The 57671-nt window shown below is 61.1% G+C and carries 51 protein-coding genes and 1 pseudogene (2 of these 52 running past the window's edge); 24 read left to right on the top strand and 28 right to left on the bottom strand.

Annotated elements, in window-relative coordinates:
* Positions 1-213 carry the final stretch of a hypothetical protein gene (locus U1708_RS07930; protein ID WP_332744421.1) on the top strand. The gene continues 1080 nt to the left of window position 1, outside the view, so only the last 213 of its 1293 coding nucleotides appear in the window; its start codon lies off the left edge, out of view; its stop codon occupies positions 211-213.
* Positions 214-553: 340 nt separating this feature from the next.
* Here U1708_RS07930 and cobA read toward each other — a convergent pair whose 3' ends face one another.
* From cobA to U1708_RS07890, 8 genes are all read right to left on the bottom strand, one after another.
* Positions 554-1348: a uroporphyrinogen-III C-methyltransferase gene (cobA, locus tag U1708_RS07925; protein WP_332744419.1), complete on the bottom strand. Its 795-nt coding sequence runs from the start codon at positions 1346-1348 to the stop codon at positions 554-556.
* On the bottom strand, positions 1338-3935 hold the full coding sequence (locus tag U1708_RS07920) for a molybdopterin-dependent oxidoreductase (protein ID WP_332744417.1): 2598 nt from the start codon (positions 3933-3935) through the stop codon (positions 1338-1340). The genes cobA and U1708_RS07920 overlap by 11 nt, the downstream gene beginning before the upstream one ends.
* Positions 3936-4071: 136 nt before the next feature.
* Positions 4072-4410 (bottom strand): nitrite reductase small subunit NirD, encoded by a 339-nt coding sequence (gene nirD, locus U1708_RS07915; protein WP_192238839.1) that lies wholly within the window; start codon positions 4408-4410, stop codon positions 4072-4074.
* Positions 4407-6893: a nitrite reductase large subunit NirB gene (gene nirB, locus U1708_RS07910; RefSeq protein ID WP_332744413.1), complete on the bottom strand. Its 2487-nt coding sequence runs from the start codon at positions 6891-6893 to the stop codon at positions 4407-4409. The genes nirD and nirB overlap by 4 nt, the downstream gene beginning before the upstream one ends.
* Before the next feature lie 43 nt (positions 6894-6936).
* A complete protein-coding gene (locus U1708_RS07905; RefSeq protein ID WP_332744411.1) occupies positions 6937-8304 on the bottom strand; it encodes an MFS transporter in 1368 nt (455 codons plus the stop codon).
* A gap of 332 nt (positions 8305-8636) precedes the next feature.
* Positions 8637-9851 carry a CmpA/NrtA family ABC transporter substrate-binding protein gene (locus U1708_RS07900; RefSeq protein ID WP_332744410.1) on the bottom strand — a complete coding sequence of 405 codons (1215 nt, stop codon included), beginning with the start codon at positions 9849-9851 and terminating at the stop codon, positions 8637-8639.
* Positions 9851-10429, bottom strand: a complete 579-nt coding sequence (locus tag U1708_RS07895) for an ANTAR domain-containing response regulator (RefSeq protein WP_332744408.1) — start codon at positions 10427-10429, stop codon at positions 9851-9853. The genes U1708_RS07900 and U1708_RS07895 overlap by 1 nt, the downstream gene beginning before the upstream one ends.
* A 736-nt stretch (positions 10430-11165) precedes the next feature.
* Positions 11166-13469 (bottom strand): membrane-bound PQQ-dependent dehydrogenase, glucose/quinate/shikimate family, encoded by a 2304-nt coding sequence (locus U1708_RS07890; RefSeq protein WP_443029996.1) that lies wholly within the window; start codon positions 13467-13469, stop codon positions 11166-11168.
* A gap of 624 nt (positions 13470-14093) precedes the next feature.
* Here U1708_RS07890 and U1708_RS07885 point away from each other — a divergent pair.
* The 3 genes and pseudogenes from U1708_RS07885 to U1708_RS20700 all read left to right on the top strand — a co-directional run.
* Positions 14094-14531 (top strand): annotated as a pseudogene (locus U1708_RS07885) (efflux RND transporter permease subunit); the annotation flags it as partial.
* 426 nt (positions 14532-14957) lie between these two features.
* Complete coding sequence (locus U1708_RS07880) at positions 14958-15701, top strand: NADP-dependent oxidoreductase (protein WP_332744405.1); 744 nt, start codon at positions 14958-14960, stop codon at positions 15699-15701.
* A 106-nt stretch (positions 15702-15807) separates the two neighbouring features.
* Positions 15808-16314 (top strand): alpha/beta hydrolase fold domain-containing protein, encoded by a 507-nt coding sequence (locus U1708_RS20700; protein WP_443029995.1) that lies wholly within the window; start codon positions 15808-15810, stop codon positions 16312-16314.
* 193 nt (positions 16315-16507) lie between these two features.
* Here U1708_RS20700 and U1708_RS07870 read toward each other — a convergent pair whose 3' ends face one another.
* The gene (locus tag U1708_RS07870; RefSeq protein ID WP_332744403.1) at positions 16508-16930 is read right to left on the bottom strand and encodes a hypothetical protein; all 423 of its coding nucleotides are present in this window, start codon (positions 16928-16930) and stop codon (positions 16508-16510) included.
* A gap of 3 nt (positions 16931-16933) precedes the next feature.
* The gene (locus U1708_RS07865) at positions 16934-17914 is read right to left on the bottom strand and encodes a hypothetical protein (protein WP_332744402.1); all 981 of its coding nucleotides are present in this window, start codon (positions 17912-17914) and stop codon (positions 16934-16936) included.
* Positions 17915-19043: 1129 nt separating this feature from the next.
* Here U1708_RS07865 and U1708_RS07860 point away from each other — a divergent pair.
* Entirely contained in the window at positions 19044-19538 is a 495-nt protein-coding gene (locus U1708_RS07860) for a Ros/MucR family transcriptional regulator (RefSeq protein ID WP_332744401.1), read from the top strand.
* Between the two features lie 488 nt (positions 19539-20026).
* On the opposite strand, the gene U1708_RS07855 is transcribed toward U1708_RS07860, so the two are convergent.
* From U1708_RS07855 to U1708_RS07840, 4 genes are all read right to left on the bottom strand, one after another.
* A complete protein-coding gene (locus tag U1708_RS07855; RefSeq protein ID WP_332744400.1) occupies positions 20027-22681 on the bottom strand; it encodes a S9 family peptidase in 2655 nt (884 codons plus the stop codon).
* A 191-nt stretch (positions 22682-22872) separates the two neighbouring features.
* A complete protein-coding gene (locus U1708_RS07850) occupies positions 22873-24255 on the bottom strand; it encodes an asparagine synthetase B family protein (RefSeq protein ID WP_332744399.1) in 1383 nt (460 codons plus the stop codon).
* Positions 24256-24402: 147 nt separating this feature from the next.
* On the bottom strand, positions 24403-24561 hold the full coding sequence (locus U1708_RS07845) for a hypothetical protein (protein ID WP_332744398.1): 159 nt from the start codon (positions 24559-24561) through the stop codon (positions 24403-24405).
* 340 nt (positions 24562-24901) lie between these two features.
* Positions 24902-26422 (bottom strand): M16 family metallopeptidase, encoded by a 1521-nt coding sequence (locus tag U1708_RS07840; RefSeq protein WP_332744397.1) that lies wholly within the window; start codon positions 26420-26422, stop codon positions 24902-24904.
* Between the two features lie 278 nt (positions 26423-26700).
* Here U1708_RS07840 and U1708_RS07835 point away from each other — a divergent pair, with 278 nt between their 5' ends.
* The 3 genes from U1708_RS07835 to U1708_RS07825 all read left to right on the top strand — a co-directional run bounded on the left by U1708_RS07835 (position 26701) and on the right by U1708_RS07825 (position 28705).
* The gene (locus tag U1708_RS07835; protein ID WP_332744395.1) at positions 26701-26898 is read left to right on the top strand and encodes a hypothetical protein; all 198 of its coding nucleotides are present in this window, start codon (positions 26701-26703) and stop codon (positions 26896-26898) included.
* 265 nt (positions 26899-27163) lie between these two features.
* On the top strand, positions 27164-27805 hold the full coding sequence (locus U1708_RS07830; RefSeq protein WP_332744393.1) for a 2OG-Fe(II) oxygenase: 642 nt from the start codon (positions 27164-27166) through the stop codon (positions 27803-27805).
* A 252-nt stretch (positions 27806-28057) separates the two neighbouring features.
* Entirely contained in the window at positions 28058-28705 is a 648-nt protein-coding gene (locus U1708_RS07825; RefSeq protein ID WP_332744391.1) for a hypothetical protein, read from the top strand.
* A gap of 449 nt (positions 28706-29154) precedes the next feature.
* On the opposite strand, the gene U1708_RS07820 is transcribed toward U1708_RS07825, so the two are convergent.
* Positions 29155-30549, bottom strand: coding sequence for a TolC family outer membrane protein (locus U1708_RS07820; RefSeq protein ID WP_332744389.1), 1395 nt, complete (start codon positions 30547-30549; stop codon positions 29155-29157).
* 34 nt (positions 30550-30583) lie between these two features.
* On the opposite strand from U1708_RS07820, the gene U1708_RS07815 reads away from it, so the two are divergent.
* Entirely contained in the window at positions 30584-30706 is a 123-nt protein-coding gene (locus U1708_RS07815) for a hypothetical protein (RefSeq protein ID WP_332744387.1), read from the top strand.
* Positions 30707-30905: 199 nt separating this feature from the next.
* On the opposite strand, the gene U1708_RS07810 is transcribed toward U1708_RS07815, so the two are convergent.
* Together U1708_RS07810 and U1708_RS07805 are read right to left on the bottom strand one after the other, a co-directional pair.
* Positions 30906-31319 (bottom strand): hypothetical protein, encoded by a 414-nt coding sequence (locus U1708_RS07810; protein ID WP_332744385.1) that lies wholly within the window; start codon positions 31317-31319, stop codon positions 30906-30908.
* Between the two features lie 21 nt (positions 31320-31340).
* Positions 31341-31979: a hypothetical protein gene (locus U1708_RS07805; protein ID WP_332744383.1), complete on the bottom strand. Its 639-nt coding sequence runs from the start codon at positions 31977-31979 to the stop codon at positions 31341-31343.
* 539 nt (positions 31980-32518) lie between these two features.
* Here U1708_RS07805 and U1708_RS07800 point away from each other — a divergent pair.
* On the top strand, positions 32519-32788 hold the full coding sequence (locus tag U1708_RS07800; RefSeq protein ID WP_332744381.1) for a hypothetical protein: 270 nt from the start codon (positions 32519-32521) through the stop codon (positions 32786-32788).
* Positions 32789-33284: 496 nt separating this feature from the next.
* On the opposite strand, the gene U1708_RS07795 is transcribed toward U1708_RS07800, so the two are convergent.
* Entirely contained in the window at positions 33285-35399 is a 2115-nt protein-coding gene (locus tag U1708_RS07795; RefSeq protein ID WP_332744379.1) for a peptidase domain-containing ABC transporter, read from the bottom strand.
* Entirely contained in the window at positions 35399-36625 is a 1227-nt protein-coding gene (locus U1708_RS07790; protein WP_332744377.1) for a beta-barrel domain-containing protein, read from the bottom strand. Before U1708_RS07790 ends, U1708_RS07795 begins: the two co-directional genes overlap by 1 nt.
* Positions 36626-37224: 599 nt before the next feature.
* On the opposite strand from U1708_RS07790, the gene U1708_RS07785 reads away from it, so the two are divergent.
* The 5 genes from U1708_RS07785 to U1708_RS07765 all read left to right on the top strand — a co-directional run bounded on the left by U1708_RS07785 (position 37225) and on the right by U1708_RS07765 (position 39648).
* The gene (locus U1708_RS07785; protein WP_332744375.1) at positions 37225-37755 is read left to right on the top strand and encodes a response regulator transcription factor; all 531 of its coding nucleotides are present in this window, start codon (positions 37225-37227) and stop codon (positions 37753-37755) included.
* A gap of 38 nt (positions 37756-37793) precedes the next feature.
* Positions 37794-38147: a hypothetical protein gene (locus tag U1708_RS07780; RefSeq protein WP_332744373.1), complete on the top strand. Its 354-nt coding sequence runs from the start codon at positions 37794-37796 to the stop codon at positions 38145-38147.
* A 39-nt stretch (positions 38148-38186) separates the two neighbouring features.
* Positions 38187-38624 carry a hypothetical protein gene (locus tag U1708_RS07775; protein WP_332744371.1) on the top strand — a complete coding sequence of 146 codons (438 nt, stop codon included), beginning with the start codon at positions 38187-38189 and terminating at the stop codon, positions 38622-38624.
* Between the two features lie 221 nt (positions 38625-38845).
* Entirely contained in the window at positions 38846-39199 is a 354-nt protein-coding gene (locus tag U1708_RS07770) for a JAB domain-containing protein (protein ID WP_332744369.1), read from the top strand.
* Positions 39196-39648 (top strand): hypothetical protein, encoded by a 453-nt coding sequence (locus U1708_RS07765; RefSeq protein ID WP_332744367.1) that lies wholly within the window; start codon positions 39196-39198, stop codon positions 39646-39648. Before U1708_RS07770 ends, U1708_RS07765 begins: the two co-directional genes overlap by 4 nt.
* Before the next feature lie 138 nt (positions 39649-39786).
* Here the strand turns inward: U1708_RS07765 and U1708_RS07760 are convergent, their stop codons facing one another.
* Positions 39787-40836, bottom strand: coding sequence for a hypothetical protein (locus U1708_RS07760; protein WP_332744365.1), 1050 nt, complete (start codon positions 40834-40836; stop codon positions 39787-39789).
* Between the two features lie 56 nt (positions 40837-40892).
* Here U1708_RS07760 and U1708_RS07755 point away from each other — a divergent pair, with 56 nt between their 5' ends.
* Together U1708_RS07755 and U1708_RS07750 are read left to right on the top strand one after the other, a co-directional pair.
* Entirely contained in the window at positions 40893-41048 is a 156-nt protein-coding gene (locus U1708_RS07755; RefSeq protein WP_332744363.1) for a hypothetical protein, read from the top strand.
* A gap of 69 nt (positions 41049-41117) precedes the next feature.
* Positions 41118-42563: an asparagine synthetase B family protein gene (locus U1708_RS07750; RefSeq protein WP_332744361.1), complete on the top strand. Its 1446-nt coding sequence runs from the start codon at positions 41118-41120 to the stop codon at positions 42561-42563.
* Positions 42564-43004: 441 nt separating this feature from the next.
* On the opposite strand, the gene U1708_RS07745 is transcribed toward U1708_RS07750, so the two are convergent.
* From U1708_RS07745 to U1708_RS07730, 4 genes are all read right to left on the bottom strand, one after another.
* Positions 43005-43706, bottom strand: a complete 702-nt coding sequence (locus U1708_RS07745; RefSeq protein ID WP_332744359.1) for a hypothetical protein — start codon at positions 43704-43706, stop codon at positions 43005-43007.
* Positions 43707-44347: 641 nt separating this feature from the next.
* A complete protein-coding gene (locus U1708_RS07740) occupies positions 44348-45121 on the bottom strand; it encodes a hypothetical protein (RefSeq protein WP_332744357.1) in 774 nt (257 codons plus the stop codon).
* Between the two features lie 70 nt (positions 45122-45191).
* Positions 45192-46325, bottom strand: a complete 1134-nt coding sequence (locus tag U1708_RS07735) for a lysophospholipid acyltransferase family protein (RefSeq protein WP_332744355.1) — start codon at positions 46323-46325, stop codon at positions 45192-45194.
* A 68-nt stretch (positions 46326-46393) separates the two neighbouring features.
* The gene (locus tag U1708_RS07730) at positions 46394-46528 is read right to left on the bottom strand and encodes a hypothetical protein (RefSeq protein ID WP_332744353.1); all 135 of its coding nucleotides are present in this window, start codon (positions 46526-46528) and stop codon (positions 46394-46396) included.
* 577 nt (positions 46529-47105) lie between these two features.
* On the opposite strand from U1708_RS07730, the gene U1708_RS07725 reads away from it, so the two are divergent.
* Together U1708_RS07725 and U1708_RS07720 are read left to right on the top strand one after the other, a co-directional pair.
* A complete protein-coding gene (locus U1708_RS07725) occupies positions 47106-48101 on the top strand; it encodes a DUF6624 domain-containing protein (RefSeq protein WP_332744577.1) in 996 nt (331 codons plus the stop codon).
* Between the two features lie 535 nt (positions 48102-48636).
* Positions 48637-49761 carry an MvdC/MvdD family ATP grasp protein gene (locus tag U1708_RS07720; RefSeq protein WP_332744351.1) on the top strand — a complete coding sequence of 375 codons (1125 nt, stop codon included), beginning with the start codon at positions 48637-48639 and terminating at the stop codon, positions 49759-49761.
* Here U1708_RS07720 and U1708_RS07715 read toward each other — a convergent pair.
* From U1708_RS07715 to U1708_RS07705, 3 genes are all read right to left on the bottom strand, one after another.
* Entirely contained in the window at positions 49728-50291 is a 564-nt protein-coding gene (locus U1708_RS07715) for a GNAT family N-acetyltransferase (protein WP_332744575.1), read from the bottom strand. The two genes, U1708_RS07720 and U1708_RS07715, sit on opposite strands and share 34 nt — an antisense overlap.
* A gap of 5 nt (positions 50292-50296) precedes the next feature.
* Positions 50297-51265, bottom strand: coding sequence for a hypothetical protein (locus U1708_RS07710; RefSeq protein ID WP_332744349.1), 969 nt, complete (start codon positions 51263-51265; stop codon positions 50297-50299).
* Positions 51266-51486: 221 nt separating this feature from the next.
* Entirely contained in the window at positions 51487-52779 is a 1293-nt protein-coding gene (locus tag U1708_RS07705; protein ID WP_332744347.1) for a radical SAM/SPASM domain-containing protein, read from the bottom strand.
* A gap of 326 nt (positions 52780-53105) precedes the next feature.
* Here U1708_RS07705 and U1708_RS07700 point away from each other — a divergent pair, with 326 nt between their 5' ends.
* A complete protein-coding gene (locus U1708_RS07700) occupies positions 53106-53561 on the top strand; it encodes a hypothetical protein (protein WP_332744345.1) in 456 nt (151 codons plus the stop codon).
* A gap of 710 nt (positions 53562-54271) precedes the next feature.
* Positions 54272-54982, top strand: a complete 711-nt coding sequence (locus U1708_RS07695) for a hypothetical protein (RefSeq protein WP_332744343.1) — start codon at positions 54272-54274, stop codon at positions 54980-54982.
* A 502-nt stretch (positions 54983-55484) separates the two neighbouring features.
* On the opposite strand, the gene U1708_RS07690 is transcribed toward U1708_RS07695, so the two are convergent.
* The gene (locus tag U1708_RS07690; protein WP_332744341.1) at positions 55485-56210 is read right to left on the bottom strand and encodes a S24 family peptidase; all 726 of its coding nucleotides are present in this window, start codon (positions 56208-56210) and stop codon (positions 55485-55487) included.
* A 26-nt stretch (positions 56211-56236) separates the two neighbouring features.
* Between U1708_RS07690 and U1708_RS07685 the strand changes: the two genes are divergently transcribed.
* From U1708_RS07685 to U1708_RS07675, 3 genes are all read left to right on the top strand, one after another.
* Positions 56237-56434, top strand: coding sequence for a hypothetical protein (locus tag U1708_RS07685; RefSeq protein ID WP_332744339.1), 198 nt, complete (start codon positions 56237-56239; stop codon positions 56432-56434).
* A gap of 658 nt (positions 56435-57092) precedes the next feature.
* Positions 57093-57356, top strand: coding sequence for a DUF3892 domain-containing protein (locus tag U1708_RS07680; protein ID WP_332744337.1), 264 nt, complete (start codon positions 57093-57095; stop codon positions 57354-57356).
* Between the two features lie 254 nt (positions 57357-57610).
* A protein-coding gene (locus U1708_RS07675; RefSeq protein WP_332744335.1) for a hypothetical protein crosses the window boundary here: on the top strand, positions 57611-57671 show its beginning. 98 nt of this gene lie beyond the right edge of the window; only the first 61 of its 159 coding nucleotides appear in the window; it begins with the start codon at positions 57611-57613; its stop codon lies beyond the right edge, outside the window.

Below are 57671 nucleotides of genomic sequence, written 5' to 3'. Positions count from 1 at the left end.
GCAACGCCGGTCTGGCGTCTGGGTCGCGAAGCCGACTCACACCGTGAGCAGAACACTCCGATTAAAGCGTTGAACGACCTGCTGACCGGACTGAGACAGATCAAGCTGGACACCTTGATCGCGCAGGGGGAGCATCTCCGGCCCATGCTAGATCAGGCGGTCGAGCAGATCGGAAAGTACATTAAATTCATCAACGACAATGCTCAGGACTGACCCCGCCAGTTCCTCCACAAGCGCCAAAAACGATCAATGGTCGCCGACCAACTGTCGGCGGCCCTTCCTGAAGCGCACGGTAAGTCTTGGCGTCAGGAGCCGGGAACGTCGGCAACATCGGAGTGTTGCCCTTCAGTACCTATGCCACGAACGAGGCGGCGCTGCGCGCCTATGCGCGGCTGAACGCCTCGGCATATCCGTGTGAAAGTCGTCGCGCCGGGGCCGACGGACATCATGGTCGCCGTATCTAAGGAGATGTAGCAGACCGTCGCGTCCGCGTTGTTGGCTCGGAAGCGATCGAGATATGGATAACCCACTGGAGGGATTGCCAGCGTCTATGTCATCGTGTCGGCCGGGTTTCCAAATCTCGCCTGTTCGCTGTTGATTGAGCCGCTTTCGCCGACGAAGCGGCTATCGCGTCGCCGATCAGGAGAAGAGCAGGGTCTTCAGCGCTTATCGTTTCAACTATGAACGCGAGCGCCGACAATCGGCCGCGGAGGATGCGCTCGGTAGGGAGCGAGACGTTGACCGCGACCATGACTGGCGTGTCAGGCGCGCGCCCAGCCGCGATCAGGTTGCGCGCGACTTCGCCGGCGGCGGCGCGACCCATATAGACGGCGAGCGTGGCATCGGGCGCGGCGAGTGCGGTCCAGTCGAGATCGAGCGCTTCGCCGGCGCGGGCGTGCGCGGTGACGAACGTCAGCTTTCGTGCTAGGCCGCGTAGCGTCAGCGAGGCGCCACCCGACGCCGATGCGGCGCTGGCGGCGGTGATGCCGGGGCAGATCCGCACCGTGATGCCGTTGGCGGCGAGGTGATCGAGCTCCTCGGTCGAGCGGCCGAAGATCGACGGATCGCCGCCCTTGAGCCGGACGACCCGCTTGCCCGCGAGCGCTGCCCTGGCGAGCAGGACGTTGATCGAGACCTGATCCTTCGAATGCCGCCCCGATCGCTTGCCGACACTTACCCGCTCGATGCCGTCAGGAATGAGTGCAAGGACGCCCGGGCCGACCAGTGCGTCGTAGAACACGATGTCGGCGGCAACGATCAGCCGCTCGGCTTTCCGCGTGAGGAGGTCGGGATCGCCCGGCCCGGCACCGACCAGCCAGACCGAACCGGGCGGAAAATCATGCGACATTTGCTGATCCTTGCGTGACGAGGAGTTTGGCGAGGGCAGGGCGGCACGATCCGCAATTTGTGCCGGCTTTCAAGGCCGCACCGATTGCGGGAACGTTGGCGAGCTGCTGGTCGGCGATCGCGGCGAGGATGGTCCTCAGCCCGACGTCGAAGCACGCGCAGACGATCGGGCCACGGTCGACCTGCACGCCCGGCGCGCGGCCGGCGAGCAGGGTGGGCGCGGCGATAGCCTCGCTCAGTTGCGCGACGAGCCAGTCGCGGGGCGGAAGTGCACCGTCCCGGGTCACGAACAGCACGGCGGCGAGCCTGCCGCCCTCCAATATCGCGATCCGGCGCGAGCCCCGAGCCGCATCGACCGCCTCGATCCGCTGGCCCTTCGACAGCAGCGCGTCGAGTGCGGCGGAGTCGCCGTTGCCCGCCATGTCCCACGCCGTTCCACCCGGTACCGAGACGCGCGTTGCCCACAGGCAATCGGGGCGCGTCGCCAGTTCGCCGCGGACCACGACGAAGCCGCGCCACTCGGTCGCGACGGACTCGATCCGCACCGGCGTGGATTTGAAACCCGGCTGACCCGAGACAGGGTCGGCGACCGGGCGAGGGAGAAGCCCGGCGCGGCCAGCGGTCGCGGTACGGTCGGTCCAGTGAATCGGCACGAACAGTTCGCCGATCCGCTGCGTCGCGACAACGCTCGCGCGGAAGACGCTGTCGCCCTGCGGCGTGATGACGCGCGCCAAGCCGCCATCGACGATCCCAAGTCGCACCGCGTCGCCGGGGTGAATCTCGACCAGCGGTTCCTCGCGGTGGCGCGCCAGCTTGGGCGACAGGCCGGTGCGGGTCATCGTATGCCACTGGTCGCGGTAACGCCCGGTATTGAGTGTCATCGGCCATTGCGTAAGCGGGGCGGCAACCGGCTTTTGCGCCACTGACACGAGGCGCGCACGGCCATCGGGTGTCGAAAACCGGCCGTCCGCGAAGGGCGCGCCACCCCAACGGAACGGCGCCATCGCGTCATACTCGGCGTTGCCCTTTGCGGCATGGCCGGGAAGCGCGAACAGCCGCGCGCCGTCATTCTCATAGGACGACAGCCGGCAATGCTCGCGCCAGATCTCGGCGGGGCGGTCGTAGGAGAACGCCGTGTTCCACCCCATCCGCCGCCCGACTTCGGAAACGATCCACCAGTCCGGCTTCGCCTCGCCGGGTGCGGCCAGGAACGCGCGCTGGCGGCTGATCGTGCGATCGGAATTGGTGACGGTGCCGTCCTTCTCGCCCCAGGCGGCGGCGGGCAGGCGGACATGCGCGTGGACCGAAGTATCGGTGGTCTCGATCACGTCGGACACGACGACGAACGGGCATGCCGCCAACGCCTCGCGCACGCGGCCGGCGTCGGGCATCGACACCGCGGGGTTGGTCGCCATGACCCACAGCGCCTTGATCCGGCCGTTGCCGAGTTCGCGGAACAGGTCGACCGCCTTCAGCCCCGGCTTGGTCGCCATGTTTGGCGCGGCCCAGAACCGGCCGACACGCGCGACGTTTTCGAGTGCGAAGTCCATGTGCGCGGCGAGTGAAGACGCGAGCCCACCGACCTCGCGCCCGCCCATCGCGTTGGGCTGGCCGGTGATCGAGAAGGGGGCGGCACCCGGCTTGCCGATGCGGCCGGTGGCGAGATGGAGGTTGGTGATCGCGTTGACCTGATCGGTGCCCGACAGCGACTGGTTCACGCCCTGGCTGAACATCGTCACGGTCTTCGGCGTCGCGGCGAACAGTTCGAAGAAGCGCCTGAGATCCTGCGGCGGAACGTCGCAGATGCGCGCCACCGACCACAGGTCGCTGCCCTCGTCGGACTGGTCCCAGAACGCATCGGGCGTCGCGACGTGTGCGGCGAGATAGTCGTAATCGACCACGCCAGCATCGCGACACCACGCCAGCAAGCCGTTCATCAGCGCGACGTCGGTGCCGGGCCGGATCGCGAGATGCAGGTCGGCCTCGTCCGCAGTCTCGGTCCGGCGCGGGTCGATCACCACCAGTTTCGCGCCAGCGTCGCAGCGCGCACGGATGCGTTGATAGACGATCGGGTGGCACCAGGCGGTGTTCGATCCGACCAGCACGATCAGGTCGGCGGCGTCGAGATCGTCGTAGCTCGCGGGGACGATATCCTCACCGAACGCGCGCGTATGCCCGGCGACCGCGCTGGCCATGCACAGCCGCGAATTGGTGTCGATGTTCGCCGAGCCGATGAAGCCCTTCATCAGCTTGTTGGCAACGTAGTAATCCTCGGTCAGCAACTGGCCGGACACGTAGAAGGCGACGCTGTTGGGACCGTGCTGCGCGATCGTTTCGCGGAAGCGTTTGGCGACGAGGTCGAGCGCCTTGTCCCAGGAGGCGCGACGCTGACCGATCATCGGGGTGAGCAGGCGGCCTTCGAGCCCGATCGTCTCGCCGAGATGCGTGCCCTTCGAACATAGCTTGCCGGTGTTGGCGGGGTGATCGGGGTCGCCCGTGATCGTGACGGACCGCTCGCCAGTCGGCGTCGCAAGAATGCCGCAACCGACACCGCAATAAGCGCAAGTCGTGCGGACGGGTGCGCTCATGCTGAGGTACCCCCCCGGCGGAGGCCGGGGCCCAATTGGGAGACGTCTGCGATGATGGGCAGCGCGCTGTTACACCTGTTTTCCCAATTGGGCCCCGGCCTCCGCCGGGGAGGCGGCATTCGGGGAGAGCGTAGAATCACGCCGCCGCCTTCATCGTGCTTGTCCGGCACAACAGAACCCGCCCACCCGACACCTTAACCGGAATAACCGGCGTACACCCCTTGTCCTCGCCCAGCGCCTCGCCCGTATCCAGCGCGATCCGCCAGTTGTGGAGCGGACACGCCACCGCGCCGCCATGCACGATCCCCTGCGACAACCGCCCCCCCTTGTGCGGACAGCGATCGGCCAGCGCGAATACCTTGCCGTCGCCGGTGCGGAACACTGCGATGTCGTCGCCGCCGGCGACCTGCACCGTACGACTGCCGCGGACCGGGATCTCGTCGACCCAGCCGATATCGAGCCATTCGCCGATCATGCCATTTCCCTCGATGCGTCCAGAGGTGTGAAGCGCGCCATCGGCGCATGCTGTTCGCGGTGTTCACCCGCCGCGCGCGCCGCCCACGGATCGTCCTGCGTGAACTGCTGCGAGAACAGGAACCGTGCCGCCAACGCATCGCGGCCCTCCGGGTCCTCGGCGATCCGTTCGCGAATGTATTCCACGCCGATCCGCTCGATCCACGGTGCGGTGCGTTCCAGATAGCGCGCTTCCTCGCGGTACAATTGGATGAACGCGGCGCAGTAATGCATCGCCTCTTCCTCGGTCGCGACCTTGCACAGGAAGTCGGTCGCGCGGACCTTGATCCCGCCATTGCCACCGACCGAAAGCTCGTAGCCGCTGTCGACGCAGACCACGCCGAAATCCTTGATCGTGGCCTCGGCACAATTGCGCGGGCAGCCGCTGACCGCGATCTTGAACTTGTGCGGCATCCACGAGCCCCAGGTCATCCGCTCGACCTTGACGCCGAGCCCGGTCGAGTCCTGCGTTCCGAACCGGCACCAGTCCGACCCGACGCACGTCTTCACGGTGCGCAAGCTCTTGCCGTACGCATGCCCGCTGACCATCCCGGCGGCGTTGAGATCGGCCCAGACCGCGGGCAGATCCTCCTTCTTGATCCCGAAGATGTCGAGCCGCTGGCCGCCCGTCACCTTGACCATCGGCGCGTCGTATTTCTCGACGACATCGGCGATCGCACGCAGCTCGCGCGGGTTGGTGAGGCCGCCCCACATCCGCGGCACGACCGAATAGGTGCCGTCCTTCTGGATGTTGGCATGCACGCGCTCGTTGACGTAGCGGCTCTGCTGGTCGTCCTTGTAGTCGCTGGGCAATGCGCAGAGCAGGTAGTAATTGAGCGCAGGCCGGCACGACGAACACCCGTCCGGCGTCGACCAGCTCATCTTCTGCATCACTTCGGGGATCGATCGCATGCCCTGCGCGACGATCTCGCGGCGGACGTCGTCGTGGCCGAAGCTGGTGCATTTGCACATCGTCTTGACGGAACGTTCGCCCGAATATTCGTCGCCCAGCGTGACCGCGAGCAGCGTCTCGACCAGCCCGGTGCACGATCCGCACGACGCCGACGCCTTGCAGGTCGCGCGGACCGCGTCGAGCGTCGCGTTGCCGGCGCCGATGCACGCCACGACCTTGCCCTTGGTGACGCCGTTGCAGCCGCAGATCTCCGCATCGTCGGAGAGCGCCGCAACGGCCGCCTTAGGGTCCGCCGTGCCTCCTCCCGAGGCGAACGACTGGCCGAAGATCAGCATGTCGCGGATAGGGGCGATGTCTTCCGCCCGCTTGAGCAGGTCGAAATACCAGCCGCCGTCGGTCGTGTCGCCGTACAGCACCGCGCCGACGATCCGGTCGTCCTTGACCACGACGCGCTTGTAGATGCCGCGCGACGCATCGCGCAGGACTATGTCCTCCGCGCCTGCACCGCCGGAGAAATCACCCGCCGAGAACACGTCGAGCCCGGCGACCTTCAGCTTGGTCGAGGTCACCGATCCGCGATAGCCGCTGTGAATGTCGGTCAACCCGTCGGCCAATGCGCGGCACATGTCCCACAGCGGCGCGACGAGGCCGTAGACGTTGCCGTCATGCTCGACGCATTCGCCTACCGCCAGGATCGACGGGTCGCTGGTGACCATGTGGTCGTCGACCTTGATCCCGCGGCCGATCTCGAGTCCAGCGTCGCGCGCTAAGGCGACGGACGGGCGGATGCCGACCGCCATGACGACGAGGCTCGCGGGGATCAGCGTGCCGTCTTTCAGCAGCACGCCCTCGACGCGGGTATCGCCAACGATCTCGGCGGTGTTCGCTTCAGTGAGGATGACCTGGCCGCGCGATTCCAGCGCCGACTTGAGCAACCACCCCGCTGCCTCGTCGAGCTGCCGCTCCATCAGCGTCGGCATCAGGTGGATCACCGTGACCTTCATCCCGCGCAACGTGAGGCCGTGTGCGGCCTCCAGGCCGAGCAGTCCGCCACCGATCACCACCGCCGCGCCTCCCTTTCCGGCTGCATCCAGCATGTGGTCGACGTCCGCCATGTCGCGGAACGAGATGACGCCGGGCAGGTCCTTGCCGGGGACGGGGATGATGAACGGATCGGACCCGGTCGCGATCAGAAGCCGGTCGTACGACACCGTCAGCCCCGATCGTGCGGTGACGGTCTTTGCGGCGCGGTCGATCGCCTGCACCGGGTCGCTCGTCACCAGCTCTATGGTGTTGGTCGCGTACCAGGCGTGGTCGTTGATGACGATCTGCTCGAACGTCTTCTCGCCCGCCAGCACCGGCGACAGCATGATCCGGTTGTAGTTCACGTGCGGCTCGGCGCCGAAGATCGTCACGCGGTACCGGGTCGGATCGCGCGCGATCAGTTCCTCGACCGCGCGGCAGCCGGCCATGCCGTTGCCGATCACGACGAGGTGCTCGCGGGTGTCGGGGAAGGGGGTTTGGTGTTCCATCAAATCGTCCAGTCGGGTTGGAGCCGGGAATGGGGCGCGCGGGTCATGCAGGAATGGCGTTGCTGGTGCGGCGCGCGTCGAGCGCGGCGTCGAGCAGCGCGCGCTCGTCCGATTTGTGCGTCGCGGAAAAGCGGACGGCGAGCGCGCAGACCGCGGTGCCCGCGACGATGTAGCCGAGTATGATCAGGCATTGCTGCGGGGTGGCCGAGGCCTTGTTGAGGAACCCCGCCGCGACCGCGCCGATGTTGCCGCCTGCGCCGATCAGCCCGGCGACACCGCCCAGCGCCTTGCGGTCGATGAACGGCACCAGCGCATAGGTCGCGCCGCAAGCCATGTGCGTGAACAGCCCGAACATCGTCATCGCCAGGATCGCGAGCGTCACGCTGCCGGCATGACCGAACAGCACCAGCCCGACGCCTTCGCCGAGCATCAGCGCGAACAGCAGCAGCGCGCGGCCGTCGAGCCCTTTGCTGAGCGCGATCCGGTCGCTCGCGATCCCGCCGAGCGCGCGGGCGAACAGGGCTAGACCGCCGAAGATCCCGGCGGCGAGGCCTGCGTTGGTCAACGAAAGGCCGAACCGGTCGACGTAATAGCTGGCGGCGATGTTATGGATGAAGATCTCGACGCCGAAGCACGCGCCATAGGTCGCGGCGAGCATCCAGGTGCGGTAATTGGCGGCGGCGCGGCGGAAGATCGCCATGCCGGTTGCCTTGCCGCCGTCGAGTTCGATGCCCGCGGCGCGGAGGTCGACGATGTCGCCCTGCGGCGTATCCTGCGTGTAGCGCGCGTAGACGAACGCCATCGCGAGCATAGCGACGCCCGGCACGAACATCGCCGCGCGCCAGCCGAACGCGTGCTCGACACCGAGCCCAACCAGCGCCGCGACGACCAGCGGCATCAGGCTCTGCGCCGCACCACCACCGGCATTGCCCCAGCCACCGACGGTCGCGTTGGCGGTGCCGACGACGTTGGGCGCGAACATCACGCTCGTGTGATATTGCGTGATGACGAACGACGCGCCGATCGCGCCGATTGCGAGGCGGAAGAACAGGAACGTCTCGTAGGTCTGCGCGAACGCCAGCCCGAACACCGGGATCGCACCGATCAGCAGCAGCCACGTATAGGTGCGCCGGGGGCCGAACCGGTCGCAGAGCGGGCCGACCACCAGGCGCACGAGGATCGTCACCGCGACCGCGGCGATGTTGATGTTGGCGATCTGGTCTTTGCTCAGCCCGAACTCGGCCTTGATCAGCGGCATCAACGGCGCGGCGGCGAACCACGCGAAGAAGCACACGAAGAACGCCAGCCACGTGACATGGAACGCGCGCATCTGCGGCGTGGCTGCGCTGAACAGGTCGATCCTGGTGGCCTTGGGTGCGGCGGTGAAGATACCCGGTGATGCGAACAACATGGTCGGCCCTCCATCTGCGGCGGACAAAGAAAAAGCCGCCCCGACGGCGACCTTGCGGACGCATCGGAGCGGCTTCGTTGCCTATGGACAATCGGTGGATCGTCCTACGCGGTCAGGTCCCGTCGTTGGAACCGGTCTCGCGATGATTTCGTGTCCGACTCCTTTGCCGGACGATGTGAAGATGACCGAAATGGTGGTATCGCGCAAGCGTCATTTCGCAGGTGCAGCAGATTGGGTTGGCTGCTCTCGCAGCCGCGCACAGATTGTTTCCCCGCGACCCAGACTGAACCCGCCTTCGTGGGAGAACAAGGAGGAGAGCGCAGCGCTCGCCTTTATGGCAACCCAGCCAGATACCCCTCGATATCATCCGGATCAAACGCTTGCCGATCGAAGAACGCATCGCGCCCAAGGATCAGCCGACCCTGCGTCGACCCCGCGCCGATGCCGTCGGCGCCGATTGCCCCCTCCAGCTTCGAGCTCGCATTCGGCAGCGGTGCGCCGGACCCCGCGAGCGCCGCGCGATAAATGTCCGGCCGGAACACCCCCTGCGCGACATCAGCTGCCTCAGCCGAGAACGGCGTGCCGTCCCACCGCACCATCTGCGAATACAACCAAGCCGCCTGACTGCGCCAAGGGAAGTTCGCCGCCTCGCGGTACTGGAACATGAAGTCGGGCACATGGATTGGCAGCGCGTCCTTCACCAGCCGCACCCGGTCGCCGATGGCCCGCGCCACTGCATCGACCGGGGCATCGAGATACTCTCGGCGAGACAGTATCGCCGCATTCTCCTCAAGCGTATACGGATCGATGAACTGCGCAGCCGCAGCGTGCAGTGCACGGATCAGCCGGTGGACGACGTCGCCACGCTCGGCCAGCGTGGCGGCGCGCATCGCCAGCACCTTCTCGACGCCACGCTGCCAGACCTGTGCCGTTACCAGCGCGATCCGCCCGACGCCGCGATCGACCGCGACGCCGTTCCAGGGCTCGCCGACGCAGATGCCGTCGACTTCGCCCGCCGCCAGTGCATCGGCGGCGAAGGTCGGGCTGGTCGTGACGATCTCGACGTCGGTATCCGGGCGGATGCCGACCGCCGCGAGCCAGTAGCGCAGCATGTAGTTATGGCTCGAATAGCGATGCACCACGCCGAACCGCAGCCGCCGTCCCGCCGCAGCACGCTCGGTCGCGACCGCCTTAAGCCGCGCACCAAGCACCACCGGATCGCCGAGCGCGTCGCCGTCCATCACCTGCGCCGCGAGCGGCAGCGATAGCGTGATCGCGTTGCCGTTGAGCCCCAGCACGAACGGTACCGCCATCGCCACCGCCGGCCGCCCACGCCCCAGCGCCGTCGCGATCGCCAGCGGTGCGACCATGTGCGCGGCGTCGGTATGGCCGTACAGAAGCCGGTCGCGTACCGTCGCCCAGGTCATGTCGCGGACGAGCTCGATCTCCAGTCCCTCGGCCTCGGCGAACCCGCGTTCGCGCGCGAGGATCGGCAGCGCCGCATCGACGAGAGGGAGGAAACCGATGCGGACCCGGTCGAGCGCCATCACAAATCTCCCATGAGCGCATCGCTGGTGATGATCGCGTCGGCGATCTCCGCGATCCGGCGGTTGGATCGCATCGCCTGCGCGCGGAGCAGGCCGTAGGCGGTCGGCTCGTCGATGCCGCGGCGTTTCATCAGGATCGCCTTGGCGCGGTCGACGGTGGTGCGATCGGCTAGCGCGCTGCGGGCTTCGTGCAGCTCGGCCTGCAACCTTGCGAACGCCTGGAACCGCCGGATGGCGAGGTCGATGACCGGCTTGATCCGCTGCTTGGCGAGCCCGTCGACAATGTAGGCGGAAACGCCCGCATCGACCGCGGCGTTCGTGGACTCCGCATCACTCTGGTCGACGAACATCGCGATAGGCCGCGCCAGCGCGCGCGATACCGCGAAGAACTCCTCGAGCACGTCGCGGCTGGGGTTTTCAAGGTTGATCAACACTACCTCGGGCGCCGCCTTCTCAAGCGCAGCGACCATCCCAATCATGCCGTCGATCACGACGATGTCGTCGAGCCCCGCCTCGCGCAAACCGTCGGATATGATCGCGGCGCGCGTGACGCTGGTATCTATGATCGCAATGCGCATGGAGCGTATTATTCTGCCTTGATGCTGTTGGCGAGGACACATCGTTTCATGTCTTCACGCAAGCCATCGAGAGTAAGTACAGCGGGGCCATACCCGATGCGATGAACAATCGTCTCGCCGAGACCAACGGCTGTAAATCAGATTTTGCCAAGGGAGTTCGGCTAACGGCGAGGCTTGAGGTTGCTGCGGCCGTATGAACCGAGGTCGAGAGGCACGCAAAAGCCTGCTTGGGGCCGCATGCGTGATCTCGGCGCCCTGTGGGCTTGAGCCCGCCAAAATGGCGCCCGGCAATTAAGCGCCGTGTAATTTACGGCGGTTTCGAAATTCACGGAGACCATTCGAAGCGGACCAGAACCGGAGCGCACCGGCCATAGCCCAAATAATGGACAGGAATGCCAGACGATTGACTGACGCAAGACGGTCGGAAATGTCCAAACTGATATCGAACGGCCGCCGGTCCTTTCGTCGACCGGACATGATTTTGGTGGAACCACCAGCCGATGAACGGCGATCATCGTACCTGACCATGTCGCGGCCTCGCCGGGTAGGCTACTTGACGCACTGCCCCGGCGATGCGGACGCCGCTGAGGCGGGCGACCGCATCCTGACTGGGAACATGCCGCCCATACCGCCCGGGACACTTTACCGCTCTGCTCAGCCAATCCTGAAAACTGATTTCTTTCAGTTTGGCACGAGGCTGAGGTGGGAAGGACGTGAAAGCGAGTTCGTACGCGTTCTAACTCGACTTGGGCAACGCGAACGCCATCGTGTAGTCGCCATAGCGCGTACCTAGTGCGCCGTGCCCGCCCGCTGTAATGACTACATACTGGCGGCCATCGGCACCGCGATAGGTCATCGGCGTTGCCTGAGCGCCGGCTGGCAGTCGCGCCTTCCAGATGACCTTGCCGTTACGCAGGTCGAACGCGCGTAGATATTGGTCGGTGGTCGCACCGATGAAAGCGAGCCCGCCGGCGGTGACGATCGAGCCGCCCAAATTGGGCACGCCTGTCCGGATCGGCACGCCAAGATGCGACCCGAACAGTCCGGTATCGCGCGCCGTGCCAAGCACTTCCTTCCACAGGATCTTTTTGGTCTTCAGGTCGACCGCGGTCAGGTGACCCCAGGGTGGCGCGTTGCACGGGGCACCGAATATCCCGATCCAAGCCTGCACCACGGCGGTGTAAGGCGTATTATATTGCGTCTGTAGCTGCGCCTGGCGCGCATTCTCGCCACCCTGTTTCTGCTTCATCAGCTCCGCCACGCGTGGATCGTCCCGCCGCATTACCCATAGCTTGAACGGCATCTCCATCGTGTTGACGGTCATGATCCCGCGCACCGGATCGACTGCCGCGCCACCCCAGTCTGTGACCCCATCGAATGCGGGGTGGCCAATGATCGGCGTCGTTCCGATTGGCTGATAGATGCCCGCGCCCTGCGACCGGCGTATGTCGATCCGGCAGAGCAACTGGTCGATCGGCGTAGCGCCCCATGTCGAGACTTCGCTCGGCGCAGGTGGCGTGAAGGAAGGCATACCGGTCGAGAAGGGCTGCGTCGGCGAGACCTTCACGCCGGGCGTCGCGCCATCGGTACGCACCTTGCGTTCCTCGATCGGAGCGAGCGGCGCGCCGGTAAGCCGGTTGAGGAAATACACCTGGCCCATCTTGGTAGTCTGGAGCAGCGCCGGGATCGTCCGGCCGTCGGGCGCGCGGTAATCGAAGAGCGACGGGCCTATCGGCAGATCCATGTCCCACATGTCGTGATGCACCAGCTGACGCATCCAGCGCAGCTTGCCCGTTGCCGCATCGAGCGCGACGATCGAAGTCCCGAACCGGTCGTCGAATGGGCGGCGATAGCCCGTCCAGTAATCAGGCGAGGCGTTGCCCGTGCCGAGATATACGATGCCGTTGGCGGCGTCGGCGGTGATCGCGCCCCATACGTTGGGCGTTCCGCGCGTGTATACCTGCCCCTTGGCGAGTGGCGCAATCGCATCCTGCGAACGGCCGACGTCCCAGGCCCAGACCGGCCTGCCGGAAATCGGATCATAGGCGCGCACGACCCCGCTCGGGATGTTGCGGTTGACGTTGTCGACGATCCGCTCGCCGATGATCAGCCGACCGTTGACGACGACGGGGGGCGACGTGCCGATCTGATCGGACGGCGTCGACAGGCCCATATTCTCGCGCAGGTCGATCGAGCCGTTCTCGCCGAAGCTGGGGCATGGGCGGCCGGTCTCGGCATTAAGCGCGACGAGCCGCGCGTTGAACGTCGGTGCGAAAATGCGGTTGGGGCAAGGCGTGCCCGCAGGCGCCTGGTAATGCGCAACGCCGCGGCAGACGAGGTAGTTGTTGCCCTCGCGCTTCGCATCCTCGTGCCATGACCAGCGCGTCTTCCCGGTAGTCGCGTCGATCGCCTGGACGAACGAATGCGGCGTGCAGGTGAATAGCGTGTTGCCGATGTGGATCGGTGTCGCTTCGGAATGATATTCGCGCTTGTGCTCGACCGCCTCCGCGGCATCGGGAAGATCGCCCGTCCGCTGCGTCCAAGCGAGCTCGAGATGCCCGACATTGGCAGGAGTGATGTCATTCAGTGCCGAATAGCGGCGGCCCGACAACGTACCGCCATATTCGGTCCAGTCGCCATCGGCCTCCGCGCCAGCGCCGTTGGCGGCAACCGGGACCGGTGAAGCGGATACCGAACCCTGGGCATCCAGATCCTGACCGCGAACGAGAATTCCGCCGGTCAACAGGACGGCACCGACGCCGACCGCGGCCGGTACCGCGCGGGAACGTGCGCGTGGCCGACGACCGCCCCAGCCGGTGAGCAACACGAGAACCAGCAGGACCGTCGGAGCGACTACCCGTGGCACTAGCTGCAGACCGTCGAGACCGACCTCCCACACCGCCCAAACCAGCGTGGCCAGCCAGATCGCGACGAACAGCCAGCGTCCGCGCGGATCGCCGCGACCGATCAAGGCTCCGCTCGCGATCATCGCGATACCGGTGATCAGATAATAGGGGGATCCGTGCCAAGCGAGAAGCACGCCTCCAGCAACGGAAAAAAATCCTCCTAGGATGGCGACCGCCCAACCCAATATGACCGTCAGAAAGCGCCCCATCGATACGTCCTCGCTGTATTCCCTACCAACGCGTAACACAGGTTAAAGTATCGATGAATTTTTGGTCATGAGCAGTAGCTCATCGTACGCATGACCTTGCGGATGAAGCGAGGCACGGGGCGCTTTCGAAAGCGCCGCGAATCCAACGTTGTTGGCCTGCGGCTCATTACCCCAACCTCACGTCAATCCAAGGGATGTTCGGTCGGTCAGCCTGTGGTCAAGATGACCTGTTCGGTCATCCATACAGCGCCTAGTCTATCGCGATCGAACGGTATCGCGTTTGAGAGGCTACACGGCGAACTCGATGAGATCGACGCAGACTGGTACAAGGGCGATCTCCAGGCAACGGACGTAAGGTCCTGCGGCTCAGGCCGAAATCCTGCAACGTAGCCGTGACGTACGATATGCGCCCTTAACGAAGCCGCCTTCACATCGTGATCATAATTGGCCACTTGAATACTGGTGCCGCGTTGCTACCGGCTACGATCGGGGCACGACTTTCTGATTTCCGCTATTGCGCTCGCCGCCATCGTCATCATCCGACTATGATCAATCTTGACGCAGGTCGGCCTGCTTGTGCTGATGGGGCTCGCCGCCAAGAACGCCATCCTGATCGTTGAGTTCGCCCTTCAGGACAAGAAGAAGGGCGAGGGCGTCGAGAAGGCGGCGGCCGAGGCGGCCCGCACTCGGCTGCGCCCGATCCTGATGACCTCGCTCGCGTTCATCCTCGGCGTCATACCGCTCGCCTTCGCCAGCGGCGCCGGGGCCGAGCTGCGCGAGGCGCTGGGGACGACGGTGCTGTTCGGCATGGCGGGAGTGACGCTGTTTGGGCTCGCCTTCACGCCCGCATTTTTCGTCGCCTTCGAGCGGTTGAGCGAGCGCTGCTCTAAGAAGCAGGGCGAAGAGAGGCCGGACAAGACGGGCGCTCTGCCTATGCTGCCGTCGCCACCGACGCGAAAGATCCTCCCGGCTCCGGAGGGCACATGACAGTAGCGCGTTTCCCTACCGTCGTCATTCTCGCGACGGCGTTGGTCGCCGGTTGCACCGCCGGTCCGGACTATCGCCCGCCGGTGACGCCTAGCGCCATGGCGGCGAATGGCAGCTTCGTGACGCCGGTCGGAGAACTGGCGACCACCGCCCCACCGCCGGGTGACTGGTGGCGGCTTTACGCCGACGCCGACGTGGATCGGCTGGTCCGGCAGGCGCTCGCCGCCAATACCGACCTGCGTCAAGCCATCGCCCGGCTCGCTCGCGCTCGCGCAGTCCTCTCGGAAGCGCGTGATCAAACGCTGCCTCGCACGCTCGTCTCGGGCGGGGTCCGCTACCGTCGCGGCACGATCACCGGCCCGGGCGACGCGGGCTTCAGCGGGTCGGGGTTCGGCTCGGGTAACGTCGGCGGCAATGGCGACGGCGATGACGGTGGCAACAGCGACAACGCTAGTCGAAGCGATCGGCAGCGGCGTAACGGGTCTTTCTCCTGGAGAGGCGGTCTACGGATATGCCGCGGAAGGCGGTGCTTACGCCGAGTGGATCGCACTGGATGCAACGAAGGTCGCAGCGAAACCCGCTTCGCTCAGTCACGAGGAGGCTTCCTCTCTTGCGCTCGTCGGTCAGACGGCGATGCAAGCTGTAGACGCAGCGCGGATCGCATCGGGACAAACGGTTCTCGTGCACGGCGCCGGCGGTGCAGTGGGTTCGATTGTCGTCTCGTTGGCGATCTCTCTAGGCGCAACCGTGATCGGTACGGCTTCCCCCCGTGACGCCGTACGCCTTCTCAGCGCCGGCATGAGCCGTCTGATTAAGCGAGGTGAACCATTCGGCGACTTAGAGGAAAAGGTGGACGCCGTGATCGATACCGTCGGGGGTGAGTTGCAGATACGCTCGTTCGACGTTCTCAAGCCTGGTGGTATTCTTGTTGCGCTGAGTCAGCCGCCACCGCAGGACGTCGCCGTGAGAAGGCGTGTCACTGCGATCATGCTCTCGACAGAAACCTCAACCGCTCATCTGGACGCTTTGCGTTCGCAGATCGACGCGGGTGTGATCGTTCCACGCCTTGGCAGACGCTATGCGCTTACCGAAGTCGCCCGCGCATGGCGCGATTGGGCGGCGAGGGGAACGGAAGGAAAACTCGTAATTGACGTTCATCAAATGAACTGATGCTTCAATCAGGCCTGCTGAACATAGATCGATCCGCTTCCCTAATCGCGAGGGGTTACTTGTGAGTATCCATCATCATTCCGAAAGTCTTGCCGATCGAACGCGAATGCTGCTCGTGCAATCTTTGATTAAGCTTGGCAAGCCGATGGCAAACGCACCCGAGGATAGACTGGCTTATGACGCGTTGCTGTCGGGGATCCCGGCTGCCCAAGGTGTGGACTACACTCCAGATACTGTCGGTGGGGTTTCCGGATGGTGGTGCTTACCGAAGAGGCATGGTGATCACGTGCTTCTACACTTTCATGGCGGCGCATATGTCATGGGATCCGCTTGGGCGTACCGGAATTTCGTTGGACAGATTGCCCGCCGTGTTGGCGCGCGCGCGTTCATACCGGACTATGCGCTCGCGCCCGAGCAACCATTCCCACATGCCTTCGACGATGCATCGGCGGTATATCGTGCGCTTGCCAAAGGATCCGAGGCGATCGGCATAGTAGGAGATTCCGCCGGAGGTGGCCTGGCTTTGGGACTCCTGAGGCTTGTCGCTCACGATCCCGTTATGTCACTTGGTCGACAACCGAGGATCGGCGTCGAAAGCCGGACCCCGCTGTAAGCGCGATAACCACCTGTGATCCCTTGGAAAGTTTGGGTTAGGGAGGGGGCGCGATTGGCGCCGATCTGGACCGCGACAAGTTAGAGCTTTGATGTAGATTCAATAGCTTGCCGAAACTCTACCGGGGTCCCAATCTCGACGCCGATCCACAACCTCGGGGAAGAAAAGCGGGCGCTGCACCTAGCGCTTCGCCTTAGCCAACGAAATTCAGCAGTCGGGCTACCGCGTCAAGCGCCGACGATACGTTGCCAAGGTCAGAGTTTAGGTCCGCGGAACTGTCTGCAATGGCTTTCAGCTGTTTCCCCGCCGCGTCGATCGCCGAGCTGGACGCTGAAATCGACGCGCGATTGTCGTCGTAGGCAATCAGCAGGTCGGTTATGGCGCCTTTCAAGAAGATGGCGCGGTTGATCTCCCTCGTAAGAGCCCTCGTGTCCCTGCCAGCCTCGGACGCCGTAGCCCTGTCCGTCTCCATCTTTGCGAGGAATGCTCGGAGACAGTCACGGGACTCCGCAAGGGCCGATTCACGATCGTCGACGTCGATTCCCTTGGCGAAGGATGCATGATCGCCGAACATGAGTTCATACAGGCTTCGATAGTGGTCGTAGAACGTGTTCATGGACTACTCCTTGCTCTTGGTTGCCAACTTGATTTGCTCAAGCAACGTGAGAACGGAATTGGCGTCGCGAATCATGTCCTCGGTGTTCGCCTTAGGATTCTGCAGCGAGAGGATCAGTTCGGCGTGCGCATCGGTCAGCTTGCGGAACGACAGCCTTTCACCACGCATTGCGTCCAAGCGATCCGACAATTTGGACATTTCGGAAAGATTGGTCGCCTGACGATCCTGCAGCTGCTCGATCCGCTGGGTGGTAACGATCGGCATCGTTCCCAGCCCGTTGTCCATCTGAAGCCTTTGAACCTCCGCCCGGTCGGCCTTGATCCTCTCGTCGAGGTCATAGATGCGGAATGACGCGCCATCCCGTTCGTTCACTCGAAGGTTGTCCCACACATGTTGCAGGTCGTCGGACGCAACCTTAATCCAAGGTTGCGCCGCTTGAGCCACTCGTAGCAGTCCACGGCGACGGGCTTCGCGCTTCTGGGCGACACCGATGAACGTCGCGGCGTTGATCAGCGGCGCGGCCCAGGCTGTTGCAGGCGAGATCACAAGCGCGAGCGCTTTCAGTGACCCCGCAGCGGCCTCCGCCTTTTCCTTCATCGTGTCGAGGTCCTTCGCCTCGGCAAGGGCCGCCATCTGCTCTGTATAGCGTTTGATGGATCCCAATAGCGCCTTAGAGTTGGGTGCTGCGGCCTTCAGGATGCGACGCCCGCCACTAGCCGCGGTGTAGGTCACTTCGCAGTTCTTGGCGCTTTCCGCTCCGCAACCCGCTCCTACGACTACACGTCCGTTACTCTCGGCGAGGAAAGACTGAGCTTGAGCAAGGCGGGCCGCCGCGTCCCCCTGCACGGCTTCGTCAAACGCGGTGGTATCCGCACTCGCTAGAAGGTGAAGTGCCGTAGCTTCTTTCGCAGGTAGTGTAGCACAGCCGCTGAGCCCCGCTGTGACCGACATCAGCAACGCCATTTGGGTAGAATGCTTTTTCATGTCCGCCCCTCGATAGGTAGCCTGCCCCCGGCGACTCGACTATTCCAATGCTGAAGACGCCAGTTTATGCCCGTAATGTCGAGAAGAATTTATAAATCGCAGCGAAGATGTCGCGGCATTCTATTCAGGATGGTCGACGTCCGACTGAAATGCGAAATTGATGGGCTTAAGTACCAATTGCGGCGGTCTCGTAGACCCTGACTTTTTCCTAATCTCCCAAGCTATATGGACGCCGAACGAAGGAAGTAAGCGTGCGCCACGCTGAACGCGGCGCAGCCAGTATGAATATCAGGCTTAATGCATGTAGAGAGGGTTTCAAAAAATAGATCGAGTCACGCACCGTATAATGGAGTATTTGCCCGGTGCGCGGTCGCTTGCGATCTAAAACGGGCCGCACAAAATGTTGCTGGCGAATACGAGACGCTGAGTTACCAAGATGCCTCTAGAAGCTTTGCCCTGACGGAAAATTGGTGCGTTCCATGAGCAGGCGGAATTGCATTTCAGCCCGTCATGTTTGCTGGGATGATGCCGAAGTTTTACGCCGGAACCAGGTCTATGCATCCGCACTGAGCGGGATGCCCGTGCTCCCGACACCCTCTGGGTGATCGTGTATCCTGCACAGCAAATCCGCAAAGGTATCAGAGGTGTTTCGAACCGCACCCGCGACCAGCCAAGAGGCTAACGCCGTAACCGGCTGAGAGGAAGCTATGGCGGACTATCTCCCGCGGACGGTAGCGCCGATCACGAGCAAGGTAGTTTTGGGGGCACAGCTCGCTTTGGTCAGCTCGCGCTTTGCCAAGTTGAACGCGCGGAACGTTTAATCAAAGTTCCCAGCGACTTGTCGGTGATATGAGGCATCCGGATGGCAAACCACACATATGTGCCAGCACTGCGGCCCGAACCAGATTTGAGAAATCTGTGGGGGCTCCGCTGTGTCGAAACCGGGGTTTAGATGCCGGTGACATTTCGAGCTGAGCGGGAAGCGTTGGAAGCCGCCAAAGCCGTCAATCGCCAAGCTCGATAGGTCATATCGAAACCAGGATCATGTGCCCATTCGACAAGCGCTCGCCACTTGAAAAGGGTCCAATTCGGATCTATCCTTACACACCCCTAATATATCGAGAATATAATGAGCGATGAAATCAGCGCAGTTGAATTGGCAGCCGAACTGACTGGGGCATGGTTGGCAAACCCCAACACGCGAACCAATGCGGATGACGTTCCTGCGTTTCTGGTTTCCATGCATGCAGCCGTCGTACAGTTAACCGGTGCAGAGGCTCCGGTTCAAACAGAAGAGCCCGCCCAGACATACGAGGCGGCCGTCACCGCCCGTAAATCGCTTGCTTCGCCAGATCACATCATCTCCATGATTGATGGAAAGCCGTACAAAACTCTACGCCGCCATCTGGCGACGAACGGGCTGACCCCGGATGACTACCGCGCGCGCTACAACCTCAAGGCGGACTATCCGATGGTAGCCCCGTCCTACTCGGAAGCACGCCGGACCATGGCCAAGTCGATCGGCTTGGGGCGCAAGCCTGGGCAAAGCGTCGAACGGGCTGCTGTTGAAGCACCGAAGGCTGCGCGTAAGCCCCGTGCCGCCAAACCAATCGAAGAAGCCTAACCAAACCGGGCGGGGGGGGGGGGGAACCTGCCCTCAATACCGTATTCGTGCTAGATCTGGAGTGAAGGACGTCGTCACGTTGACGGAACCCCGCCTTTCCCCATTATGAGGCGATGACCGACCCTCCTGACGGAACTGAAGCGAACGCTCACGCGCCCCCGCCGCGTGAGCCTCCAATGCCGGACAAGCAGATGATAGACGGCGATCTCGATCGCCGACAGGATTAGCAGCGTCGTACACATTTCTCGTGCGGGCGGACGCAATCGGCAACCTCATCATGTCTTGGCCGGCAAGTTCTTCCGCAATGATGCAGCCGAGGATGCGCTTCGGCGTGTTTGACGTGTATTCCTCCTAATGTGGGAATGCTCCCACAGAGGTAGAGTAAGTCAGCGCTTCTTGAAAATGTCGAGTTAGCGACACCCACAAAAGAATTAGATAGAACGGTTCTCGAAGCAAATCCGTGTGAGCATCGTTGCAAGCCGATTGGCCTAGTGGGGCATGTTGACGTCGAACCACCGTACGGTTCTCGAAAATATGTCTCGGACGTTCGCCGGTGACTGTGCAAGGCTGTGAGACTCGCCGCCGTAACGCACAAGTTCGGCAGTCCGCCCGCGGCTGTAGAGAGCATTGAAGAACTGTTCAGATTGCGTGCTTGAATCGCGCATGTCGAGGTCTCCATGAATCATGAGGAGAGGAGTTCTGACGTGCTCGGCATAATACAGTGGGGAGACTTTGGCGTACGTATCTTGATCGTTCCCCGGAAGCTGCGGCAATCCGAATTGGTCGATCTGTGACCAGTTGCTGCTCTTCTCATGCTCGATGCCAGGATAGCCACGCGCCATCGGGTCGAACTCTCCGACCCAGCTCGAGAGATCGCTTATGCCGGCCAAGGCCACACCCGCCTTGAAGCGGCTCGTCTGGGTCAGTAGCGTCAGAACGGTGTATCCGCCCCGGCTCTGTCCGAAGACCGCAAGGCGGTCCGGGTCGGCGATGCCGAGCGCGACGAGCTTGTCGGCCGCAGGGATTACATTGGCGGCCATCTGCTGAAACGCCGAATAGCGCTTCTCCCCCTGCGGCAGAGGGATCGAGGGGATTATCACGACGTAGCCCTTCGCGGCGTAGGCGTACATGTTGTAGATCCCCGGCATCATAGGGTCGAGAAAGTAGTCGGTCTCGAGGGATCTCGATTGATAACCCTGATACACCCAGAGAAGCGTCGGGTAGGGGCGCCCGGTTTGGTAGCCGGGCGGCAGGATCACTGCTGCCTTCAGCTGTTTCCCATCCGCGCCGACGTAGTCGACGAGGCGCTTCTCCCCCCAGTCGATCTGCGCCATCACTGCGTTAAGTTCCATCAGGGGCTGCTGGCCCTCGCCATCAAGTCGCACCGCGAAGACCTTCGTGCCCCTCGAATCCGATCGGCTCAGCACCACCACGCCACGGGGCAGATTGGAGTCGATGGGGGTCCCTCCAGCCGCGTCGGTCTCCGGACCCGCCAGGCCATCCACCGAAAGATAGCGCAGGCGGATGGACGCCCCGTCGGTGCGCGACAGAAGGAAGCGTTCCACCGGGCGCCCGCGGTCGGATGGGGGTATCAGGTCGGTATCGGCATCCAACTTGGCCACCCGCGTCATGACATGCCGGCGGTCGTCGAAACGGTAGAGCGTTCGCCCGCTGATCGCCACCAAACCTCCGCGGGCCGTGCGATAGAAAGTCCCCGGTTCGTCCATCTTCCAAGTCAGGTTCGTCCGCTTGCCTGCCAGCCCGAGTAGCCACCAGTCGCTGCGGCCGCCGGGCTTCGTGTCTGGAAGTCGAGCAATTAACCGCTGCGATCCGATCCAGAACACAGGTCGCGACAGAAGATTGTCGACTCCCCACTCGTGCTTCTCGATTATTGGCTGCGTCACCTGCGTCGGACGGCCGCCGTCCACCGGAACGGCGAAGAGCGATGTCTGCTCTGCAAAGTCGTCGGCTCGGCCGCGAACGGCGACCCAGCGACTGTCCGCAGACCATTCGTGCAGCGACAAGGGGCGGGCGACTGCCGGGGGCAGGCTCGCCCATCGCATGAGCGCTCCCGGCACGATCTCGACGAACCCCAAGCGGCGCTCGACCGTCCACATGTCGTCGAACGAGTTCGGCAGGGTGCGGCCATCCATCGGCTGGATAGCGCCCATCGATACAAGAAGCGCAAGCCGCCTTCCGTCAGGAGACACGGACACGGTCAGGGCGCCGCGAAAAGGATATGTCGGAACCGTCGCCACGGAAGCGATGGAACCGTCTAAGACGTCGAACGTCTTCAGTCTCGCTTGGTCCGCGGTCTGGTCGCGCGGCAGTCGCGCCGCGCCGCTTCCAACAACCCTGCCGGTCGGCTCAACCCCGGCACGGAGTGCTGCGGCGTCGGCAGCCGCGCTGCGGAAAGGGCGCGTGTACCGATCGAGAAGCGCGGACGTCTCACCCCTTGGAAGGGTGGCAGCAAGCAGCCGATGCGCATCGAGCCAGAGATATGGCGCCTTTTCGTAATCTTCGCTGCAACCGTGCGCAGCCGTACCATGATCGGCGCCGCCGCGAAGATCGAGCCGTTCGAAGGGGCCGCCGTAGCGCATCTGGGTGGGCAGTCCATCGTTCGACTGGCGGGAGAGCCGACCGGTATTCCTGTCCCAGACATACAACCGGACGTTGTCCCCCCCGCGGGGTTCGGAACCCTCTGGCTGGGTCGAAAGCATCGCAAGCCGCCTTCCATCCGGAGACCACGTCGCACACCAGAAACCGGCAGCTCGAGAGGCTCCGTTCGTTATCTCGCGCCGTTCGCCGGTCACCGTCGATATCAGCACCACGTCGGATCGCGACGGATCGATCTCGTAGGCGTTCCTCCCGAAGACCTCGCCGGGCAGGGCGGGACGCTGTACCACGAAAGCCGCCCATTGACCGTCCGGAGAGATCGCCGCCTGGTCCAGTCTCTGAAAGGAGAGCACATCGTCGATCGTCAGCGGGCGCCCCCCGGCTGGGCGTTCAGATGGAGTGGCTTCCGCCAAGCCGACGACAGAAATCAACGTCAGACACGCGATTACGACAGTTGTGCGTCCGAGCGCGCAAACCGATTGTCGGAAGGCATCGATCGCAGCACGTCGATTGCGAAAAATGATCAAGCCGATTCCCATCCTTAATAGGCATGTCCCCGAACGTAGCTCGGTCCGTGCGGCAACGGGTTCGAACACAGCGCAATTCGACAATAGCACTCCGCACCTTCGACCAAACCGGCTCTGGTCATGGCTGCCCGGTCAAACTCAGCCGCTATGTTCCATTCAACGGCGGGTCTTTAAAGCGTCGTCCGACCGGGTCACGGTAGATACCTCTGGTAGATCCGTTCCAGCTTGAGCAGCCAGAACAGGGCCCCGATGAGCTTGTAGCTGAAGCCGCCGTTGCTGGCCGCATGCGCCTGATCAAGAAGCTGCGAGATGTCCATGAACCCTAGATCAGCCACGATCGAACCATCGAGCGCTGCGTCGAAATCGAAATACGCAGCTTCTCTCTGCATCGAATGGCCATAACCCTCGGCAAAGCGTGGATAGATGAAACCGTCGCTCATTCCAGCACGGGCGAGCATGAGGACGTTGATCGCCCTGTTGGCTCGGAGCGGGCGCGGTAGTGACCGGCAGAAATCGATCACGTCGGGCGAGCAGAGAGGATTGACCGGCCAGATGCCTCGCCGGAGGAACATGTCGGAACGCCCGGCGGCTACCGTCAGCGACGATGACGAGGCCGATCCAGGAAGCTGCCATTCCTCCCTGCGGAAGGTATGCTCGAGACATAGTTCATCACCTCCGACGCCGGTCATGATCAAATCGACAGGGCCGCTCGGATGCGTTTCCACGCCGTAGGCGCAAGGTATCCGTTGGTTGTCGTCGAACGAGGTTACCTGAGCCTCCTCGATCTCCAGGGAGGCAAGCTCGAGATTGTTATCGGCGAGATACTCGTGGTCGTCGAATCCGAGAATATCGATTATTTCACGGCGTCTGGCCCGCTGCTGGCGTCCGACTACGCCGCCGTGGATGAGGCCGTACGAAAGGATGTCGTCGCGCAGCCCGCTCGCCGCTACGCCTACGCAACCGGAGTCAAATCCGCCGCTGAGCTCGACGAGCGGGTGTTGAGCAATTTCCACGAAGGGTCTTAGATTCTCCGCAATCAGCTCCCGAAGCGCGTCGGTCACGCGGGCGCCGTTGGAAAGCGTGGCGGGTACGACCACTTCGTTCGCGCAGTCTGGGATGAAGCGGATCGTATCGCCCACGACCTCGACCGACTCTCCGGGCCAAAGCATCGACACCCCACGGATCACCGTTTCCCGGGTCAGCGCCGGACCGTGTTCGACGTAGATGCGGGCAGCTTCGGCGTCCGCTTCCGGCCGAGCGATGTTCCTAACGGCCTCCTCGTATCGCCATGAGATGACGAGACTTCCGTTATTGAAGGATACATACAGTGGAACGCCGGGAACACTCGTCCTCCGGATCCGGATCATGGCGGCGGGCACCTGCACTACGGTCACCTCTACGGCCTGCCGAGAGCTGGAGCCGAAACCACCGGTCCAAACGGGCCCGCCGCCGGAGTTCTGGAAGCCACCGACTTCGCTCACGAAGAGCGTCGTGTCAGAAGGCTTCTCGATGGAGGCCGTCTGGATGAAAGGCGAGTCAAACGGTTCGAAGCGAACGATCGAGTACCCCCGCATGCCGTGCGCGTCGCCAACGCCGTCACGCCGATTAAGGCATTGAAATTTAGCTGATAGCACGAAACACTTTCGTTCGTCTGGTATCACGCAATATGAAAAACGGCGCCCTGCGAAGCTCGGGCGCCGTCCATCGCGATCGGCGGTTGCTTATTGAAAGCCTAGCCCGACCTGATTGTCCTGACCACTACCCTGCTTTGAAGCGACGCTCTCGAAAACACCGCCGGAGACCTTCAGGATCTCTTCGGTCTTCAGACGTCGTGGCGCAGTGGCGAACACCTTGTTTGCTGCTTTGTCGGTCTTGGGCATGGTCAAGCTCCTCTCTTGGTGGAGAGGCGAAGCTGCCATGTGAGCCTTCAAGGGACAACATGCGCGGTGTGCAGATTAGTTGGAACCCGACCTATCGCACCCTCAGCGGTCCTGTCGTGCGGCTTCTTTCGAACAAGCTGCCTTTCCATCGCTCAATAAAGATCATCAAAAACACCCCGGGGTCGCAACTCGGAATGCGGGTCAGCTCGTCCGATACGACCATGGTGACACGGAATCAGAAAGAGAACGAGGCAGTTGGAAGTGGATCAACGGTCAGGGCTCGAAGCGACGATGACCGGAGCGTCATGTAGCCGCCTTTCGCCGCGCAAGGCGCGAAAAGTCATCGACGAACTTTGCACGGCGCCGAGTCGTCCGCCGTCCTACGTATTGCCGCCAGCGGGTCTTTCTCTTGGGCCAGTTCTGGCGCCTCGATCCGGACGTGTTCGACGCCGGCATGCCATTGATACTGCCACCACGCCGTACCCGACGTCGCACTGATCGTCGGAAGCAGTACCGAGGCTTGGCGCAGAAGTTCATCCGGCGGGATGAGATCTTGGCTGGCCGCTACTGCATGGGACAGGTCCTTGGCCAGCTCTACGTTCGGTGCGTTCGCCATGTCGTTAGACTTCTGTTCAAGGTCTCGAGTCATGTTTTGCTTGGCCGCGTTCCATTCGGGATCGGTGAACCCGTCGGTGAGTAGATCGCATGTGGTTCTTCGCAGGTTCGTCAGTGCAGGCCGCCATTGACCGGCTGCGAAGTTGTCCCAGACCATCACCAGGCGGTGCCCCTGCTCGCCGTTCTCAATGAACATGCCGACCTTGCCTGGAGGGCTGCCGGGCTGAGAACGGGCCAGACGGTCGTTGACCGCCTGCTTCACCAGCATGTCCATGATCATCGCGGTGGACTGCCCGCGACGCGACGTCGCGGGCGAGAGAGCAGGAGCGACGACGGTCATCAACGCGATCCTACGCCCCTGTTCGAGCGCCGCGAAACTGACGGGCCTGATGCGCTCCGCCTCGAACGAGGCAACCGGGGCGGTCGAGGGCCCCGAGTCTGAGCGATTCCAATTCCCGAAGTGCCTTTCGATCATCGCCTTGGTGACCGAGGCATCCACGTTCCCGACCACTACCACCATGGTGTTTCGGGGCCTGTAGAGGCGACTGTACAACCCGCGTATCCTTTCGACGGTCGCGGTGGCCACATCGTCCGAGTTCTGAGCGTCGATGACGTCATTGGGCGAACCCGGCGCGACGGAGGCTATGTAGCTGGCGTAGATGTCGTTCCCCAGCTTCCGCCCGGCCATCTCCTGCTCGACCTGAACACGCGCTTCGTCGACGGCGTCGGATCGCATTGTAAGGTCGCTGGCGACTTCTCGGAACAGTCCAAGCAGGGTATCCAGATCGGTAGCGTTGTTCGTCTTCGTTGATAGGAAATAGTTCGTCTCGCGCCAGCTGGTGGTCCCCGCGGAGGGCGCCGAGAAGGTCAGCGGCAAACCTACATGTAGAAGATGATGCAGATCGTCCGGGGCACCGATCGTCGGGCTCAGAAAGGCTATGTGTTCGATGAGGTGCGCCAGTCCACGTTCGCCAGGACGCCGTTCTTCGATGAATCCTCCCTCGTTGCGCATGAGCAGCGAGACACCCGGTTCAGTGCCTACCCGCGGAAGAATCGCGTAGCGTATGCCGTTGTCCAGACGTCCGGAGGCTACCGGCCGCCAGTCGCTCCGCGGGCGACGCTTCTCGACCACCGGCCGGGCGGCAGCATCTCCGTCGCCGACCTTCTCGCCGGCCGAGACGATCGATGGCAGAGCTGCCGCAACGAGGAACGCCAAGTGCGGCAGCGTCCGGAAAAATTTTCGCAATTGCAAAGCCCTTCCACCATGCACCGCGTACTGGCACGATGCCCTTCGATCTCATCCCGCTTTCCGATACCTCAACGGACCCGCGACCAGATGTTCGTGGGCGCAATTCGTCTCCTTGAGGCCAGATAGCCTTGGCGGATATTCATATGCTGCAGCGCGGCCGACGCGGATACATCAGATGGAATGGGATTCGACCTAACTCGGTCGCCTAGACATTGACTCAAACAGGTCATGCCAGCGTATTTCCGTGGCGCATTCACTGCGCTTGGAGACTTAGAATGTCCAATCAACATACCAATAGACGATCCAACGTCATCAACGAGAAGACCATCAAGGGCAGCGGCGTGGACGGCATCATCGAGATCATTGCGCCCGAGGAGATCGACGCGGTCGCCGGCGGGCTGCTTGCGATACCGCCTACCACCTATCCGGGTCAGCCGCCGCTCCCGAACAGCCCGGTGTATAGCCCCCATTGATACGGCGCGCCGATCTGTCGCTTGACTGAACGTGCGACGGGGTGTGGTCCCAAGCGGGCATCGTAGGGACTGCACCCTTGGCACGGCACTTGTCCGAACCGGCTTAGGGCTTCCGCCGTACCTCAATGGATCAAAAATCCTTTTCGCCCGCTGCATGTGTTCACAGTGGCCGACGGACTGGAATCACGGGATCGAACTTATGGGACTGAGAGAGCGGGCGGCGATCAGCCGACGCGTTGAGAAGCGGCTGTTGAGTCTTGACGACGTGACGGTCTTCGGCAGGGGAGGTCTGGACGTATACATCGTTAAGGACTTCATCGCTCCCTACGAGCGCAAATTCATGACGAACATGATCAAGTCCAGTCTCGAGCAATCGCGCACTCTTGGCGATCAGTACCCGGAAGTATCGGATTATAGGACGAGCTCGACGTCGCAGCTTCGCTCGCAGAGCACGGTCGTGAAGTCGGTCGACCTGAGAATATCGGAGCTTCTGGGCCTCGACGATTGCAACGCCGAGTCGATGCAGGGACAGCACTACGCCGTCGGTCAGACGTTCAAGCCTCACTGCGACTTCATGCATACCGGTGCGTCGCATTGGAAGAAGGCGCGTCGAGAGGGCGGGCAACGCGTCTGGACCGCGATGGCGTATCTCGACGACGACATGGAAGGCGGGGAGACCCGCTTCGTGCGCGCCGGCTTCAGCATCAAGCCGGTGGCCGGAATGCTGGTGGCATGGAACAACATGACCAAGGACGGCAACATGAACTGGGCGACCCTGCACGAGGGATCTCCGGTGAAGCGGGGTGAGAAGACGATCATTACGAAGTGGTATCGCGAACGCCGATGGGGACCGCCGGCGAACGCCGGGAGAGGTCGCGTTGACGCACCCGCCCTTGAACCCGCGTGACCCTCGAAAGTCAGCGGTCCGGTCGGAACGCAGTCGGTGCACCTGGCCCATTGACTGGTCAGCCTTTCACGTTCCGGCGCTTCCGTACGGGTGGCGCCACGCGCGGGCAGCGAGCCGCCGTTCATCGAACCTCTACGGAGGCTGTCTGCTTGGGGCGGTCTACGGCGCAATGGGATAACTCGGTCCCCATTTTGACCGGATGGCGAACGTCCGACGACAAGACGATGTCGGCGAAAGCAAGTGAGGTGAGGCATGGAAGTACTGGGTAATTACGCCAACGACGGATACGCGTTAATATCCGAGTTGCTCTCGCCAAGCATCCTGAATGCCCTGCTGGCGGACATAAAGAGCGAGACCGCTCCGAAGACGATCCCGATATCGCAGGAGGACGTGTTCGCTCCAATCCTGAACAGGGCGGCGTTCGAGGTCTACGGACCATACTACACGCCCATGAAGTTCCTTCAGTGGGGAATGACCCCCGTCATGGAGAGGCTGGTCGGAAAGTCCTTGGAGCCGTCCTACGACTTCTTCCGCTTGTACAGGACTGGCGACGTATGCAAGGTCCACTCAGATCGTCCCGCCTGCGAGCACAGCATGACGCTCACGCTGGGATACAGCGACGGTATCGAATGGCCGTTCCACGTAGGCCACGAAGCGATCGCCGCACCTTGTCCCATCACCGACGACTTCGGCGGCAAGAGCTTCGCCACCCTGTTAATGCGACCGGGGGATGCGGTGATCTATAAGGGGGTGGAAGCGCGCCACGGTAGAGTGGATCCAAATCCGAATGCATGGTCGGCCCACATCTTCCTGCACTGGGTCGAGCGCGATGGACGCCACGCCGGTTCAGCCTTCGAGTGCGGATCGGCGACCAGTCCCGTAGACTTCTCCTTCGTCTAGACCAGATCGGCCTACGCGCTTGATGTGCCGCCGCCGCCGGAGCCATCGGTAAGATCTGCTACGGGCGTCGGCTTGCCCGGAGGATCCGAATGGCGGCGCGTTTGGACAGCGGCGAATACCTGATGGTCCCGCGAAGGTCCTGAAGCCTCCTCCCAAGCGCTCCGATAGAAGACCCTCATCTCTGCGGCGCGCGCACGATCGATGCAAGGCTGTGGTCAAGCCGACGACGGCGCGCGAATTTCGCCCAGGGTTCGAACGATCCTATCGCGATGGAACTTTGTCGCGATTGAGAAGACGACGGTAGCGATGCGGAATGCCGCGCGACCGGCTCCGCGGTTGCCGTGTCTGGCAGCGAATTTGCCGAACGCAGCGAAATCATCACTACGGCTGTGAACCATTCCGAGCGTGTCTCTCTCCCGAAGGGGCGAAGCGTAGCCCTTGGATTTCGACTAACGATTACCTGGGGATCGAGTGTCTGGAGATGTGTCGTCTTCATCGTCACCGATCAGCAGATCGTCCGCTTGCGCTCTCCCCATTGCGACAAGCAGGGCAAAGGCGGCCACGTAGGCGTCGCGCCGAGCAGTCAACGACTGGACTTGACTGTTCAATAGTTCCTGCTCGGCGTTCAGCAGGTCTAGGATAGTGCGGTTCCCAACCTGATTTTCCGCGCGAACGCCTTCGAGACTTAGCTCGTTGGCCTTCACGGCGCTGTCCGTCGACCTGATGGACTCCGCCGTCGTCCGCCAGACAGCGTAGGCAGACCTCACCTGGGCGATCGTATCACGCTCGACTGAGATCGCGTCCTCGATCGCCCGTTGTTCAAATGCGGTCGTCTGACGGACGAGCGCGGCGGGGCGTCCCCCCTGATAGACGGGCTGATCTGCGACGAGGGAGGCCGATGAATTCAGACCTTCCTGCGCTCGGCGTGCAGCGCCGCTGCCCGACGATTTCGGATAGGAGCCTAGGGCGTCGTACAGGCCGCCTCCGATCTGTGCGGTTATCCTGGGAAGACGAGTGGCTCGAGCGGCCCCCACATCGTAACCGGCGGCGGCGGCTTCGCGCTGGGCGGCCGAGATAGAGGGGTTGCGAGCCAAAGCCACTCTTACGGCGTCGTCCGGATCCGCGGGTAGGTTGGGGAGCGGTCCGGGCTGGCGAAGATCAACCGGTTGATCCCCGACGAGCCTGGCATAGTTCTCCCGACTCTGGATCAGTCGGGAGGACGTCACCTGGAGTTGCGAGGCGGCCAACGCTAGCCGCGCCTCGGCCTGGGCAACGTCCGTCCGCGTCAGGTCACCGCCTTGGAAGCGGTCGCGTGTCGCTTGGAGGGTGGTCTCCAGAACACGGACGTTCCTTTCGTAAAGCGACACGGCGGCCTGATCACGGAGTACATCCATGTAGCTGCTGACGACAGCGTAGAAGACGTCGGCTTCCGTCGCTCGCGTCGTGGCATACGATGCCGTGGCACGGACCCGTGCAGCGTCGACCTGACTTCTTATTCCCCCACCGGCGTACAGCGGCACGCTGAGCTGGACGTTATTCTGAACCTGCCGATAGGGCGTGCCTGCACCGGACGTCGCGTTCGATCCGAAAGGACGGATCAGGTTCTCCGTGAAATCGCTCGTAAGCCCCGCCGACGGCAGTCCGTTCGCCTTGGCAATCGATACGTTCTCCTCGGTCGCACGCTGTGTCGCGCGCTGCGCCGCGATCGTCGGGTTGGTCAAGTGAGCTCGTCGCAACGCCGACCGCAACGTCTCGGCATGTCCGGAAGACACCGTGAACGCAGTTATCGTCAGCAGGCCTACGGAAAGCCCGGACAACGCGTTGGACAAGCGGCCGGCCACCATGCGGCTCCGCCGGAACGGGGACCGACCCGAACATGTGACCGATCGACCATGCGTGATGGCCGAGCGGCTCGTCACGAATGCCGAAACGTATGGGTCCGATACCGCTGGAAGTAGTTCGGATATGCCCGATCCGATCCAGGTCGTCGCTTCGGCGTAGATTTCCACTGCTCACTCTTCACGTTGGAATGGTTCGGCTTTCCGCACGCTTCCGCAAATCGCGTCGTCGATGTCCGGATGGCATCGCCAGTCAGGACCGGTCCTCCTCCAAGTGTCCTACAGGACTTCGTCACTTCGGTGCGTAGCTTGGCGTCGGCATGATAACCCCCGCCGGCAGCCGGCAGACGGGGGTCATTTCATCAAAGCATCGTTGCAACGAAGCCGTAGTTGCCGTTGCCGTCCGCGCCAGCGAACAGAATCTTGCATGTGGCCTTTACCGCACCGATTGAGGATGCCGCACCGGTCGGATTATATCTGTTGTATTGAGCGTCGTAGAACACAGCTATGGTGTAAGTGCACTTCTTATCGGACGAGGCATATTCGAACTTGGTCGAACTGCTGTACCCACAGCCGACGACCTTTGGCGCTGAGGTCGCTCCGGGGGCGACTGACGGCAGGAGAGCCGTGTCGTTGGCGCATCCAAAAAAGAGCGTATTGTCGATCGCCGATGTCGTGATCTGATTCTGCACCCTGAATGTGATCAGGCTTGCGTTGGCCATGGATGGAATTGCGAGCGCTGAAGCGATCGTGACGAGTTTGAATAGGCTTTTCATATTGGCTCCATCAAAAGGTGACTAGTTCTTTTTTATCTGCATAACAATTCCTCGATGGTCTTGATCTCCCCCTGCCATGCTAATCGAAGCTAGACTGAGACCATGGTCGGTTAGGACCTGATCAAACTGACTGCTCTGCAAGTCGTTAGTCATGAGATTTAATGAATCAGTGCTACTGAATTGCGCAGCGGTGATTGTCATTTCGCATATCGTGGCCGCGCAATAAAGGGTACTGTTCGCAGACAGTACCTTGAGACTTTGCAGATTCTGGGAGGCTGCTATTAGATTTTGCTCGGTGCTACTGGCCCACGATTCATCACGACGCTCCACCTTAAGTTTATCGTGAAAGTTTTTAGTAACATCCCAGGATGCTGGAAGGCGCATTTCCGCTGCTTTGATTGCAGCGTCCTTAGTCGTCGCCGTTGTATCTGTAGGTAGGAATGAACTCTGAATCTGATCTTCGGCCGTCAAAACCCGGCTAGCCTGCAAAGTCTTGGCACCTGAAATTATTTCAGGGCTGTCTATTACCTTGATAGTGGTTTGGCCGGTACGAGGAGGATGGTCCAACTCTCTCGAAGGTACCAATTCGTACGTTGCGAACATCAGGATGCAGGTTCCGAAGCATATCATGCTCGTGGAGTGCTTGCGGATGAAAGTCATGACGCGGTGTTCTGAGCAAGCGGGGCCGACGGGACAGCAGTCGATGAAATGCAGATCGCTGCAACCAACATATGGACGCCTCCCCCAAATCTTCTTTCTGCTTCCCGTAGGCCGTCACCCGATCCGTCCGGTTGAGTTGTTCATACCGCGGCGCCAGCGGAGTTGGTCGTGAGAAGAAACGGGAACCGATCAATCAACCGTTCGGCTGACATCGTAGGGACATAGACGGGCAGGGCCCCGGTCCGTGCGTAAGCGTGGTCTGAAGGTCGCCTTGTAGGCGGACCGTTCGACGGGTTGATGGCGGCTCTTTGAACGGGGCCGTTATGTCAGACGGGACTATCGAACCAGCTGAGGACGTAGCGACCACTCATACAACCGGTCGTATCGAGATTTTCGGACCGGTATCCGGTCGGCGCCGGTGGACCGTTGAGCAGCTGGCGACCCTGCAAGATGCGTTTGGGCCGAATGGGTCGGTCCGGGCGGCTGTCGAGTGTCACGAGGTCGGCGGCGGCGCGATCTACATTTGGCGACGCCAGGCGATGTCGGGTGCACTGAGCGGCGTGCCGGCCCGGCCGCAGACCGCATTCGCCGAAGTCCGGGTCTGCTTTTCCGAAAACTGCTTCCGCTTCATCTGTCCGTCCCCTCTTCCGGGGTCGGACTCTAGCTCCAACTGGAGGAAAAAACGGGGGTCACGTCACCGGCGCCGCTGGACGGTCGAGGAGAAGCTGGCGATCCTGCGCGATGCGTTTGGGCCGGATGGGTCGGTCCGGGCGGCGGTCGAGCGTCACGAGGTCGGCAGCGGCGCCTAGTCAGGCAGAAACCGAACTGTTCCGCCAATTGGCCCACGTGTAGCTAAGGCTGACGGCCGTATCTCGCCGTTGTGCCAATTGGTGTTTCCGTGCCCGATGAACCGCCGCTGCCATCGCGTTTCCGCTGCCGAATGACGCTGCCTCAATGACCGGCGCCATGGTATTCGCGGGTGGCGGCGCATCGATCCGGCGGGCAACACCCTAATTCCAATCCAGTGGCCGCTTACGGCAAAGGTAGACCTTCGCGGCGTTGACGTCGGATGACTGCTTTGTCTCACTTTTCGCCGTTCCGCGTCCTAGACACGTCGCTCACGTCCGTCCGCGTGCTGCACGGCGTCTACCAGCGTGCCGCGGCGCTGAGCCGTCGACGAAGCAGCGTGGTACGGTGTCCTTTCGACACTAAAAGGTCTGAGGGCGCTCTCTTGCAATGCATCGCGCTTGGGATCGACGTGTTCTGAGTCGACGAGACATCACACGAGATCTGTACAAGATGCGTTCAGATGCTTGGGGCTCGTTCCACTAGTACACCTTTATCCAGATGGTAGACGCGTTCGGCGCTTGCAATCGTCTCCTTGCGATGGGCGACGATGATGCGAGTGATGCCCATCGATGCGATCGCCCGATTGACCTCGCGTTCCCGGACATCGTCCAAGTGGGAGGTTCCTTCGTCCATGATCAGTATCTTCGGCGCGCGATAGAGCGCTCGAGCGAGCAGCACACGCTGCCTCTGGCCGCCCGAAAGGGCAGAACCCATCTCTCCCACCAGCGTTTCGTAGCCCATCGCCATGGCAATGATGTCCTCGTCAATCGCAGCCGCTCGCGCGCATTCGCGGATACGTGAAAGATCGGAATGCTCGTCGAACAACGAGATGTTTTCGCCCAACGAGCCGCCGAACAGAGTGTCGTCCTGCAGGACCGCCGCCACTTGGGCATGGTAGGACCGGTGTCCGAAGAGTCGCAGAGGAAGACCATCAACCAGGACCTCGCCACTCGTCGGTTCGGCCAGGCCCAGTAGTATCTGCAGAAGCGTGGATTTACCGCCGCCAGATGGGCCCGTGATCGCAACCGACTCGCCCGCCGCGACGATCAGGTTCACCCCCTGGAGAACGAGGGGATCGTCACCTCCGTAACGATAGCAGATGTCGCGGAGTTCGATGTTCCCCTTCAGTAAAAGGCCGGCGTCGTGAGAGGACCGGAAGCCGATGTCCTCGTCTGCCAGCGCAATGTCCGACAGACGGTCCAGGTGAAGTCCGAGCATCTTGAACTCGGACGCCTTCTCCACGAGGGAGGCGGCCGCCACTAGGAACTGGGTCTTGTACGCCAGAAACGCGAAGACCATTCCAAGGCTGAAACCACCCTTGATGACCATCCCCACGGCGAGCCATACGCTCAATACGTTCTCGATGGCGAAGAGCGTGGTCTGAAGCGTGATCTGCCAGTTGGTCAGCCGCTGGGACCTGATGTTGCCGTTCACCGCATCGGTCATGCGCGCCTGCCAAAGAGCATGGCGCAGCGTCTCCCGCCCCGCCAGTCGGAGCGCTCGTATGCCGTGTAGCGATTCGATCAGAACCGACTGTTCGCGTCCACCCGCCACGATGACCTCCTCCTGGGCGCTGCGCTGTGCACGGAACAGCGATATCCTGATGATGGCGTAGATCACCAACGCCGTGATCGCGCACAAAGAGAGGGTGGCAGAGTAGACGAACATCAGCACGAGGGTCAGGAAGGCGAGTGCGCCGTCGACGAGGGTCGCAGGAGCGTCTTCGGCTAGCATCTTTCTTATCGGGAGGACGGACTGGAACCTAGACAGGATATCTCCGACCTGACGTCTGCTGAACCAGTCGACTGGCAGGCGGAAGAGTTTGCGCGCGACGTTCGACGACAGACCGTAACCGAACGAGGATCCCACGGAGAGGAGAACGGACGCTCTCAGAAGTGAAGCGACGCCGTTCAGGACGGCGAAAAGTCCGAAGCCGAGCGCAAGGGCACCGAGAAAGCCTATGTTGAGCTCCGGCAGGGCGCTGTCCACCGCCAGCTGCAGATAATACGGAGAGGTGAGGGCGAAAAACTGAATGATCAATGAGAGTATGATCGTCTGCGAGATGGCGCGTTTGACGCCCCTGATGCGCGTCCATAGGTTCGACAGTCGAAGACGTTGGCGTAATTCGCCTGCCTCGAAATTGTTCGTCGGCTCAATCTCCAGGGCCACACCGGTGAAGTGCTTCGAGACCTCGTTGAGGTGCATCCACCTACTTCGATTGGCAGGATCGAGAATGAGAGCCCTTCGCCCGGAAACCTTTTCGATCACGACGAAATGGTTCATGTCCCAGTGAAGGATGGCCGGCAGGCTCAGTGAACCGAGTTCGTCGAGATCGACCTTCACCGCCCTGGACGACATGGCCAGACGGTCGGCGATCGCCATCAACGATCGTAGCGTAGCGCCACGGGTCGACGGGACGAAGCTCCGGCGCATCACCCCCATGTCCACCTTCAGCCCGTGGTAGCCTGCAATCATCGCCAAACACGCCAACCCGCATTCTGCGAATTCGGCTTGGCGGATGTGTCGAACCTGGACTCGAGAGAACAAGCCGAGATCGAGTTGTTCGGTCATCAGCGCATCGCCGCGAACAGCGGGTCGAAAAGCCATTGCAGCAATGAACGTTTCTCCACGACGATCCTCGCCGTGAACGTCATGCCTGGAAGCAGGGTCTGCCTCTTGCCGTATGCCTTGACGAACGGACGAGTGATCGTCGCGGTCGCAATGTAGAAGGGAGACGAGACACCGTCCTTGTCCGTTCTCATGACCGGTGCTGAGGAAAGTACGGATATCGTGCCATCCACGGTTCCAAACCGTTCGTAAGGATATGCATCAAGTGCCAGTCGGACGGACTGCTTCGTCCGGATGAACCCCGCTGCCTTCCCCGGAACGTAAATGCGTGCGACGAGTCGGCCGTTCGACGGTACGATCACCATCGTCGCATCCTGCGTGTTCACGGCGTCGCCGACGTGGATGTTCAGAGCAGCCACACGACCTTGCGTCGGTGCGACGAGGAGGTAACCCTCCTCTCCATGACTGGTAGCCCGTTCGCGTTCGATCTGGGCGCGCGACGTGGCTAGGACCGCACTCGCTCCCGAAGCCTTGGCTGCCGCCTGACTGCGTGCCCTTTCCGCCTGCATCACGCTGGAGAGCTTGGCCGCTCGAGTCTGCTGAAGCACCGAAAGCTGCTGCTGGCGGGAGAGCAGCGTCTCCTCCCGCACCGCGAGGTCGCGTCGGCTTATGAAGCCACGGCTGGCAATCTGAGACGCCTGCGTCAAGTCCGACTGGGCCATGTCGACCAGCCTCTGTTCGACCGCGATCTGTGCCCCAACGCTGCGGATCTCCGCCTGCAAGCCGGCGATCTGCGCGGCGTACTCACCCTGTTCGGAAACCGACGCGACGCGGCTTGATTCCTGCTGATCCTCGAGTCCACGTTGCTGCCGCTCGATTGCCGACAGGATGGCGACCTGCTTCGCCGCGCCCGAGCGGTCCGCTTCGTCGGCGCGGATCCACGCGAGCGGCGCACCCCTTCGAACGAAGCGCCCCTCCTGTACCGCGATGCTCTCGACCAGCCCCGCTCTCGAAGGGATGACCTGCACTATGCCCCCTGTCGGAAGAACGGATCCCGATGCGATCTCCGTGCGGGAGTAGCTCGCGGTTGCAAGGAAGATCACGCCGACGACGATTATGGCGGCGAGAGAAATCGAAATCAGCCGCCAACTCATCGGGACTGCCAGACTTATCACTCCGTGAAGGCTTTCAGTGCGCTGCCTGAGCACCTCGTCACGAAACAGGCTCATCAATCTTCCATCTGGATTCGGAGTGAGAATGATAACGGGACGCTGCGGAAATCGCCAACGAGGCTTTCTGAAGTGTGGTTGCGGAGTTGCGAATCGGCGATCGCCGACCTCTCTGCAGAGCGATCACCGATTTGGCGCGTCACGAAGGTTCCGTGTGACGTGGCTGCGGGGAACGGAAAGACAGTCTGGCAGGGCGTGCTGAGGACGTCATGCATGTAAGAAAGCTGCCGGTCGCCAAGGCGATTCGTCTATGCATGCCGTGTTGCTGTATCCAGAATCCGCCACGTCTGTCCCCGACCTCCCGCAGTAGCGTCTAGCCCACGCTGCTGGTGCGCTGACATAAGAAACGTCGGATCCCGACCGATCCGCAGTGCCGAGAATGCGATCAGGTATCGCTTACTGCACTCGCGCTGATCGCATCCTTTCTCGAACTAGATGAAGGGAATGCCGTCGAAAGTCGACGGCGGCGGTATCACATTCGTCTGAGAGGGGGATCGTTCGCTTCCTTTGACGATTAAACCGAAATGGTGCTCAGGCTGGTATTGCCGGACCGTTTCCGGCAAGCCGTCCATGTGTCTGGTGGCTCAACGGAGAACGTAATGGAGACGCAACTCCTTGATTCGCTTACTCGAAGCGAACGGAACGTACTGCGGGTCCTGTTGCGCGAACGCGACCAGAAGACGATCGCACGGCAGCTCAACCTCAGTCCGGAGACCGTCAAGACCCACCTTCGCAACGCACGGGAGAAGACGGGGGTGCGGCAGAGCTTCGCCTTGGCCCGAGCCCTCGCCGAGCACGAAACAGATACCCCTGAATGGGGTATCACCCTTCCGGGGGGAGGGTATTCATCGCCGGAGCCGACCACGAACGGGGCATCGAAACGACCCGAGGAGCAAGGGCCGGACGATGATGCGTTTCACGAGAAGCGTGCGGTCTTCGACTACGACCGTTCATCGTCGGGTTTTCCAGTTTTTCGGGAGGAGAAGCAAAGGAACTCTCTTTCTGCGACGACGCGGATGCTGATCACGACCGGGCTGGGGATCCTGCTGGTCGCACTCATCATTCTAGCGTTTCCGCTGTCGGAGTCTTTCCAGCGCCTCGCCGACGTTCTCGATCCACCGAAACACTGAAGCCGGAGGGCGCGTCCCGACGGCCGGGAGCAGATCGAATGCCTAAAACCCGTCTGGAAGTAGCACGCGAAGTCTACGAAGCATTCCGTGAGGCCGAAACCGCCGCCGAACATAGCGCCGCGACGATCGCGCGCTGCGCCGCAACCCTGGTGGAGGCCCGTGGGAAAGCTCACCTTCCTCCTGCGGTGGGATCGGAGATCTTCTCGCTGATGGCCCGTTCCTCGAGCAGCGCCTTCGACGCTCGCCATGCCATCGTCGCGGCGCATCCGCTCCTGGACGAACTCGCCCGAAATCTAGGATTGGTCGGCTTCGGTCCCGACAAGGAGTCAGTCCCGAACAGCCCGTTCGTCGGTGCAAGATCCCCCATGCGGGTTGTCTCCGAAGCAGCGTGATGCGAACAGCGCGGACTTCAAACGGGGTCCGCGCTTCCGATGTCGATCTATTTCATCCTCTTCTGGTCCTCCTTGTCGATCGTGTCCTTCGCCAGCTTCAAGTGGGGCGAAGAACCGGAAAAGGCGGTGGCCGCGATGTTCGTGGCGGCGGCCGTCGCAACGCCGGTCGTTCGCTCCGCCATCGCGTTGAGGTACAAGGACGTCGAGATCGGGGTGTTTCTTATCGATGCCTGTCTTCTGGCCGGACTGGTGTGGATCACCGTCCGCGCGGACCGTTGGTGGCCCTTATGCGTGACAGCCCTGCAACTACTCACCTTCCTCTCTCACGTGGGCAAAGCCGTGAATCCGTCCCTTTGGCGGTACGGCTACCAACTGATGGCGACTTGGGCGGGCTGGCCGATGGTGAGCATTCTCGCCGTCGGCGTCCTGCGATGCCGGCTTCGGAAAGAGAGGCGCGACGGCATCTCGCTTGGATAGTCGCTGCAGGCGGAGAGGGTGATCCGTTCGGACGGGCGGACCAACTCCTCGCGGAGTTCGGATCCCTCGGTGCCGTTCTTGCGGCTTCGCCGGGCAGCATCAGACGGGTCGTCCGGGGACGGGGGGCGGCGGCGCGGGCCATCTCCAGCTTCAACGCCGCGGCCATGCATGTTCTTCGGTCGCGGATCGCCGATCGACCCCTTCTGTCCTGCCTGCCGCAGGTGGCGGACTATCTGCGCTTCAACCTCAGCTTCGCCGGCACCGAGCGGATCAGGATTCTCCATCTCGATGCGGGCAATCGGCTGATACGCGACGAGCAGATCGGGGAAGGCACTGGAACCCGAGTTGCCATGGCCGTCAGTCCGATGCTTGATCGAGCATCGGAACTCGGCTCGGCGTCGTTGATTCTCGTCCACAACCATCCCAGTGGCGACCCGACCCCGAGTCGGCAGGACATCGAGCTCACACTGAGGATCTCCGCTGAGGCGGGGCGACATGACATAGTCGTCATCGATCATCTCATAGTGGGCGCCGAGAAGATATACAGCTTTCATCGGGCGGGACTTCTCGCATGACCGGAACCAACGTCGAGCAGTCCAGTCCCGTTTCTGCCCGGAAGTTGGGAGGGGCGACGTCCAGAAGATCGAAAAAGGGAAGGGAGACGTACCGTGTGGCGTCGCATTCAATCAGCGCGAACCTCATCGAGCGGGCTGAATGTCTTTACAAGGAGCGAAGACGACGCGACGCCAGGATGGCGGGAACAAGCGAACTGTTCGGCGAACCGTCGTGGGACATCCTGCTGGATCTATTCATAGCGCTTGGCAAGGCCAGGCCGGTCAGCGTGAGCAGCGCGTGCATCGCCTCGTCGACGCCTCAATCGACGGCACTTCGCTACGTCGGGCTATTGGAGAAGGCCGGCCTGATCAGACGAACCAAGGATCCGCGAGACGGAAGGCGCCACTATCTCGAGCTTACGGAGGCGGGACTATCGAACATGCAGGCATATCTGTCGGAGGGAATCTGAAGTAGCCAGTTCCGTGAATGCGAGAGTGGAATTTCAGATCGAAAACTAAGCGTTTTCGACAGACCTGGCATGGGACTGACGCGATGTTGGGGACGTACGTGCAATGCAACCGGTTCCCTCATCTGATGATCGGCTATACTATTTCGTCAATCTGCGCACATAGAATGTCGTCGACGTCTTCTTCCGCAGGGTCCTTGCCGTACCGCGGATCGTGTTCCTATCGGGCATCATCTGCATGGACAGCACGGCTACGCGCTCGCCCTGGGCCGTCAGATCGGTCTCTACGATCGTGTCGGGTCGCGGCCGCGTGATCAACGCCCGAGCACCGGAATTATCCCCGTCGATCCTGACCGATTTCCCTCCGATGACGGCGTCGTAGCCGGTCCCGACCTCCGTTCGCCAGCTGAACCGGTTGCCGTCCAATTTGAGTATCCAGTCATTCTTTGAGTCAGCCGTCACGCTGACGCGTTCCCATCGCCCGGTAAGTAGATGAGCACCCTTCGTCGCGGGACCGATCCGGCGCTGCACCGTCTCGCTGGTGACGGCCTTGCCGCTGGGACTCGTGTAGCTGGCCACATGCCACGTCAGAGTGTTTCCGTCGGGTGAGACGACATACTCGACGGTGTACGCCATCTTGCTGCGCACCTTGTCGACCTCCTTCACGACGTGGTCGCTTTTGACGGATATCGACTGCTCGTCGACGTATCCGCTTCCGGACACGTGATGAAACTGACCATCCGCCGTCACGATATCATTATCGTCTCGCTTGAACCCCCCATCGATCAACTGAAACGTCGTCGGCTTGATGTTGCCCTTGAGCGAGGTCGTATCCATCCTCCATCGCCCGTCGAACGGGTACTCCGGGGTGGCCGCCGGCGCTGCGGCGCAGACGAACAAAGCGGCGAAGATCGCTTGGAGAACGTCTCGCGACGAAGACGTTGGCTTGAACGTGGACAAAATACCCTCCTGGCAGGCAGGCTTAACCCAACCAATATCGGTTCGAAGACGTTTCTCGGCAATATTCAACCGCGATCGCAACAGGTCGAGGCGACGAGGAACCGCTCCTTCAAAGTAGCAATCCGAGGTCTCTACTGCGGCAAAGTCTGATCTAGATGTTAAATCCCACGCCGCAACGTTCAAAAACACCCATTCCCGTGCTAAAAAATCAGTCGGGTGGTATTGTGGCATGGGGCTGTTTCGTCGAGCCTTCCTATGGGTAAATGACTACCCGAAGGAGAGTCTCCATGGAAAAAGCGAAGAAGTCCCCGTCGCCCTTGTTCAGAACTCCGGTTCGCACGCTTACCAGCGAACAGATCGCCCATGTCACGGGCGGCGTCTATCAGGCCCGAGAGGTTGGTAAGCCCAGCAGCACCCTGATCGATATCGAAGGGTTCCGTTAAAAACCTGTTTTCGACGGGTGAAACGGGAGGAGCGTTCGATGAGGACGCTCCTCAAACACGGGATAAATCATGCTTACGTTTAGAGCCTGCCTGAACGATCTGCGGCTCGACGGCCGCCACTGTCAGTCCGTGCAAGACGCGACCTCCCTCGACGTCTTCAAACACCATCTGATCACCGATACACTGATGCCGCTTACCGATGGTGTCGAGATTTGGGTAGGCGAGGCCGCTGATCCGTTCGGTGCGGTGGAGGAGTACGATGACCGTGCTCGGAAGACGACGTCCTTCGTGGATTTCGACGGGATCCGCGTAAATGCCACCGGGGGGAGGCTGGAGCCACGCGTGACCGTTTCACGCACGGCCGGCGGTACATCGCCTCTGTACGTGTCGGCCAACAAGTCGCGTATCTGCATTTCCTGGAAATTCGAGGAAGCCGTGGCTCTGCTGGAGAATCCACAGCCAAACGTCGAAATCTGCCGCCTGATCCTGAAGCACGGCAAGGGCCAGACCCGTGAGCAGATCATACAAGGCGTGTTCGCTCTCTGGCCTGGCGAAAGCATGGTCTTCAATTCCGAAGGTCTGAAATTCTCGATCTGCGAGAATATCGCCGTCGTGCTGCCGTCGACGTTCAGCGACCGCGCTCGCGCCACGGATGCTTTCCTGGACGCCGTCGCCGCCGTGCTCCAACCCTTGCTGAGCAGGTCAAAGCGGCCGCTGCTGGAGTTCAGCGGCGGCATGGATTCGACCTGCGTCGCCCTCGCCGCGTCGTTCGTCCGCACCGGTCTCGAAAGCTACGGTGTCATTCACCCCGGAGCGGTCGGCCGTCAGCAACGCATGCGGCGTGAAGAACTGATCGAGATGCTCGGGCTCATCGATTACACAGGGTCGTCCTCTTCCACCCTACCGGTCCAGTCACTTCGAATGGACGAGTGCCAGGTGACTCCCAACGACGATGTCTATCGCATGTGCCTCATGGACACGCTGCAGACACATGAACTGCAGGGCGTGGATCTGGTCATGAGCGGCATCGGCGGTGATGAACTGGCGAAGGACTTCACCTTCTGGCGCCATGAATGGGAGTTGCCGGGACACGCAAGCCGCTCGTCGATCGTAGGTTCGATGAGCAGGGCCGACATGTTCATGAGGCGCGGAATTTGGCCGGTGAATCCCCTCACTCATCCCAGTGTGGTCAACCTTTGCCGGGCGATGCCCGCCACCATCCGCCAAAATAGGCTTTTCAACCGTTTCGCGATTGCGCGTGCAGGCTTGAGCGATGGGTATATGAATCCTCGCTATCACGAAACTTTCGCGAATGTTCTCATGCTCGAAGCGATCGAGTGCGACTTCGACCAGTTCCTCGACACTTCGATTCTTGGTGATTTCGGTGTCCTCGACGTCTCCCGTCTGTTGGCCAAGACGCACGCGAAAACCGAATTGGGAGTGCCGATCAAACTGGTAGGCAAGATGTACTACACGATAAAGCTGGAAATGGTTCTGCGACGGTACGTCCGTTGACTTGGTGAAGCCCGAGCGGGGTAGGGGGGCAGCCTATGTCGCAACGTGGTCGCAGATCGATCCTCCATCGATATGCTCCCCGAAGGGGGCATCGGCACGCAGTTGGCGTCATCCCGTGTCGGCGTCATCCTATGAAGTGTAGCCGTCCAGGTCCCGGCGATCGGATTCCGGCAGACATCATCCACCTGAGGCCCTGACGCAGAGACGCGCTGTCGTCGCCGCGGAGATCCGAACGAGGCCCTGCAACGATAAGCAACCGGGCAGGGCGTTCGGTCATCTCTAGCATCCTACAGCGGTCGCGCCGGTCGGTTTCGAATAGTCTCGCTTCCCGCTTGGTGGGAGCGGATCGGTCTTCGCCCTGCGCGCATTCCCGCTGTTCGGCGCAACGGAAGCCTAGTTTTGTATCCTGGCTCGCTCTCAGGCGAGCAAATGTTCGACCCCCTACGTCGAGGGCGTAGCTCGAATGCGGGTGCTGTTCGGAAGGCGCTTGTCACCGAGTGGAGCCTGGTATCCCGCGCGGTTCGCCGCAACCGGCAGGTCGAGGACTTGGCCGCTGGTCACGGCGCGCGCAGCAGTGATCGGTCGGGGCGTCGTCGTGACGAACGCGAAGCGCGTGCTTGAGCAACCACCGAGGGCGCCGAAACCTGCGCGCGAGACGAACGAGTACGCCTTCTTGCGAATCTCCCAACTCACCCGGCACTGGAGCCGAAGGTCACCTAGCGGCCGGTCGAACTCGGTCGAACCAGGAGAAAGCACGAGGGGGCGAACAGACACTGCCCGCTTGCCGAGGTTGTGCACGAGCTCCCAACGATCGGAAATCTGATCGGGCAACGCGAAGCGGCCGTCCTCGTCGATGTCGACCGTCACCGAACGATCGTCGTCGATGCGCAGTGCAAGCTTCATCCCCTTCACCGGATAGCCGGATTCCGGACGAAGTTGAAATTTGAGAACGCTCTCGGGTGCGAACGTGGCGCGATCCGCCTTGAAGACGGACACGGCATTCAGCAGTCTCTTGAGGTCGAGGGTTCCCTCACGTGAACCCGTAACAACGATCTCGTCCGCAGCGGAGACCGGCGTGGCGTCCTGTGACAGCGCCGGCGTCTGAACCAGCAGCATGGTGGCGGCAGGCAGTAGCAGTCTCATGAGTTTGTCCGGGCGGAAGTGGTGCATCATCGTACCTTTGTCTTGAGCCTTGGAACTTGGCGGTGCGGTCTGTCAGCAAGCGATGGACGCGTGCGACGATCTCGAATGACGAGGCTCGTATCTGGCCAAGTCCGTCGGCGCAGGGAATTCTCACGAAGGTGATCCGGTCATATCCGCCAAAGCCATCATCTTCCGGCGTTCCGTCAGCGTCCCGGTCCCTACGACATGGGATAAGCACGAAGATAGGCATATACGCCGTGTACGATAGGGTACGCCTCACATCCCGACCCTCACGGTGACGCCAGCGGAGCCGCACCCTGACAACGTCGCTGCCATCCCGCATCCCGACTTCGATTGGTCCTTGAGGAGATCCGCGCGCTCCGAACGAACGTCGTCCTTCGAATTGGTGAAGGATCGGGAGTCAATCGTCCTGTCGAGCCGGTACTCGCTAGGGCGTCGGGCGCAGATCGTTATCTCTTCATCCTTCGAAGGTGCGCACTCCGCGGTCGTCGTCGTCATGTTCCGGTATCGCTCGAGAGCGGCAGTGGATCGCTTGTCATCCGATTGTGGGGAACCGGCCAACGCAAGCATAAGGGCGAACCACGGGGCCCCAAAGGACCAGCCTTGCGTCGAGATGTCCATCAAATCGGCCCCAGACCTAGTTTCCCACGCGTCTTCATCCGGCGGAGGGCTGCAAGAGCGTGGAAGCCATCGGTTCCCCGCAGGGGAACGAGGTTGATTAAGCACAACGCCAGCGACGCCATGCCTGCGATCCTGAGGGGCGGAACGGCCGTCGCTAGAAGGGTCATCGACAGGAGTGCTTGAACGACCGGTCCCGCGATGTAGACAAGGCCCACCTCAGCGGGGGGGAGGCGGGTCATCGCGGAGATGTCCGCACTAAGCCCGCCCGAGCGTTCGTCGAGGAAGAAGCAGATGCTTCCTACGATACCCGAGAACCTGTAACACGCCGCAAGATGCGCCAGCTCATGCGCGAACGCCAGCAGCGTCACGAACGAGACGACGGTCGGATAGGTCGAGAGCGACGGATGGGCGAGCAGGCTCAGCGAGGCGACGATGCCATGGAGAGTGCGCTCAGGTTGAGAAGCCGCCCACGACACGACCAGTGCAATGATCGGTAGGCCGTACCGCCAGTCCATCATTCTGGACAGAATCCTTACGGGTTTATGGAGGTGGAGGGAATGGATCAGGATCCATCGGCGCGAACCGTCGGCTTGCGCCCTTTCCGATCCTTTCGGTGGGACTTCCCGAACGATGTTCGCAAGCAAGGCCGAATGGTTCAAACGGCGAGTACGGTAGGCTTGCTTCAAAGCGTCCACGTCGTTGCCCGTGAGACCCGAAACGACGAAGCGGCGACGTTCCACGACGACCATGATCTTGTCGTCGCCGAAAGCCATGTCGTCGACGAGACCTGCCCCGTTCCGCCTTTTCGGATGACCTAGCCCCGATCGATCGCCTCGTTCGAAATCAGTCGGCAACGATCAGGCTCCGCTCGCAGAGCCATTGCCGCAATGGCGCAGGTAGATTTGCCATATCGGCACCGCGTTCGACGATGCCGGAAATCACTCCGAACAGCCGCTCGCCGGGAAAGGCCACCGTTCGCGACTTCCGATCGAACAGGCATGGCCTGCTGTCGAACTCCCCGGCGTGGAATACGCCGTATCGTTCGTGGTTGAACTTCATCGCGTTCGCCGGACCGGAGACGCGAGGCGCGGTGCCCGGAGCGACGACCGGATTGTACTCCATGAACTTGTGGGAGTACTTCAGAGCTTCCCAATTGGTAAGGTCACGCTCCACGAACGGTTCGAAGTTCCGCCACTGCCTGACGGTCGCCTCTTCGAAGAAGGCTTGCTTGTCGCCGCCGTTCGGACGGATGTCGTCGAAGAACTGAAAGACGTTCTCCTCCTCCTGTGCACCTCGCCGATGGGCGATTACGGGCACCAGCGGCACCTTGGTGAGCCATGAGATCGCGGAAGCCCCGTATCGGGCATGAAGATCGTGTCCCAAGAACGGAATCCTCATCGAGTTCCGGTTGGTGGAGCTCCAACCGCCGACGCTCTGATTTCCATCGACATAGATGAAGACCGAACGGCCCTGCTTCAGATCGGAGCTCAGCGAGAACAGCATGGCTGCCGAGGACGTATCCATGATCTTGAACAGCGATTTGTCGTAGCCCATGACATCGAACATCCGTGCAACGTTGTCAGTGATTCCGTCGCGTCTATCCGGGTCGAGGCCATCGTACATCAGCGCCGTCAACGGAATTCGCAGACTCGCAAGGTATATGAGCAGCAGCCGGTAGCTCGCGTAGTGGAACGACACGTATATCGCGGGAGAGCCATTTGTCAGATGACCCGTATTCCCGATGCAGGATATGGAAGGCAGCAGGTCGAGGAAGTTGTTTGCCTCGATTATCGATTGGCATTGACGGAAATAGGACTGGAGGGCGCTTTCGTTCATCTCCTGCCGCGACAGCTGCGGTCGCATTCCGTAGATGTTCGAAAGGAGCACTTCGCGAGTATGGACGTCATGACCGGTGTCTAGCCCGGACTTCAGGCGATGCCTGAGTCGGTCGATTGTATCGTGCGTCGGTTCGGACATTTCGCTGGCTCCTCGACGAAACGGGAATGGCCCAAGGCGGACGTATCCGCCCTGGACCAGACGAGCGTTCAGAAGGGGCAGATACCCTTGTCGCAGGTCGCGATCGCTGCATGGGCGGACTCGACCTCTTCGACGCTGATGGCGGATGCCATCTCGTTTTCGAAGGATTCGATTTCGAGACCAGTGATTTCGTTGTCGACCATTTTCACGACTCTTTCGTTCTAAAGTCTCGCATCAGAGCCACCGCTACCGGGTATCAGTGCCCGACACCCGTGGCGTTTGATGCGCGACGTCCCTGTTGTGGTGCGGACGTGCGAAGCGTCCGACCGGCGTCGTCGCCGGCTTAATTGAACCAGCGACGTCTGATTTCAGTCTGACGGGCTCCGCGAGTCAAGTTGTCGGGGCGTCTTTGGAAGCAAATAGAACGGGATCCGATGCATTGAGTATCATCCGGAGTGGACACAGTCGGCTGGGAGGATATATTTGTAGAATCTTGATTTAGGTATCGTACGATGACTGCTGCGTATGACTGTCAAACGTGAGGGGTGGCCGTTCGATTAAAGTTTGACCAACGGCTATTTAGGATGAAGCGAGATTCGTCCGAAGAACATAGGCGGTTCCTTGCAATTATCGTGAGTCGGAATTTCCGCAATGAGATCTGAACGTACCATCATCGGCGTGCGGTCGCCCGTCGCAAGGCCACGACTCGTTTCCTCAATCAGTTCGACCGAACTTGGGTCGCGTCTGCGTAAGAAGTGGGGGCGGCGAATCCCTCGCTTGATGGCGTTGCTCGTTCCGGCCTTGCTGGCAGCCGCCCCCCCGCCGCCCTCGGTTATCGCGCCATACGTACACGGCGGGCGTTTTGAGCCCGGCGACTATAGGTGGCTTCGTGGTAGTTTCGACGGAGCCAGCGCCGCTGAAATCGCCGCGTACGAAGAGATGGTGAAGTGGCGGAGCCGTTGTCGGGCAAGTGACATGGCGGAAACGCGTTCCGAATTGAAGGATCTTGGGATACGGGCAGGCGAAGCGATCGAGGCGATCCCGTATCGTAGCCTCGTATGCGACCAAGTCGCGACCCTGCCCGAGCCGCTCGATCTTCACGACTGGTCAGGTTTCGTGCGCGACGTCAGTGTGGTTCGCCCGATATCGCTCGGATTCCTCAACGCGGTTTCGATGGGTGAGAAAGCCTCTGCCGCAGATTCCAGCGATCTGCGCGATGCATTGAACGCAAGGGCGGTGGGGGAGCAGGCTCTTCGGGCAGGTATCGCCTGGATGAACGGCTCGCCAAGCGCCGACGGCAGAACATCGACACTTACGCCGCAGCAGCGCGGAATCCTGACGTCCGAATTTGCCATGGCCCTTGCCGTACGGGACCATTCGAACACGGCATGGTTGAAGAAGGTCGTCCTGTCTCAAGGGTGGCCCAAACGTAGTCAGGTGGGCGAGGGCGCGGCAAGGACCGCATGGCTCCTAGTGCAGCATGCGGACGCGGATCCCGCCTTTCAAGTCCAGGCGCTTCGCCTCATCGAACCACTCGTTTCGACGGGGGAAGCGACCCCTAGGAACTATGCCTACCTATACGATCGTGTGATGCTGAAGCTCGTAGGCAGGCAGCGATACGGTACCCAGCTCAATTGTCAGAATGGACGCTTGGCACCGATGGCGTTGGAGAGCGAGGTCGGGGTGGACGCCCGGCGTCATGAGACGGGCATGGGGACCTTGTCGGCCTATCTCGCGGAGGCAAGGCTGGAAGCAGGGGCCTGCACCGACGGATGATTATCAGTATAAGCTGTCCGGGTAGAGCTGTCAGTCTGATAGTATGGCGTCGCTATTCATCTATAACTTAACTTATATAATATCTGTTTAGCATAGGCATACTTGGCTTGTTTGAAAGTATTGGAAAATAGTTACTCGCAATATTATATATGAGTATATTGCACTAATTCTATTGACAAGCCCAACAATTATTTAGACATTTAGTTTGGCAATTTTGCCAAATCATAGGATTTATTACTTATGTCTCTACAGAAAATGCTTTCCAAGGTTCGCGAACTAGACGTGACCGAGCTTGATGAAGTGAGCGGCGGGTCCGAGCTCACCACCACCTCCTACACCGACTCGCGCGGTGTGAAGCATAGCGTATCCATCCGTGACTAAGCCCATGGTCGGCGCTATGCGGCGACTATAGCTTGGTGGGATGGCCGGGGTGACTGCTTCGAAAGCTGCGATCCGTCCCGGCCATCCCTAGCCGGATGCTCAAGCAAATGCCGGCATCGGCCTTTTGATTTATGGCTAGTGCGAGTGAGGCGTCATGAGTGTTTTGATCGTAACCTTGCCAGGTGACGTTCATGCGCATGCGGTGCGCTGGGCGATTGAACAAATGGGAGGCACTGTGCGCCTCTTCTATCCAGCGGATCTCTGCAACGGCGGAAAGTGGTCCTTCGATCCCCTTCAGTCTAAACTGTCGGTCGAGTATGCTTCTACGCGGGAAGTGGTCGATTTCGATGGGCAACGTACCATATGGATGCGGCGGCCGCCCGTCGTCCTGGCGCAGGAGCGTATTACCGACAAGGAGGAGCAAGCAGTGTCCGAAGACGACTTCGGTGCGCTTGCGCGTAGCATGTACATGTTGATGGAGCGCGGGCGCTTCGTCGTAAGCCGTCACGACAACACCCGAAGCGCCGCATTGAAGCCGTACCAATTCGGTGTGGCGCGTGAGGTGGGTTTGAGATTGCCGAGGACGTTGGTTAGCAACCTTCCGGAGGCCGTTCATGAATTCCACGAGGCCTGCGCGGGGAATGTAGTCTTCAAGCCGTTCAAGAGTCCGCTTTGGCAGACCGATCGGGGCCCCAGAATGGTGCCTACGACGCTCGTATCGAGAGAGATGCTGCTCGGGTGCGACCTATCCGTAGCCCCGGGAATATTTCAGGAGAACGTACGCAAGCGTGCCGAGATCAGGGCAACGATTATGGGTCGATCCGTCTTCGCGTGGGAGAAGCGGTTTGATGGACGGGATGATCTCGACGTCGACTGGCGTTTCATGTTCAAGAACGCGATACACTCGATTCATCGGCTTCCTCCGGAGATCGAAGTCATGTGCTTCGAGCTACTCGATCGTCTTGGCTTGGTATTCGGATGTTTTGACTTCGTTGTTGATGACCAGGGACGATACTTCTTTCTGGAAGTAAATCCTCAGGGGCAGTGGCTGTCGGGAGACGTGATTAACGATGATCTGAACCAACTCGAGGCGATGGCCCAGTTTCTGCTGTCCGAAGATCCCCAATTCAAATATTCAGGTCAAGGGCGTCTGCGCTGGTCGGATTGTCCCAAGGATCTTCTCGATCGGGCGATGAGGACCGAAGAAGCCGAGCATCACGGTCACCTGATGACATTCATGTATCATCAGGCTTCGTTCCGCATGGAGTCCGCCGAGTAACTGGTGGGGCGGACGGCAGCCTCGAGCCCGCTGGGCTGGTTGCCATTTCCCAATCCGGTGTCGAATGCCAGAATGATCTTGTCCTGGTCGCCGCTTGGTCGTCGAGAAACTCCGCGCAGACGTCCCTCCTCCTTGAAACCCGCCGCCTGCGTCATTCGAAGGGAAGCAAGGTTGTCGGACATGACGTAAGTCAGAACCCTTTCGAACCCTAGATGTGAACTTGCGTCGAGGCAGGCCCGAACGATTGTCTTTCCAAACCCTCTGCCTCGATGCTGCGGAAGCACTCCAACAAGCTGCAGCACCCCGACATGCGAAGTCGATCTTTGCCCAGTGTACGGCTGCATGATTCCGAACCCGACAAAAGCCCCGTCCGCGCCGTCATAGGCGACGTAGTGGTGTGCCCCCAGAAAGCGGACTTCGAACGGGGGGATTTCATCAAGGCGGTACGTCACGAGCGCCGGGTCCCAGGTCTGTCGCTCCATGTCTGCGATGGTGACCAAGTCGCCAGGCTCGGCGGCGCGAACCTTCACGTTGATCAAGCCGCCATCGCCGGCGATCCGTGTGCGGTTCCGTCGCTGACAGCAAGAGCTCGACTGATGCGCGCAAGCGTGCTCCACGGCGATTTGAAGTCAGAATTCGGTCCCGACTGGTCAGCCATAGCCAGCCGATCGCCAAGTAGCCGTTGCACACCGTGATTGTCGTGGAAGACATGGCCAACGGCTTCCACCGCCTGTGCAGCCAAGTTTGCCGAGCCGAGCGGGGGCTCCGTATCCGAAGCGCGCCGATCTCGGGCAGGGTAGGGCTCGGCCGCGGCGTCGTCGTCGGCAGCGAGAAGATCGGCCTCCAGCCCTGCTTCCCACCACATGCGGCAGCGGAACGCGTCGAGAGCCTCGACGAGGTATCGCTCCGTAACGCTACCGGCCTCCAGAAAGCGGCTGACCCATGCTCCCGTGTAGGTAACGTGCCGAAGCTCGTCCTCATGTATGCTGGACAGGGCGTTCACGACTGCGACGCGGTCGTCTACGTCCAAGAGTTCGGCGCAGACCTCCAGATATGCCGTCAGAACGAATAGGTTCCTGGCCTCCGCGGCATGGGTCGACGCGATGAAGCTTGCCACATCTCCATCGAAGCTTTCGCCAGACTCGTCCGCTCCGGGCAGCGCGTCAGGTTTCTCGCTCGCTCCGTCGGCCTTAAGCCGTCGAGCCAGAGCGGCGAAGATCTTCGCGTGCCTACCCTCGTCCTTCGAATGGTTCGACAGATCGTCAGCGAGATCCCGATCGGAGTCGCCGACCAACGCCGAGACGAGGGCGATCATCTCGCTCCCCAACGCTTCGTTCACCGAATGGCGTGCGAGTCTCGTGCCGTAGACCCGCGGGTTGCGCAACAGGCTGCGCCGTATGCCGTCGAGCGCTGGATGTCTCACTTCGCGCTCGAGGCGCTCGAAGGCGTCGACAAGCGACCTTCTCGTACGGAACGCGGCGGTGCAGGTGGTCAATGCATCCATGGCTAATTCTCGATCAAGGCAGAGTGTTCGCGCATGCCCTAAGGACGTTCTATCCGCGATCGGTGCCGACCCGGCACATGGCGCCGGGTCGGTTCCAGTGTCTGGAAGCTCAGAAGGGCCAGGTCCAAGTCCACTGGCGACCCGGATTCTTCGCCGCAACAGTAGACCCGCCCTGGCGTTCGGCGGCGAGAGCGGCAAGTGCCTTCAGTCCGTCGAAGGACTTAGCGGCTTGTGTGTTCGAGAGCGTCTGCATCGTCGTATCCTCCTTGGTCGCGGGTTTCCGAAGTTTCCACGGATGACGACCATCTCCGTAGAATCTCGCGAGCGATGAACGGCTGTTGCCTGTCGAACGTCTCGATCGCCGTCAGCACTGGCGATAGGCCGCAGCAGCCGGATCGCCGTTCACCGAACTTTTTGAAGTGGAGCATTCTGTCGTGGGGACAGCCCCCGTGGCAAATGTCCGTCCACTGGCAGTCTGCGAAGTCCTCGGCGGCTCGCAGACTATCGGCGTCCCAATGCTCGACGAAGGACGAGCCGCCGATCATGTCTTCGACGCTGTCGCGCACTACGTTGCCGAAACGGGTCGAGGGCGCGCCCACGAACTTGTCGCATGGACCAAGCGTGCCATTCGCCTCTACGGTAAGGAAATGACCGGTGCAGTCGCCTGCCCAAAGGCAAGTCGGACTTCTACGCTTCTCGATCACGGGACGCATGAGATCGACGAAGAAGTCGACATAGATCTCGTTCCAGTAACGTGCCGCCCACGTTTCGAACAACCTAGCCGCGTAACCCATGAAGTCATCGATCGGGAGGAATCCATGATGGTCTTCGATGGAATCGATATCATTGCTGGGTATGACGTTGAGCAGGTTTACGCCCTTGATGCCCGCATCGATGTACGCCTCGAAGAAGGTTTTAGGATCAATCGACAACGTCTCGGGCTTGATAACCGAGAGCGCTCCGAATCTGACTCCCGCTGCTCGTAGGCGGGATATACCCTCCAAAGCTCGCGCACGTGACGATTGTCCGCTCTTGTCGAGACGTTCGTCGGTGAGCGTCAGGCCGTCAAGGCTCACTCCGACGCCGATCTGGAGAAATGAAATCATGTCCAGCCAGTCGTCGGATATGGCTACTGCATTGGTCTGGAGAGAGTTTCTGATGATCTGGCCGGGACGAAGCAGCTGCTGCTGAAGCCAGATCATTTTCAAAGCGATCTTGGGATTCAGTATCGTAACCTCGCCACCGTGCCAGACGAACTCCACCTCACGCGCGTCGGGAGTGTTCACTGCTCTGGAAATGGTTGACAGCAAGACGCTGAATGGCATGACCTGCCCCGGCCCCTCGGCCCATGAGTTGCAGTACGTGCACCTCAGATTGCAGAGCCTGGTCAGCTTGACCGTGAATACGAACGTCTCGCACTCTGCATCCGTCATCGGCGTCGAAATTGCGTGATCCGTCAGGTATGCGTGCCACTGAACGATCTCGGCGCCATTCAAAACATCGTTGGCCGGCATTAGAGATATAAGCGAAGACGCTTCCTGTGATGAAAGTCTAAGCGTTCCCGACCGTATACCTGCGACTATATCGTCCGCTGAAAAGGTCGGATTGGATTTCTCAAGGCAGGAGAACACGTGGGCAAGCACGTCGGCAACACTCCCTGGCCAGCGGCGCGAGTCATTCGATCCGTTGAGATCAGAGACTATGGTCTATCTTCAGTCATCGCGACTGCAGATAGAACGGAAGTGGCGGTATCGTCACAAGGATGTTCGGTTAGATGGGAGATTTGACAGAGGCGTTGCTTTAGGGTTTCACATGTATCCTATGACGCTGGGAGATTGAGTTGACCTTTTTTCCTCTCACCGGCCGCGGCAATCCGGCTGTGAAGCGAGCGGCTCGCAAATCGCAGAAACCGAGGATCTGCTCCGGAGCGCTGATCGCATTTCTCGTCGCGTTTGCCACCCCGGCAGCCGCGCAAACGGGCAATGACCTCATGACGAAGTATCGGAGCATGACCGGCGTAACCGCGTCGGTTTCGTGTTCGAGTAAGGGGGCGCCGGATGATCTGGTCGTTTGTGGAAGACGGGACGACGGCAGATATCGTCTGGGCGCCATTGATGGAGATGACGTCGGTCCGCATGGTGCTGTCCGCGACACGCGGACGGACTTGCTCAGGGAAGGGAGCAACTGTTCGGGATCCGGCGTCGGTGCGCACGGAAACGCAGGATGCGGTGGTGGTTTGAACGTCCTTGCCATTGGCGCCGCGGCTGTGAACGCCGTTAAGGCAATCATCGACTGATAGCCGGACGCCCTTAAAACTTGTTTGCGATGGACGCGACCCGAAAACATATTCAGCGATCCAACGCGCCAATCGCGTTAATGGGGAAATGGCAGTCAGATGACCCCCGGATATCAGAAAAATGAGACCGCGCGGCTCGACTGGGCGCAGTCTGCGCTCCACCGCATTGGGAGAGGCTCTTGCTGCCCGGGGGTGAGGTGGAGAGGTTTCGTGCGGGAGGTGTCGGACCGTCGCTGGCGAGTTCTTCCAACGCTTGTGAAGCTGCGTTGAGTGTGAGGCACCGGCACTGGTTCCCGAACATCCTGTGAGCGGACTCTTTGCTTGGAATGTGCCCTGCGCTACCCTGCGCAACACGGCTGGCGCCAAGCTGACGATCGTATGAAAGTCGTCCTCACGAGCGCCCCTCTCGGGCCCAGGCGGACCGCCACTTTGACGCCTCACGCCTGACGAACCTCACTGCGTGCCGCTTTTGGAAAAGTGTGCAGACCTTGCCACCCCGCTCCCCTCTCCGGTGATGTTCCAATAGAACAAAAAGGGATCAGGCCGCGGATTGTAGGATATAAATAGGAAATATCCTCGCATAGCGACATTGCTTGGTCGAAACCAGAATTCGAACCGGTCAAGCATAATCCCATAAAAACCTGGAGATCATGATGTCGGACGTAGTAGTAATCGGGTATCGCCTGCCACAGATAAGCAAATTGGAGACTATGAAAAAGACGAACGGTCCCGTTCGATCTGGTCAGGCAATGCCTGGCGATAGTTTCGGAACTCCGGCTTCGGCGACTCAAGCCATCGCCGTCAATGCCACTGCCGACAACCCAGCCAACGACGCTGCCGTCGTCGAAGCCGCGGAGCGCCTCGCCGGAGCGTTGCTCGATTTGAAGGAGATCCTCAAGAGCTTCGACCCTGCTACAGACGTGACTATTGAAAGTTTGAAGATCACGGTAAAGGCCGGCGATCTTCTTAAGGACTTGGACAATACCAAGTTCACCGTCACCGATCGGAGTTACAACAAGAACAAAGGCGTAGGATCCGCCGTTCGTGGCAATCCGAACATGGAGGAGATCAACTTTGCGGCGATCACAGGTCCCGACGGATATGGGGCCGAGCGCTTCCCGGGCAATTCCGGGCTCGTCGGCATCATGCTGCATGAACTCGGGCACATTTCGGCGGCAGGCGACGGGTTCTGGCGATCAAGCCAAGGATACCACAAAAAGGATCCCGTTCTCCGCATCTCGTCGTTCTACAACACCGAGTACGCGACCAACTTGGAGCGTTTCGCAAACAACTTCATGGATGGAGTCGCGACCGGCCTGAACATCGATCTGCACGGCCTCGTTCCCGGGGGCTATCGGGGTAAGGCCGTGGATCCCAGCGCAATCTACAACTCTCACGTCCCCCCCGGTAAGCAGGAGTAAGACGGTCTAGCTAAGAGGTGTCGATGGAGCGGGCGTAACCGCACAGAACGTGGGAGCGCAGTCGCCCATCCCATCGACGCCTCTCTGCTTGAATTGGATGTCGAGGCTGATCAGTTCGATCCTTCGGTGGTACCGCAAGACCTTCGCGTCGACGACGAAATACCGTGCGAGCTTCAAGGCGGCCTGATCAGCGGCGTCGTCCTTCCTTTCGGATCTCGCTATCCGGCAATCCGATAGCCTACCCGTCCTGAACAGTGCTCGACACTCGACATGTCCATAGCGCCAAGCCGTCCTCCTTGCCAACGATACGCTGTCTATCACATGCTTCGAGGGGGTCGACTTCCAAGTTGTTTCGATGAAGGGAGGTGAAGATCCCCTCATCAACGTCGTTGATTTGTACTCGATCGATAGACCGGCGGACAACGCGAGAATTGTAAGCAACATCGTATTCGTTCCTCGTCCGTTGATGGTGCGGTTTGCCCCGTTCCGTGTGATCCGAGATCTAGTTCAACCTTCGGCCGACCCATACGACCTGACCGATTATGCGTACCGTGCTCAACGGACATTCGAACCACGTCGGATATGCCGGATTGTCGCTCGAAATCGTGAGGAGGCCGGACGATGGATTGACGGCCAGTCGCTTCACGATCAGCGCGTTGTCTCGATCCAGTACGAAGATCCCGTCGGAGGCTCTGGCCGACCCTGAAATTCTGCGTACGAGAATGTCGTCACCATCGACGAGAGTCGGCTGCATCGAATCTCCACTGACCTTGATGATCGAAAGGTCGTCCGCATTCTGCTGACCAACATTCCGAAGCCATTGACGGTCGAAGATGTAGGAGCCGACCGGGCGCTCATTCGTCACGGCTGACCCCGGCCCTGCGGATGCCCGCACGTCCATTTTGGATATCATAACCGTCGCGGTCGGAATGCCGGGCAAGCCGTTCCCCTTTCCGAGAAGGCGTTCATCCACTCCGAAGAAGTCCGCCAGGGCGCGCCTATCATTCTCGTCAAGATGCTTCGGCGACCCACGAGAGACGTATTGCTGAAGGTAGGCCGCGTTCCTGCCAAGCATCTTCGACAAGGCGGCAAAGCTGGTCGATCCTTGCATCACGAGACGCTTCAGCTCTGTCCGCGCGCGTTCTGCGTCCACTGTGACCGAGGGTTCCATCAAAATAGGATTATTCCTTTTTTCAGGTCTGGACAAGTAGGATTTCGTGAGGAACATAAAGGGAACAAGATTGGAGGGTTCACATGTTTCTGCTGCAACGCATCGAGAAGTATCTGCAGGCGGAACGCGTTCCACCGACGCGTTTCGGGCGAGAAGCCGTTGGCGACCCACGCTTCGTGTTCGATCTTCGGGATGGCCGGCAGCCGCGTTCGAAGACGGTCCAGCGGGTGGCAGAGTACTTGGACAGGGCCGAACACGAGACTCCCCATGAACGACGCTGACCGGCCTGAACGGCGCCACGCAATCGTTGGTGGACGCAGCGGCCTGATCGCATTCTGCGTACTCGTGGCGGCGATTTGCTACCTCGCAACGGTAGCTGCGATCCTGGCTTGGGCCGGTCGATACGCGGAAGCGTTGGGCTTCGGCGGCATAACCACCGGATTGGTGGGGGTACTAGGTACCTTCAGACCGAGAACCGCGGTCGAGGATGTCGATCGACAGACGGTTGAATAGGCCCGGACATGGTCCGCACTGCATTATCCCATCCGCTTTAAGCTACCCGGACGCGGCATGTGCAGGAGGAGCGATCCTTCCTTGAGTTTCGACAGGCAGGGCAGGAAGCTCCCACCGCACCCAAACGATAGAAGTAGTGGATCCATCGATGCGACACGATCGGTCGCCAAGCCGATCCCCAACGTCGTTCGCGGCCGGATCGAGTCGCCGAACCGATGGAGGAAGAAATGAGCGGCTACCGCAGCGCGATCAGCGGGCGATACGTCACCGGCAAGCATGGCGCCGCAAGTCCGTGCACTACCGTGCATGAGAGCCCGAGATCCGGGGGTGGTTCCGGCCCCACTACCGAAGCGCCATATCCGACCGATACGTCAACACCTCGCATGGGCGAGTCAGCCCGCACACTACACTCAATGAGAACTGATCATGGCTAAACGTTGCGTCCAGGCCACCGTCAAGAACACGCAGGGTGAAATAGCGAAGCTCCGCCACTTCGGCGAATTCTGGTCGTCTCGGAGTAAGGCCGACGCCATCGCGGACATCCATGCCGGTACGCACGAGTACTGGGTGAACTGGACCAACGCGCCTGAGACGAAGATCAAGGTCGTGAGTGGTTCGACCGGCAAATATCTGAGGACGGACCGGGACACGACGACCTGCAACAACCTCGACGATCTGCCGGGTTGCTGACGGGCGATAGGGTCAGAGCAATGCTCTGGCCCGGTCTTCCGCGTTGCCTGCTCTTTAGGCAATGCGGGAAAGTCATCCCGCCGCTGGCCGAGCAACATCGCTAAGAGTTCCACCGGCTCAACGAGCTCGACCGCATCTCCCCACATGTACAGATGCTAGCACATCTCCAACAGTTCCGCTGCGAGGAATCGAACGACCAATGATTCGTCCGGCTCGGATCGCAGCCGGGTACGACGTTCTCCCAGGCGCCTGGCATGCGAGAGAAAGTCGCCATTCTATTGCTGGACGGGACCAACGCGTTGATCACCAAGGAGC

Origin of the sequence: Sphingomonas arabinosi, assembly GCF_036663715.1 — a bacterium.
Lineage (GTDB): Bacteria > Pseudomonadota > Alphaproteobacteria > Sphingomonadales > Sphingomonadaceae > Sphingomonas.
This window is presented reverse-complemented; position numbering and strand designations above follow the sequence as displayed.

Excerpts from the sequence above, each read along its gene's own strand:
- nirD (WP_192238839.1), bottom strand. The coding sequence starts at position 4,410 with ATGATCGGCGAATGGCTCGATATCGGCTGGGTCGACGAGATCCCGGTC.
- U1708_RS07790 (WP_332744377.1), bottom strand. The coding sequence starts at position 36,625 with ATGAGCCTGTTTCGTGACGAGGTGCTCAGGCAGCGCACTGAAAGCCTT.
- U1708_RS07825 (WP_332744391.1), top strand. The coding sequence starts at position 28,058 with ATGGAAGTACTGGGTAATTACGCCAACGACGGATACGCGTTAATATCC.
- U1708_RS20700 (WP_443029995.1), top strand. The coding sequence starts at position 15,808 with ATGCTGCTCGTGCAATCTTTGATTAAGCTTGGCAAGCCGATGGCAAAC.
- U1708_RS07795 (WP_332744379.1), bottom strand. The coding sequence starts at position 35,399 with ATGACCGAACAACTCGATCTCGGCTTGTTCTCTCGAGTCCAGGTTCGA.
- U1708_RS07785 (WP_332744375.1), top strand. The coding sequence starts at position 37,225 with ATGGAGACGCAACTCCTTGATTCGCTTACTCGAAGCGAACGGAACGTA.
- U1708_RS07835 (WP_332744395.1), top strand. The coding sequence starts at position 26,701 with ATGTCCAATCAACATACCAATAGACGATCCAACGTCATCAACGAGAAG.
- U1708_RS07860 (WP_332744401.1), top strand. The coding sequence starts at position 19,044 with ATGAGCGATGAAATCAGCGCAGTTGAATTGGCAGCCGAACTGACTGGG.
- U1708_RS07690 (WP_332744341.1), bottom strand. The coding sequence starts at position 56,210 with ATGTTCCTCACGAAATCCTACTTGTCCAGACCTGAAAAAAGGAATAAT.
- U1708_RS07800 (WP_332744381.1), top strand. The coding sequence starts at position 32,519 with ATGTCGGGTGCACTGAGCGGCGTGCCGGCCCGGCCGCAGACCGCATTC.
- cobA (WP_332744419.1), bottom strand. The coding sequence starts at position 1,348 with ATGTCGCATGATTTTCCGCCCGGTTCGGTCTGGCTGGTCGGTGCCGGG.
- U1708_RS07760 (WP_332744365.1), bottom strand. The coding sequence starts at position 40,836 with ATGCCACAATACCACCCGACTGATTTTTTAGCACGGGAATGGGTGTTT.
- U1708_RS07745 (WP_332744359.1), bottom strand. The coding sequence starts at position 43,706 with ATGAGACTGCTACTGCCTGCCGCCACCATGCTGCTGGTTCAGACGCCG.
- U1708_RS07895 (WP_332744408.1), bottom strand. The coding sequence starts at position 10,429 with ATGCGCATTGCGATCATAGATACCAGCGTCACGCGCGCCGCGATCATA.
- U1708_RS07880 (WP_332744405.1), top strand. The coding sequence starts at position 14,958 with ATGACGGTGGCAACAGCGACAACGCTAGTCGAAGCGATCGGCAGCGGC.
- U1708_RS07920 (WP_332744417.1), bottom strand. The coding sequence starts at position 3,935 with ATGAGCGCACCCGTCCGCACGACTTGCGCTTATTGCGGTGTCGGTTGC.
- U1708_RS07750 (WP_332744361.1), top strand. The coding sequence starts at position 41,118 with ATGCTTACGTTTAGAGCCTGCCTGAACGATCTGCGGCTCGACGGCCGC.
- U1708_RS07740 (WP_332744357.1), bottom strand. The coding sequence starts at position 45,121 with ATGGCTTTCGGCGACGACAAGATCATGGTCGTCGTGGAACGTCGCCGC.
- U1708_RS07735 (WP_332744355.1), bottom strand. The coding sequence starts at position 46,325 with ATGTCCGAACCGACGCACGATACAATCGACCGACTCAGGCATCGCCTG.
- U1708_RS07870 (WP_332744403.1), bottom strand. The coding sequence starts at position 16,930 with ATGAACACGTTCTACGACCACTATCGAAGCCTGTATGAACTCATGTTC.
- U1708_RS07805 (WP_332744383.1), bottom strand. The coding sequence starts at position 31,979 with ATGACTTTCATCCGCAAGCACTCCACGAGCATGATATGCTTCGGAACC.
- U1708_RS07775 (WP_332744371.1), top strand. The coding sequence starts at position 38,187 with ATGTCGATCTATTTCATCCTCTTCTGGTCCTCCTTGTCGATCGTGTCC.
- U1708_RS07820 (WP_332744389.1), bottom strand. The coding sequence starts at position 30,549 with ATGGTGGCCGGCCGCTTGTCCAACGCGTTGTCCGGGCTTTCCGTAGGC.
- U1708_RS07780 (WP_332744373.1), top strand. The coding sequence starts at position 37,794 with ATGCCTAAAACCCGTCTGGAAGTAGCACGCGAAGTCTACGAAGCATTC.
- U1708_RS07725 (WP_332744577.1), top strand. The coding sequence starts at position 47,106 with ATGGCGTTGCTCGTTCCGGCCTTGCTGGCAGCCGCCCCCCCGCCGCCC.
- U1708_RS07900 (WP_332744410.1), bottom strand. The coding sequence starts at position 9,851 with ATGGCGCTCGACCGGGTCCGCATCGGTTTCCTCCCTCTCGTCGATGCG.
- U1708_RS07810 (WP_332744385.1), bottom strand. The coding sequence starts at position 31,319 with ATGAAAAGCCTATTCAAACTCGTCACGATCGCTTCAGCGCTCGCAATT.
- U1708_RS07680 (WP_332744337.1), top strand. The coding sequence starts at position 57,093 with ATGGCTAAACGTTGCGTCCAGGCCACCGTCAAGAACACGCAGGGTGAA.
- U1708_RS07905 (WP_332744411.1), bottom strand. The coding sequence starts at position 8,304 with ATGTTGTTCGCATCACCGGGTATCTTCACCGCCGCACCCAAGGCCACC.
- U1708_RS07730 (WP_332744353.1), bottom strand. The coding sequence starts at position 46,528 with ATGGTCGACAACGAAATCACTGGTCTCGAAATCGAATCCTTCGAAAAC.
- U1708_RS07845 (WP_332744398.1), bottom strand. The coding sequence starts at position 24,561 with ATGCCCAAGACCGACAAAGCAGCAAACAAGGTGTTCGCCACTGCGCCA.
- U1708_RS07720 (WP_332744351.1), top strand. The coding sequence starts at position 48,637 with ATGAGTGTTTTGATCGTAACCTTGCCAGGTGACGTTCATGCGCATGCG.
- U1708_RS07765 (WP_332744367.1), top strand. The coding sequence starts at position 39,196 with ATGACCGGAACCAACGTCGAGCAGTCCAGTCCCGTTTCTGCCCGGAAG.
- U1708_RS07685 (WP_332744339.1), top strand. The coding sequence starts at position 56,237 with ATGTTTCTGCTGCAACGCATCGAGAAGTATCTGCAGGCGGAACGCGTT.
- U1708_RS07755 (WP_332744363.1), top strand. The coding sequence starts at position 40,893 with ATGGAAAAAGCGAAGAAGTCCCCGTCGCCCTTGTTCAGAACTCCGGTT.
- nirB (WP_332744413.1), bottom strand. The coding sequence starts at position 6,893 with ATGGAACACCAAACCCCCTTCCCCGACACCCGCGAGCACCTCGTCGTG.
- U1708_RS07850 (WP_332744399.1), bottom strand. The coding sequence starts at position 24,255 with ATGCGGGGGTACTCGATCGTTCGCTTCGAACCGTTTGACTCGCCTTTC.
- U1708_RS07865 (WP_332744402.1), bottom strand. The coding sequence starts at position 17,914 with ATGAAAAAGCATTCTACCCAAATGGCGTTGCTGATGTCGGTCACAGCG.
- U1708_RS07705 (WP_332744347.1), bottom strand. The coding sequence starts at position 52,779 with ATGCCGGCCAACGATGTTTTGAATGGCGCCGAGATCGTTCAGTGGCAC.
- U1708_RS07710 (WP_332744349.1), bottom strand. The coding sequence starts at position 51,265 with ATGGATGCATTGACCACCTGCACCGCCGCGTTCCGTACGAGAAGGTCG.
- U1708_RS07695 (WP_332744343.1), top strand. The coding sequence starts at position 54,272 with ATGAAAAAGACGAACGGTCCCGTTCGATCTGGTCAGGCAATGCCTGGC.